This is a genomic window from Hymenobacter telluris, from assembly GCF_017313265.1.
Taxonomy (GTDB): Bacteria; Bacteroidota; Bacteroidia; order Cytophagales; family Hymenobacteraceae; genus Hymenobacter; species Hymenobacter telluris.
In genome coordinates, this window is sequence record NZ_JAFLQZ010000002.1 from 57,672 (window position 1) to 115,096 (window position 57,425).

Below are 57,425 nucleotides of genomic sequence, written 5' to 3' on the forward strand. Positions count from 1 at the left end.
CTGGTCGGAAAGAGGACGTACGGCACGGCTGATGTAGATGATGTGAATCATACCAAAGAAAATCAACGGTCGAGCTTACTGCTCAGTCACGTTGTATGGGCATGCGGAAGCAGGAGTGGAAACTCGATGGAAATTTATAGAAGTACCACTTTCCTTGCAAAGCTCAGCATTAAAATTGATTACTTGGTTTTGAACGTGCCTGTGGTGTGGTAAGCGCCTCCTACACTAAACCATGCGTCCGCTGTGCTGTCACGCTCCTGCTCTAAGGAATACGATAAGCTACCGGGTAGTGGATTTTTCAATCAACTTCTTGCACAATAGCTCAGGCACAACTACACTGGTGAGGCCTCCAGAAACTCCTTGGCCGCCCGAACGGTAGTTGCCGTCAGCGGCTCTAGCTGCGGGGTGGGGTGCGAGAGGTTCAGCAGATAACCGGTCAGGCCAGGCAGATTGTCGAGGTCGTGGGTGATGCACAGGACCGTTTTGCCTTGTTCCAGCACCCACGCCTGCATCAGGTCAAATACGCGGCGGCGGTAATACACGTCGAGCTGCTGAGTAGGCTCGTCGAGGAGGTACAGCGGGGCCTCCTGCAAGCTAAGCTGCGCCAGCCATACCAGCTGCTGCTCCCCTCCCGACAGCAGCGTAAAATCCTGCTCAACCAGGTGCGCTGCTCCTACTTTCTGTAGGGCAGCATCGGCCAACTGGTAATCCGTGGCGGAATACGCACTAAACAGCCCGTGCCTTCGGTAGCGCCCCATGACCACCAACTCCCGCACCCGGATGGGAAAGCCGATAACCGTGCGCTGGGGGAGGTAGGCTAGCAGTCCCTCCGCCGCTGGCCGGCGTACTTGCCGCAGCTCCCGCTCCCCCAGCATAATATTTCCCTGGTAGGGGAGGTGGCCCGTCAGAGCCCGGAAAAGAGTGGTTTTGCCGCAGCCGTTGTGCCCTACTATGGCTACAAAGGCCGGCGCTGGTACCGTTAAAAAAAGGTTGCGGAGCAAGACCCGTTGGCCATACCCCGCAACCAGATTTTCGGTGCGTAGTGCGTAATGCATAGTGCTTAGCTGTTCAAACAAAAAGGAGCGTGCTAGAATCGTTGTTCCAGGCACTACCAACTAAGCACAAAGCACTAATACTCGTCTTCGTTGAACATGAAGTCTTCTTTGGTCGGGTAGTCCGGCCATACTTCCTCAATGCTTTCGTAGGGCTGGCCGTCGTCCTCCAGGGCTTGCAGGTTTTCTACCACTTCCATTGGAGCACCCGAGCGGATAGAGTAGTCAATAAGTTCATCCTTGGTGGCGGGCCAGGGAGCATCTTCCAGGTACGAAGCAAGTTCCAGCGTCCAGTACATAAGCGTGTGTGGGTACGTAAAAGGGTGGTCAAAAGAAAGGAAATTCCAGCCATCAAAAATCTGGCCGGCGCAATATAGCTGACAACGTGACCGTGGAAAGCCTATTGTAGTTGGCAGCAACGTAAGATAGCCGCGAAGGTTGGGTTACGCAACCAAACGTTGGCGCAACATCTCAATCAGGTCGTTTTTCGTGCGAATTTTTCGCTCGAACGCCCGGATTTTTCCTTGCAGCATTTGCCGGAACGCGTCGTTGGCCGGCGCCGAGCTGAGCTTGCCCAGGTTTTCTTCCAAGGTTAGCTGCTCTTGCTGGTCGTATTTGATGAAGTCGCGCAGAGCCTGCACGCGCATCGTTACCTGCTCTTCGGGCTTGGCGGTGGCACTGTCAGGGCGCTTGCGGATGTAGTGCTCCAAGGCACTCAGCTCAAACACCCGGTCGCAGGCCAGAATGAACTGCTCCCACACCCGGTCTGATTCGGGGCCTCGGACGGGGCCCACCTTTTTCCAGGCAGCTTGCAGCTCCTTGGCCCGCGCCACGGCTTCCGACATGGGCCGGTTCAGCAGCTCTACGGCTTCGGCCACCAAGGCGCGCTTGCGGGTCAGGTTGTCGTCGGTGGTGCTGTCCTTGGACTCGTGGCGTTTGCTTTCAATGTGCACCTTCAGGCGCTCGAAAAAGTGGTTGTGCGCCGCCCGGAACTGGGTCCAGAGGTCGTTGGCCTGCTTGCGGGGCAAGGAGCCGCCCACTTCCTTCCAGTCCTGCTGGAGCTTCTTGAGCTTGGCGGTGGTTTCTTCGAACTCCGTGGAATCCTGCAACGCCTCCGACTGCCGAATCAGGGACTTGAACTGGTCGGCGGCCCGGTTGGTCATGGCCTTCTTCTCGTTCTGGAAGGCCTTGCGCCGCACAAAAAACTCGTCGGTAGCCACCCGAAACTGGTTTTCCAGCTCGTCGGTATGCTGCTTGTCTACGGGGCCCGTCTTGATCCAGGCTTGGCGCAGCTCCTGTAGCTCGTCGCCGGCGGTGGTCCAGTCCAGGGCATTGTGCAGGGCCTGCACCTGCTGAATGAGGCTGATTTTGGTGGCCAGGTTTTTCTCGCGGTTGCGGGCCACGGTCACCTTCACGGCATCCTCGGCTTCGGTGAGGCGGTGAAATAGGCTCTCGAAGTCGCCGAGGGCATCGTAAGACGCTACCTGTTCTTTCAAATGCAGGGCCTTCATCAGGAAAGAGCCCTTGTTTTCAGATTCTTCTATCTTCTGGAGTAAGCCCTCCACTTTGCTGCGGAAAAGCTCGAAGCGGTTGGCAAAATATACCAGCGAAGCATCGGCTGATTCTTTCACTTGCCCCACTTTGCGGGCCGGCAGATCCATAAAGGGTTTGAGCCACACCTCGTCGCCCTCAATGTAGCCGTAGCGGCGGGCTTCTGCCAGCAGGTGGTCTTGTTGTTCCATAAACTCAATAACGCGTAGGCGAATCGGGGGTGGTGGGATGAAGGGAGCGGTAGTAGTACCTAAATTGGAAAGACATGCAAGTTTACGGCTTGTTGCAATATATGCTGCATTCCGGGGAGGGTGGCAAACCACGTAAGGGCTGGTTACCTTTGGCGGTGCCCAACTCGCAGTAAATTGCTTTTAACCGAACGTAAGGCCGGTTTGGAAGGTTGGGTGCCCTTCCAAACCAAGGGCTCGGCTCCTAAAAATAGTGAATTCAAACGGCAGATACCTCTGTTAGTACCCTGCTTCCACTTACTTTTTCATTTTATGCGTGTGGAGAGGCCTGTTTTTAGCCCTCCTAACGCGCCAGTCACCATCTTACTCCTTTTCCTTTCCGCATGAGCGACCAGCCCACCATTATCTTTTCGATGGCGGGGGTAAGCAAGATTTACCCCCCACAAAAACAGGTTCTCAAAAACATTTACCTCTCGTTTTTTTACGGCGCTAAAATCGGTGTGCTCGGTCTCAACGGCTCGGGTAAGTCGTCGTTGCTGAAAATTATTGCCGGCCAAGACAAGCAGATTCAGGGCGACGTGGTATGGTCGCCGGGCTACTCGGTGGGCTACCTGGAGCAGGAGCCCCAGCTGGATGCCACCAAAACCGTGCGCCAGGTAATTGAAGAAGGCGTGGCCGAAACCGTTGCTTTGCTCAAGGAGTTCGACGAAATCAACGAAGCCTTCGGGGCCGAAGATGCCGACTTCGACAAGCTGCTGGAGCGCCAGGGCACCGTGCAGGAGCGCCTCGACCAGCTCGACGCCTGGAACCTCGACAACAAGCTGGAGCGCGCCATGGACGCCCTGCGCACGCCCCCCGAGGAAGCCATTATCGGCAACCTCTCCGGTGGCGAGAAGCGCCGCGTGGCGCTGTGCCGCCTACTGTTGCAAGAGCCCGACGTGCTGCTGCTCGACGAACCAACCAACCACCTGGACGCCGAAAGCGTGCTGTGGCTGGAGCAGCACTTGCAGCAGTACAAAGGCACCGTTATAGCCGTCACCCACGACCGGTACTTCCTCGACAACGTGGCCGGCTGGATTCTGGAGCTGGACCGCGGCGAGGGTATTCCGTGGAAAGGCAACTACAGCAGCTGGCTGGAGCAGAAGTCCAACCGCTTAGCTCAGGAAGAGAAAACCGAAAGCAAGCGCCAGAAAACCTTGCAGCGCGAGCTGGAATGGGTACGCATGGCCCCGAAAGCCCGCCAAGCCAAGAGCAAAGCCCGCCTGGCCGGCTACGACAAGATGGTGAACGAGGACTCCAAGGAGAAGGAGCAGAAACTGGAGCTGTTCATTCCTGATGGTCCGCGCCTGGGTGCCCAGGTAATTGAGGCCGAAGGATTGCGCAAAGCATTCGGCGACAAGCTGTTGTTCGAAAACCTGAGCTTTCAGCTGCCCCAGGGCGGTATTGTGGGCATCATCGGGCCGAACGGCGCCGGCAAAACCACGCTGTTCCGCCTGATAACCGACCAGCTCCAGCCCGATGCCGGCACGTTCGTGGTGGGCCCTACCGTGCAGACCGCCTACGTAGACCAGCAACACGACACGCTGGATGCCAGCAAGTCGGTATTCGAAACCATTTCGGGCGGCACCGAAACCATGCTGCTGGCCGGCCGGCAGGTGAACTCCCGCGCTTTCGTGAGCAACTTCAACTTCCGCGGCGGCGACCAGGAAAAGAAAGTGGGCAGCCTCTCGGGCGGCGAGCGGAACCGGGTGCACCTGGCCACTACGCTCAAGCAAGGCGCCAACCTGCTGCTGCTTGACGAGCCCACCAATGACCTGGACGTAAACGCCATCCGGGCCCTGGAAGACGCGCTTGAAAACTTCGCCGGGTGCGCCGTTATCATCAGCCACGACCGGTGGTTCCTGGACCGCCTCGCCACCCACATCCTGGCCTTCGAGGGCGACTCGCAGGTGGTGTGGTTCGAGGGCAACTTCTCCGACTACGAGGAAGCCAAGAAAAAGCGCCTCGGCGACGTAGAGCCCAAGCGGGTGCGGTACCGGAGCTTGGGGTAATCTTAGATTTTGAAGATTAACCGATAGCCGTTGGAGCGAACTTCCAACGGCTATCTGCATCTTAGCCAATCCATAGATGATTCGACGAGCAACAGATGAAATACTATCTAGGGGTTACAGATTGGCGGTGGTATAATTACTTAGGTCAGAATTCTCCTGAAGATGTAAACTTCTGGCAGCCGGGCGGCCGGACAGCGTTTCGAGCACTTGAACCGGGCGGACCTTTCTTGTTTAAGTTGAAAAGCCCCTATAATGCTATTGGCGGCATAGGTTTTTTCGCGGCTCAGAGCCAAGTGCCTCTATCGGTGGCTTGGGATACTTTTGGTCAGCGGAACGGCTTTGAAACGCTGGAACAGTTTCGGGCAGCCATCCAACAAATTCGTGGTGATAAGGACCGTAATCCGACTATTGGCTGCATCGCCCTAACGAACCCCATCTTCTTTCGCCGACAGGATTGGATACCCTTGCCGGTCAACTGGAGCAACAGTATTGTAGTAGGCAAAGGCTACGATACGAATAAAGACTCCGTTGATGCAGCGCTTTGGCAACAGGTACAGGCAGTGCTGGCGCGCTATCAAAGCAGCGACTATACCGGGCAAGATGGAGCATTGGTAGTAACCGAGCCTGCTCCGCTGTATGGCGCGCCGGTGTTGCGGAAGGTGCGTATCGGGCAGGGTGCTTTTCGCTTGTCGGTCACCGACGCATACGCCAAACGGTGCGCCATCACCGGCGAAAAAACGTTGCCCGTGCTGGAAGCAGCGCATATCCGGCCATACGCCGAAGCCGGACCGAATACCGTGACAAACGGACTGTTGCTTCGCTCAGATATGCACAAGCTCTTTGATGACGGCTATATCACGGTTGCCCCCAACTATAAAATCGAAGTCAGCCAACGTATTCGGGAAGAGTTCGAGAACGGGCGCGAGTATTACCAGTACCACGGAAAGGAACTGCTGATATTGCCTACGGCGGTTGATAACAGGCCAAATGTTAATTTCCTAGAGTATCACAATACGACTATTTTCCGGGCATGAGTACTGAGTTGTACTCAACTCACAAACTCAAAACTAGCCTTAACGGTCCACTCTGGTGAGTTCGGCAACCTATTCAACCCGGCGGAGTAGAATCTAAAGCTGCATACAACGGCCCGGCCGCTGGTTTGCTCCACTAGAGGAGAGCCAGCGGCCGGGCCGTATTTATAGTGAACCTATTTCTTGGTCAGGAAGCCGGGTAACGAAGCCGATACATTGAAGCCCAAACGCCATTTCTCATCATTATCCCATTTGCCCTGCAACATAAAGTTAATAGCTGACTCGCCGACTAAAGCCGGCACAAACAAGCCAAAGGTAGCCCGATGGTCGGTTCGAGCATCAAAACGCACATCCTGACGGATTCGGTAGGTAGCATCGAAGCCCAAGCGCCAGCGGTTCCAGAAAAAGCTGTATTGAGCATCGCCCACGGCGCGGTGTAGCTCGGCTGGTTCCGTCGGGTAAAACTTGGATTCCGCTACCGTATTTACAGGTGGCGTGCTAGGGTCCAATTGCTGCGGTAGCACGCGCTGGTACGTTACCTGCCGCTTCGGGTTGAATGTGCGCTGGTTGTTATAGCCGATGCCTACGGCCCCGAAGTACCGCGTCTTGCGTCGTATCCAGCCCTTGTTTAGGCCTAGTCGCATGTCCACGAAGGGAAAACGTTTCTCCTTCATCAAGGAAGTCTCGCTGGCTTGGTAAATGGGCTGCTTTTCATTGTTAAACAAAATTTTGCCCGAAGTCCATACCAAGGCCCGCTGCTTCCATTCTACATCTTTCAGCTGAATACTATCAAGCCGGTCAGCTGTGCGTTTGTCGTGCCAGTCGTAGGCGAGCTGTGTAAGGGTATCGGGTACACAGACGTGCGAGCGTATCCACGCAACTGCCTCCGACGACGACATACCAGCCCATTTTTTCGGTAAGAGTGGACGCAACGCATCAATGGCCTTCCAGTAGGTTTGGCGCAAAGCCATGCGCCGCAGGCCGGCAGGTGATAAAGGATCATCGGCAGGTTCAAGCAATGCATCGTAGTCACGGGTAATCACAATAGCACGTTCCAACACCCCTTGTTCATTGAGCCGGCAAAGCGTGTCGCCGGCTTGCAGCATAGTATTATGCGTGGCTGATTGGCCTCGTGCAGCATCGTATCGGGCTAGTTCCTGGCGCAGCTGCCGATGCAGCTTGGCCCGGTTGGTTGAATCGGGCCAATAATAGGTTGTGGTGGTATTGGGGCCGAAGCGAAACACGTTGAAGGCCAGCCCAGCTCCAACGGTACGTTGATACCTATCGTCGTCGAATATGTTGGTAAAGCCTTCTTCCGACTGGCCCGTTAGTACTGCCTGCACCGAGAAACGCCGCACGCTCCGTAGTCTAAACAGGTTGGTACCCATGTTCAGTGTGAAGCTCTTATCCGTTATAGCAGCGCTTACGCCAGGTAATTTGCTTTGCGCAACCAGCGTACCACTCATCAACTGTAAATCTTTGAGGCGAACACTGTCGCGGTATAAGTTCTCCGTCACAACCCGATAGAGAGCAGGGGTAGGGCCTGTCATAGCACGGACGGCATCGAGGCGTTGTTCGTTAGCGGTACGGACTTGACCAAAGGCTGGTGCTACTATCAGTAATACTGCTATGGATAAAAGATGCTTCATACTGTCAGTATTGAGAAGGTTGGCAACTACATTATACTCCGACGGGGCAAACCTATTCGCTTTGCGGAAGCCTTTACTACCGTGCCAGCACTGAATTTTTGGGGCATGACCTCCGTGTCAGGCGCTTGATTTCGTTGTAGCGAATCGATTATTTTTTCGTCGATTCGCTACAAACTCACCCGATGGCTCGCCCGCTCACCCATTCCAACCCCTCCGACACCCTCGAAGCCGCCGTGCGGGAGCATTTCGGGCTGAGCCAGGACGAGCTGGCCCGCTACCTCGGCGTCACGCGGGGGCTGGTGGCGCACCTGGAGGCCGGCCGTCGGTTGCCCACGGCAGCTGGTAGTCGGCGGCTGGGATATCTGGCGCTGCTGCCGCCGCCTACCGGGGCGGGGCCGGTTGCGCCCCGCTTTGTGGTGCCCGAGGTGCCGGCTCCGGTGGCGTTGCCCGAGCTGCCTGAGATGGACGGGAAGTTGGCGGTGGCGCCGCCGCGGCGGCGGCTGTTGCAGGTGCGGGCGCAGGCGGCGCGGCTGCGGCTGGAGCTGCATAAGGCCGGCAAGGGCGCGGTAGTGGGGCAACGGCGGGCGTGGGGGCTGGCTCAGCTGCAAGCGGCACTGTCGCCGCTCGGCGTTACAGATGCCACCGAGCAGGCTCGCTTTGGGTGCTGTTTGCCGAATTGAGGCCGCCGTGCCTACGCCGGCCTAACGCGCCGCCTAGCAACTAACTTATAGCACGAATTATGTAGTTCGCACCACAGAACGACTAGCTGGCGCGGGGGCGCGAACTGCAAAGTTCGCGCTACGGGGGACCTCCTTAGTGCGGCATATGGCTAATCTTCGCCTCATCCAAATCCAGCTGGGCTTCCTGGTGGCGGAGCATGTGGTCCTCGAATACGTCTTGGCGGCGCAGTACAGCCAACTCTTCGCGCTGTACTTGGAGCACGTCGAGCAACACGTGGTGGTAGCGTTGCAGGGCCTGGCGCTTGGATTCGTCGTAGTCGAGGGCTTCGAGCAGATTGCCGGTGCGCTGGGCTTCGGCCTGCATGCGTTGTTGTAAGGCCCGGATCAACTCGTTCTGTTCCAGGTCGGTGGAATACCGCTGGTCGAGGTGGGCCAGGGCGGCTTGGCGGAGCCGTAGCCGGATGCCCGCTTCCTGCTCTTCGGCAGGCATCTGTTCGTCGGTGTTGGAAATACCGGTGAGGCGGATAAGCAGCGGCAGCGTAAGGCCCTGAAAAACCAGCGTCACGAGGATAACCACGAAGGTGATAAACAAAATCAGGTTGCGCTGCGGAAACGCCTGCCCGTTGGCTAGCAGCAACGGCACCGACAGCGCCGACGCCAACGACACCACACCCCGCATACCCGCCCAGCCCATAACCAAAGGAGCCTGCCAGCCTGGGCTGGGCTCCGTGCTGCGGATATTGTAGCTCCACCAGCGCGGTACGAAAGCCGCCGGATACATCCACAGCAGCCGAATCACGATAATAATACCGCTGATGAGCAGGCCGTAGGTAATAGCTTGCTGGAGCGAGTAGCTGCCCAATCCTTCCATAGCCATGGGCAGCTGCAACCCAATCAGAATGAACACCAGCCCGTTCAGCACAAAGCCCACGCTGGCCCACACATTGCTGGTTTGAAGGCGGGTATTGGCATCAAACACGCGGTGCGAGTGAAACGACATCAGCAAACCACCGCTCACCACCGCCAATACCCCCGAAAAGTGGAATTCCTCGGCCAGCAGGTACATAGCATAGGGCGCCAGAAACGTAAGCACTGTGTTGATGCTGGGCGTGGTAGGTAGGTAGCGGTGAATTAGGTAGAAGCCGTGCGCCACCGCCAGCCCCACCACAATGCCCATACCGCTCACCAGCAGAAACGTGGTGGCCGCCTGCTGCCACGCAAACGTGCCCGATACCACCGCCGCCAGTGCAAACCGGAACACAATCAAGCTACTAGCGTCGTTGATGAGGCTCTCGCCTTCCAGAATAGCCGTGACGCGGCGCGGTACCTTAATACCCTTCAGCACCGACGTGGCGGCCACGGCATCGGGCGGCGAAATGATGCCCCCCAGCAGAAACCCCAGCGCCAGCGTAAACCCCGGAATAACTGCCCGTGATACGTAGGCCACGATGGTGGAAGTGAAAAACACCAGCCCGAACGCCAGGAGCCCAATGGGTCGTTTCCAGCGCCAGAATTCGCGCCACGAAGTGTACCAGGCGGCTTCGTAGAGCAGCGGCGGCAGGAATATCAGGAAAATCAGGTCGGGGTCGATAATGATATGGGGCAAGCCAGGAATGAAACTCAGTGCCAAGCCGCCCAGCACCAGGAAAATAGGATAGGAGATGCGCAGCTTTTGCCCTAGCATCACGAGCAGCAGCATAGCAAACAGCAACCCCAGAACCAGCAGTATTTTTTCGTGCATCGGTAGCAGCGTAAGGATGAAGCCCGGCAAACGGTCGGCGGAAGGTAGTGCTTCACCATGAAAGTTGGCATTACGGAGTGTGGTGCGTTGCAGCTTGCCTGCGTACTACAGCCCGCCAAGGAAGCAACCCAACTACCGCCTTTCTAGGGCTGCTTACCATCAAAAAAAGGCCGATGCTACAATCAGCATCGGCCTTTTCTAGAAGAAGAAGGAGGTACGGGTGGCTTGTGCTACTCTACCACTACTCGGCGCACGGCGGGAGCCTGGCCCGCCACTTGTACCGTAAGAATGTAAGTGCCTGCCGCCAGACCAGTAGTGGGCAGCTCAGTAGTGGTGCCGCTGAAGCTGCGGGTGGCTACGCGCTGGCCCAGCACATTGTGCAGGGTTACGGTAGCGGCAGGAGCCGCAGCGGACAAGGATACGTTGAAGGCAGCATTGGTGCCCGCCGGGTTCGGCCACACGCGGAAGGCGGCCTCATTGGCGCTCTTATTAGCCAGCGGGGCACAAGTAGCCAGCAGCGCAAAGTTGCCGGTTTCTCCTTCCCAACCCGACACAAATATCCGGTAGGTGGTGCCGGCCACCGAGTTGAAGGCCACGCTGGACGCCACACCGCAGCCCGCACCATCGTCGTTGCCGGCTATGCACACGTAAGCGCCGCAGGTACCGCTGTACACAAATAGCTTCGAGTCGTAATCGGTGAAAGCGTCGCAGGTGCTCACCGTGATACGGCCACCGGTGCCCACCAAGGTGTAAAACGAACCGCCGCCATCTACGCTGGTAGTGCAGTTGCCGGTTGGGTCGCCGGTGGTGGTAACGCCTTCGGTGGTACCCGTCACGCGTACGCCGCAAGTCAGGGGCAGGGCCGCCGAGCACAGGTCATTAACCGGCGGTGGCGAGAGGGTGCGGAACGGTAGCGCGGCCGGGTCGGCGGTGGCACCATTTGCGCAGTTGCCCACCACGCGCACCACATAGTTGGTAGCGGGCTGCAAGCCAGTGAGCGTAGCCGTAGAGGCGGTTACGGTTTGCGTAGTCGTGGCTGGCAGCGTTGTGATGGTGTAGCTGAGGTTGGAAGGAGCCCCTACAAAGCTGATAGTAGCCGAAGTCAGCGTGCGGTTGGTTACCACCAACTCGGAAGGCGCGCTGCACAGCGGCGGAGCCGTAGTCGTGAAGCTGGCCGTAGCGGCTACCGAGGTGCCGAAGGTGCTGCACGCCGTAACAATATGCACGGTGTACGCGGTGCCAGGCGTCAGGCCGGTCAGCGTTACCGGCGAGGTCGTGACGGTTTGGGTGGTGGTAGCAGGCGTGGTTGTTACCACATATTGTACGGCGCCCGCGCTGGCCGTGAAGGCTACACTGGCGCTGGTATTGGTGATGCCATTTACGGCCACTGCCGTAGGCGGCGCGCACACCGTGGGGCTGCTGATGGTGAAGTTGCGGTTGGAGATGTCGAAGAAGTAGTTGCCCACCGCTTCCACCATCACCCGCGCCGTGGTAGTGGCCACGTTCGGCACCCGCACGGTGGCCGTACCGTTGTTGGCTACGTTCAGGGCCAGGGCCGTTGGGTAGGTGTAGCCGCCATCGGTGCTGAGGCGGATGTTCACGGTGGCACAGTTCACGCCATTGGCAGTGGTGCCGGCCACGTTCCAGGTTACGGTTTGGGTGGTACCGCCCACCCAGGCCACCGCCGCCGTATCGGGGCTGGTAACCAGGAAGGGCCCGGCAGCGCTGGTTACGCGCAGCTTCAGCGAGTCGCTACTCGTGACGCCGCCAATAACGCCCACAGTGCTACGGTGCTGGTCGCGCACGGTGCACTTAAAGGTCATCCGCCGCGTAACGGTGGGCAGCCGCTCCCCAATAACCACCGAGTCGCGCACGATGCTGCGCAGCTGTGGGAAGTAGCGCGTAGGCGAGGCCGTAGGTACAAACGAGCGGAACAGCGGCACGTTGTTGTTGGCTACTTGTGTGGCAGTAGGAGCGCCGGCTGAGCCCAAATCTATTTCCTCCCAATTGTAGGTGAGGGTGTCGGAATCCGCATCCACCCCGAAGGCCGTCAGCTTGAAGGGCGTGCCGATGGGCAGCGTTAGGTTGTTGGCCGGAATCCGCACGATAGGCAGCGTATTGCCGGTAGGCGTGGTAACGGGGCAGGTAGTGGTGGTGATGAAGCCGCGCATCTCCTCGAAGTTGCCCACGTGGAAAAAAGCATCGGAGTTGCGCTGAATGTTTTGCGCGCCGCAAATACCGGCGTAGGCCATAATCGTGCTGCCCGAACCTGGTTCCCAGGCCGTATCGGCGCTGCGGTTGCCGCCCGCACAACTGCCGGTGCTGCCGTTGAAAGGGTGGCTACCGCTGAACTGGTGGCCCATTTCGTGGGCCACATAATCAATGTCAAACGCATCGGCCACTGGCGAGCTGCTGCCCGTTACGCCCCGCGCCTTGTTGCCCGTTGCGCATACTACCGCATAGCCGGCCACGCCCCCGCCGCCTGTGCTAAACACGTGCCCGATGTCGTAGTTGGCGTTGCCAATGCGGGTGTCAATGGTGGTTTGGTTTTGGCCCAGCATTGTGCTACCGTTGGTGTTGGTGTAGGGGTCGGTGGTAGCGTTGAGGTAAATCAGGGAATCGTTGTTGGGCACCAGAATCAGGCGCACGGCTAGTTCCTTTTCGTACACGCCCACCACGCGGTTCACGCTCGTTACAATGGCTGCCTGCACCAGAGGCCGGGTACCGCCGTGGAAGGTGGAATACTCGCCGGTAGTAGCTACGGCCACGCGGTAGGTGCGCAGCAAGCTGCCGCTGCCAATAGCGGCGGCGCTGCTGGTGCCCGGCGTGGTTTGGGGCCGGGCCGCACTGGTGCGCTCCGGCTTAGCTGGCCGGAAGTCGCAAGCCATAGTTTCGGTGGCCGTTGGGCGAATGTCGCGCCGGAAAAAGCTTAGGTAGTGCCGCACGTCGCCGCGCCGGCTAGGCTCAATGTACACCGTGCCCGTCGTGGCCGACAGAATCTGGGCGTGGAAGCCGGCGGGCGTCAGGTCGAGGCGCACAGTAGCCGTGGCATCATCGAGGCCGCGGCCGGTGTAGGTTTTTATATTGGGGTACCGAGCAGCCAGTGCCGGTGCCATTACGCTGGTTTGCCACACGGCAAAGCGGCTCGTACGGCCATCGGGTAGGGGCAATGCCAGCACCAAGGGGGAGGCACCGGGCTGGTTTTCAACAGGAGCAAGCGCCAGTACCGTCCGGGCCGTGGCCACATCGAGGGTCAGGGCGCGGCTCCGGTCCAGAGCCGCGGCTAGCGGTGTGGCTTCACCCGCTTCATCCCGCAGTAAAGTAGCGCCGGGTTGCTGCGCCGAGGCAGTGGACAGCGAAAACAACAGCGCCAGACTGCCTAGCAGGCGTCGGGTCCTGGTATAGTAGTTTTGTTTCAAGTGGAAAGGGTTGAATGTGGAAGTCGCTCTAAATGTACGCCTTCAAGCCCCACCAGCCTAGAATATGCCACAGTACATATGCGTGATGGAGCGCAGCTAATCATAAAACTGCCCACTTCTACCAGATAGAAGCGGGCAGTTTATGGGCGCGAATAGAACCAATAGGAGGCGGAAGAATAGTGGTGACTTGAGCGTAGTGGAAGCCTACCGAAGCAGGTGCTCAACCTTGCCCTACTGCGTCGGCCCCGTATCTACCCGGGCTTCCAAGGTGGCCTGCACGGCAGGCGCCACCGCCGACAGCAAATCCAGGCCGGTGGCGGCTTCCAGGGCATCAACGGTGGTGCGGTAGTTGCCCCAGGCGGCCCCTACCGAATTCTGATTGGGGGCGTTGACGGCAATAACGCGGGTGCCAGCGTCTACGTCGTCGGGGCTGTGCTGGCCGGCGGGTAGCACCACTACTACTTTCCAGCAGCGGGCTGGTACCGTCACGCGGCCTTGGTCGATGGTGTTGTCGGGGCCCTGGGAGCCGGTGCCGCCGGTGCCGTAGCTGCCCATGATGATGTATAGTTCGTTGCCACCGCGCACCAGGGTGCGGCAGCCGACTCACCGCTAGGGCGTAGAAATACGCCCCGGCCTTTAGCATTACGGACCGGGCGAAGGAAGCTATAGCTTGGTTTTGTAATGCTGTTGATCAGGTTAATAGATCCACCATCACGGCTGTAGCGCAACACGCTACTTGAATAGAGCTGCCGTATCCTCACCCACCCGAGTCCCTATCTCGTAGCCGCCATTCGCGTCGAACTGGTAGTGAACCCCCAGATACACGCGGCTGCGGCCGTTTTCGAGGGCCGCCTGCGTGAAAGAAGTGAAGTGCCGGGTGCGACGGATGCCGTTAGCGTCGCGCAGGGCATGCGGGTCTTCGGTAGTGGCGGTGAAGGCAATATTGTCGGTGCCGTAGAAGGTGCGCATGGCGGCGGCGTGGGCCGCCCCGAACGTAGAATGCCCCGATACGTAGGCTGGGAAGTTGGGCGAGAAGCGCGTGCCAGAGGTCATGGCCGAAAGTGGCTGCCAGTCCGGGTCGGGGGTGGTGCCGTCGTTGCCATCCGTAGCGGCCCGTTGTATGGCCGTTTCGGGCCGCCACAGGCGCATGGGCTTGTTGCCGTTCGGCAGGAAATATTTAGCGTGCCAGGCCACCACCGAGGCATTCACCATAGCCGTGCCTACCATGGCAAATAAGCGTGCCGTTTCAAGCAGGCCCTTTTTGGCCGGCGTGCCACCATTAGCCAAGTGGTCTTTCAGGGTGCCCTGCTGCTTGGCTATGGTTTGGGTGATGGTGTACAGCTGACCGGGCGGCTTGGAGGTGCCGTTGAGGTCGTTGGCCCAGAAGATGGCAATTTCGGTTTGCTCCGGGGTGCGGTCCGTAGAGTGCATCCCGCCCAGCCGCTTCACTTCCCGCACCTGCGCCGCATACAGTTCCGACTTCAGAAGTTTGCTGTAGTCGAACAGGGCGAATGGAATATCCTTGGGCTCGTAGTGGCTCGTAGGCAGCGTGGCGGGGTCGAGCAGGAACAGTGGTACCTTGCCCCAATGCGGGGTGAGGGCGGGGCCGGAGCCGGTATCGCGCCATTCGCCCGCCAGGCCGTTGGGGTTAAGTGGCGGCTTTTCATTCATGTCCAGCCCGTCGTAGGCGGGAGAGGCAGCTTTTTTGATGGGGAATTTGTCGATGACAGCCTTTGCTATAGCCTTGCCAAACGTATCGGAATCCTGGTCGATAGGGGTGGGGCCAGAGTTGATAAGCTCCTTGGCGTGCAACTCCGCGCCCGCTTTAATTTGGTATGGGTCAAACGGATTGATGGTGCCGCCCTGCATGCCCTTCGACAGCCGGATATAGAAATCCAGCGCATCGGTGAGGGCGTAGCAAGCCGCGTAAGCCGCGCTGATGGCCGGGTCGGGAGTGCCCGATTTCGCTACCGGGGCCACTACGTTGGGGTAGGTGTTACCGGTGAGTTGGTTCACGGCCTCGTACATAGCCAGGTGCATGACGGCTCCCATGTGCGAAAGGGGGCCTGGAGCACCTCCGATGCGGCGTACCACATCCAGATAAATGTTGTTCCAGGCAATTACGATGTTTCCGGGAGGAGTCATAGTGCAAAGTGATATGGAGGAAGAAGAAAAAAAGTACGCAAGCCCGACCTAGCCTATTCCGCCGACTATATCTGCGCAGGGTGCTCGAAAATCACCAGCCAAGTTGGCGGCTGCTGTGGTAAGCTGCATCCGTATCAGCACTGAACTTCGCGCCGTCGTGTTCCGCTTATGGGTAAGAACTGGAGCTAAACTGCCGGCTATTTCTCGTCGGCCTTGGCTGGCTTAATGCCCACGTTGCGCACGTTGATGAACTTAATCAGCGTCTCGAACCAGAACGGGGCGCCCAGCATCATGGCAAACGCCGTGAGCAGCCAGCCTCCAATCGGTAGCAGCCACGACCAGTTGACGGGGTGCCCGACTTTGCCGGTTATCGGGTCGAGGGTCCACCGCTGGGCATACTTGGGCATGCCATAATCATCGGCGCTGGCAGCCCATTGGTAAGTAGCCACCGAATCCTGCGCTGGAGCCCGGGCCGCGACCCTGCGGTAAGTGGGCTGGCCATTTACGGTTACGGCGGTTTTCATCGTAGTGGTATCTCTGGCTGCCGCTTTGTACACGGTATCAATAGTGTGGTCGGTCCAGCGAAGCAAGCCCAGCGGCAAGCCTACTTTAGGTACTGCGGCCAGCGTGTTGCGGAGTTCCGTATTGGCGGCCAGTAGCAGCGTATCCCACGTTTTCTGCCGTTGCTGTTGATATTGTTGTGCCTTTATTGAGTCGGTGGGATTGTAGATTATGTCGGGCGGCGCCGTACCGTGGGTGGCGGCTACTCCGGCCGTCACTAGCTCGGCCCGCGCTTCGGCGTGGTTGGAGTCGGCAAGGAAGCGGCTCAACCGGACTGTATCCACGTCGGCCAGCAGGGCCACCACTAGGCCGGCCATGAACAGGTATTTGCGGTTGTCGCGCTTGTACCAGCCCGTCATTCGCTCACCAAAGTCATGAAACCAGCCCTCTAAGTTGGTTTGCAGGGCTTTGCTCTGTTCTTCGGGCGTGAGCGAACCAGTGGGAGAAATGGCCGCCGACGTGGCCGTGGCATTCAGGTACAGCATTTCCAGCAGCCCCTTGAAGGTAGAAGGAGCCATAAGGGCTAGTCCCGCTTCAAACTGCTTGATGCTCGGTAGGGGGGGCGTAGCAGCAGGTGCCAGGCCACTTACCCACCCAATAATGGTTTGGGCAAATAAGGTTTCACTGATGTAGGCCGGCCAGCCATGCACAAACGAGCGAACCACTAGGCTTTTCTGACTCTGGGGAAGCATCAGGGCCTGAATAGCAGGGGCGGCATAAAATGCCTGGTGTGCCACCGGGCCCAGCGCCAGTGCCAGGTGGTTGTATAGGTAGTTGCCGCGCGTATTCAGAAACCCAGCCGGCAGCTCCACCAATGAAAGCGTCAGCTGGCTGAACAGCAAATACAAGGTAATCAAAGCAATGGCCGTGTCAAGGAGCGGGCTGTCGAACATGGCAGTAGAGCATCTTATTGCTCGTTAAAAGTGCGCTAGTCTGCCCCGCTTTTCTTCCGTGCTACTACTGAACTTTGCACCTGCATCTACCCATTTCACTGCTCAACCTTGCGCTATTGCGTCGGCCCCGTATCTACGCGTGCCTCCAAGGTGGCCTGCACGGCAGGCGCCACCGCCGACAGCAAATCCAGGCCGGTGGCGGCTTCCAGGGCATCAACGGTGGTGCGGTAATTGCCCCAGGCGGCCCCTACCGAATTCTGATTGGGGGCGTTGACGGCAATGACGCGGGTGCCAGCGTCTACGTCGTCGGGGCTGTGCTGACCGGCGGGTAGCACCACTACTACTTTCCAGCAGCGGGCCGGTACCGTCACGCGGCCTTGGTCAATGGTGTTGTCGGGGCCCTGGGAGCCGGTGCCGCCGGTGCCGTAGCTGCCCATGATGATGTATAGTTCGTTGCCACCGCGCACCAGGGTGCGGCAGTACTCCTCCAGGTCGGCCCAGGTGCGCTGGTTGAGGTTGGGCGCCTGAGGTAGCATGTTGGTCATCAGAAACGTAGCCGAGTTGCTGGCGGTGCTGGCCGTGCGGTCGGCGGAGGGGCAGTGGTGGCCCCTGTCGAAGCCCGAGCCGGTGTAGCTACTGGCCGTTACCTGGTACCAGCCGGCTGGCAGGGCATTGTCGGCGCGGAAGTTGTCTTGCCGGGGAGCAGTGCCCAAATCCTTGGCCGCCAGGTGCCAGCTCACCCAGTTCGGAATGCCCCGGCTGCGGTGGTAACTCAGGGCGTATTCAGGCCGCGTAAGCAGGTAGTTGTTGGGCTGATTAGGGTCGGAAGTGGCGCCGCTGGGGTTGCCCAGCGCCAGGTTCAGGTCCTCGGGCGTAGGGTCGGAATCGTCGCAACCGGCAACAAAGGCCAGCAGAACTACGGGCAACAGGAAACGCCAGCGGGCAGAGAAGATACGCATCATGCCCAAAGATACCGCCCCTGCCGCAACGCCCGTAGTTGCCCGCCGCTTACTGCACGCCCTTCACTTGCATCGGTAGCACGAATAATGCCGCCGAAGCCGTGATAAACAGCGTCTTCCGGTCTTTGCCGCCAAAGCACACGTTACCCGTCCATTCTTCCGGCACGGCTATGTGCTGGATTTTTTGGCCCGCGGCACTGTACACTGTTACGCCTTTGCCGGTGAGGTACACATTGCCCTGGTTGTCGAGGGTCATGCCATCCGAGCCCTGCTCCACAAACAGCTGCCGGTTGGTGAGCTGGCCGTTGGGCGCAATTTGGTAGCGGTAGGTTTTGTTGGCTTCAATGTCGGCCACGTACAACTGCCGGCCATCGGGGGTGCCAATGATGCCGTTGGGCTTTTGCAGCTTGCCATCAACAATTACGGGTTGCTTCTGGCCCTTGGGCAGGTAATAGAGCTTCTGGCCACCCAGGTTGGGGTCGGGGGCGGTGCGGGCCCAGTAGTCGCGCTGGTAGTACGGGTCGGTGAAGTAGATGCCGCCGCTGGCGGGATGCACCCACAGGTCGTTGGGGCCGTTGAGGCGGTGGCCCTGCACCTCTTCCAGCAGCACGGTCACCTGGCCAGTAGGTGCTATCGACCACAGCTGGTTTTGCTCGTCGGCGCAGGCCAGCAGGTTGCCTTGCTTGTCGAAATACAGGCCGTTGGCCCGGCCGGCGTTATCCAGAAACACACTGAGCTTGCCGCTGGTATCGTACTTCCAGATTTTGTTGTTGGGCTGGTCGGTGAAGAACACGTTGCCCGCTTTATCCACTGCCGGGCCTTCCGTGAACTTGAACTGCCGCGCCACCAGCCGCGGCGTAGCCGACCCCGCCAAGATGTTGCTGGTTGGTTGGGTTTGGGCATACGCCGCTACAATTCCGGCTCCAACAGCTACCATACCGCCGGCCAGTACTACCTTAAGAAGAGAACGATTCATAGGCAAGCAAAACAGGTTCCAACGTGGCGCGGGCTGGTTGCCAGCACCGATACGCTCGGAGTGAAACACCGGCTAAACGAAATTCCGAGTGGAAAGGCTGACACTACTTGCCCGATAGGTGCCCTGGCTGCCGGGGGCTGCGCCCATAAGCAGTGGTAGTGCCTAGCGCAATGAGCTTGTGTATAATAGGAAAGGAAGTTCTGCGGGTTATCGGCAATGCACAACCCCTGTCCGGCGAGAAAGATGAAAAGAGTGATTATGGGAATAATTTTATTTGATGTTGATCTAAAAGATGTTTTTTCAAGTTTTTTGCCGTAGTCAATACAATTATATTTAATTTCAAACCAAGAAGATACGCGTAATGGGGCGTGTCGGTCTTCAAGAAATGCTTACTGTATTCTACCCGCTTATGTACCGTTTTCTGACTTTGATTATCGGCTTCACCCTGGCAGCATTGCCTGGTAAATTACTGGCCCAGCAAACCACTACGCCCGATTCCGTTGAGCAGCCCAGCCAACCCAGCAGCTGCGAGTCGCTGACGGGCCTCATAACCGATGAAAACTATAAGCCTTTGACTGGCGCAACGTTACAGCTGCAAGGCATTAATGATGCCTTCAGCACCAATTCCGAAGGGCGTTATATCATTGTGCTCAACAAGCGCACGATACCTTTCCCAACCCGCATGAAGGTCAGCGCGGCTGGCTACGAAACCCAGGAGTTTGCTCTCAACAGCTGCAAGCCTACCGATGTGTCGCTCCGGCTGGTGCCAGGCACCATCTTCAAGCGCGACGGCCGCATCAAAAAAACCACCTCAACCGGTAAGATTAAGTACTAAGCCCCGGCTTAGCCTACACGTACCAGAAACGGCCCCGTTTGGCAATTGCCAAAACGGGGCCGTTGGTTTTATGGGCAGTACGATAAGACTACAGGCAAGCCTTTGCCGAACTTCTCAAGCCACTCCTACCCAGCCTTCGCGCACGGCTTGCACTACCAGTCCCACCAAGGTTTTGGCACCCGCTTTCTGCAACAGAGCCCGCCGGTGGCTTTCCACAGTGCGCACGCTCAAGCATAAATGGTCGGCTATTTCCTGGTTGCAGAGGTCGGACACTATCAGGCGTAGCACTTCCACCTCGCGTTGGCTGAAGGGGGTGGGAGGAGAAAAGCTTCGGCGAGCAGCCGGATGGGTGAGAGTACCACCAGCTGCGCCGCTGAGCAGCGCCATAACCGTAGTAACCACCGTAGTCGGAGTGGCGTTGTACGGCAGCAGGGCGTTGGTGTCAGGCTGGAGTAGGTACTGCTTTAGGGCTGGTGAGAGGCGCTGGCTGGCAATAACCAAAATGGGCTGACAACTCCGGACGCTCCGCAGGCGCTGAAACAAGGCAACCAACGACGGCCCAGCCAAGGTACTATCCAGCACCAGCAGGGCGTAAGGCTGTTGCCGAAGCAGCGGCTCTAGCATGCTAGCGTCGGCGGTAACACTAAAGGTAAGGCTGGGCCATTGGTCGTGCAGGGTGGCCAACAACCCCTGACGATGCAAAGAAGGCGGTGCCGCCACCAGCACCGACGCGTTACCAAAACAGCTGGCAGAGTTCATAATTAAGTGGGGTATAAGGATGCTGGATGCACTAAAGAAGAAGCATCAACGGACAACAAGGGTAGCAATAGGTGTGTAAGAAAAGGAGCTGATGCACGCCTAATTCCTTGAATGATAAGGCATGGCGTACAACCGAAAGTAATATATAGGTAAGGCTATGTCAATACCTATTTGTAGGTATATTGTAACTGAAACTTGTTTAAGTATAATAACATCGGTAAAACAGCAACCGGACAACCGCTGGGGCTAACGAAATAGTAGCCTCGTGCAACTTGTTGCGTGGTGGCTGGTTGCTTGGTAGCTATCCGTGTTGAGTTTGCAGAATGCTTACCTGTTTAGTGACCATCAGATTTAATACTATACTATAGTAACTTCACTGCTGCCGGTGCCGTTCTTGCCACACTCGCAAGCTCTACTTTAGTGGCACATACTGTTTCTACTTTCTTCTCCTTCTTTCATTGGCGATGCCTGCTCCCGTTGTTGATTTTCAGCATCTGATTGAAGAAATACCTTCTGTTTTCTTCGTTTACAACGTAGCCCTCCGCTCCGTTACGTATGTGAATGCCGCTTACGAGAAAGTATTTGGGGGCAACTCCGGCCAGGTAAACGACGAGCTGCCGGGCCTGCTGGCACGCCTGCACCCCGATGACCAAGACTACGCCGCCGACTGCCTTGAGCGGCTGGAAGCAGGGCTATTGCGCGAAGACATTCAAGTGCGGCTGGTTTCCGATGCTGGGTTGGTGCAGTGGCTGTGCGTGCGCGCGGTACGGTACCAGGCCCCCGATGGCACCCGCACCATCACCGGCTTCATCGACGACATTACCGCCGAAAAGGCTACCCACCAGAACGCTGCCAAATTCAATACCAAGAAGAATTCCATCCTCGAAATCCTCTCGCACGACCTGGCCGGGCCGCTGCGCCTAATGCAAACCCTAACCGAGCAGCTACGAGAACAGCTCCAAACCTACCCCGACCCACGGCTGCACGAACTGATTCGGATTATCACCACCACGTGCCGCGAAAGCACCGATTTGATTCATGATTTCGTGGACAACGAGTTTCTCGAATCGTCGAATGTGGAGCTGAAGCGCGAGCGGGTGAACATGGTGGAGCGCGTGGGTATTATGGTAGATAACTACCGGCGGACGCAAACACGCCTAGAGCAGGTGTTCACCCTCGAAACCTCGGCGCCGGCCATCTACGCCAGCATCGACGAAAACAAGTTCATGCAGGTGCTCAACAACTTGGTGGGCAATGCTATAAAATTTACGCCGGCCGGCGGGCACATCCGGGTAGGGCTAAGCGAGCAGCCGGGCCACATTCTGGTGACGGTAGCCGACGACGGCATAGGCATTCCGGAAGAATTGCAGGAAGGCCTGTTCGACAAATTCACGAAGGCCCGCCGCCCCGGCCTACGCGGCGAAAAAAGCACCGGCCTGGGCATGTCCATCATCCATACCATCGTGGAATTGCACGGCGGGCGCATCCGATGTAAAAGCGCCGAAAAACAAGGCACCACTTTCTTTATTGAGCTGCCACTGCTGGAGGCCCAGGCGTAACAAGCAGCCACGCAGACACTTGGTGTGCCCACCTCAATGGTAAGAAATGCGCTTAACCGCGGGGTTCTGTAGGCGAGCTGAACTGTTCATTCAGGCAGGATACGTACTTTTGGCACTGGCAAGGTGAGACACGCCACGTGCAGTAGTGCCTTCATCACATCATCAACCAGCGTATGAGTAGCGAAGATCAAAAGCAAAAGCTGTTTAAAGACATGGAGCAGCGCCTAACCCAACTGGGGTTCTCTATTGATAAGCAGGACCAAACCCGGCCGTGGGGTGGGTTTTTCGTGATTGACGAAACGCAGGCACCCGCTTTTGCCGACACGTATTTCGAAGGCCTGGCCGTAGACGACCTGCGGCTGGCCGGCAAGCTGAGCCCCAAAATCCTGATTGTAGCACCTCAAAAGCGGCTGTCGTGGCAGTACCACCACCGCCGGGCCGAGGTCTGGAAAGTGCTGCAAGGGCCGGTAGGCGTGGTAACCAGCACCACCGACGACGAAGGCGAAGTGCGGGTGTATGAGCCCGGCGAGTTGGTAACCCTCAAGCAGGGGGAGCGGCACCGCCTGGTGGGCTTGGCTACCTGGGGCGTGCTGGCCGAAATCTGGCAGCACACCGACGCCACCAACCCATCGGACGAAGACGATATTGTGCGCGTGCAGGACGACTTCGGGCGCTAGTCGGGCCGCCCGCCGTGCGGGGCAGCTATTAGCCCGTGCCGTGTAGGGCAGGCCCGGTGTGGGAGCAGCAAGCAGCGCCTTAGCAGCCTTCTGCCGAGGAAAGCCGTACTAGCCGGAAGCGGGTCAACCGTTTCCGGCTTTTCGTTTTCTGTATTTTCTCTGTTCTGTGTCCAACGCTCCTGTTCCTGCCGCCGAGCCACCGGCTTCCAAAGTTGCCATTATAGCGGCGCTGGCAGCCAATCTGGCCATTGCCGTTATCAAGTTTGTGGCGGCGGGTTTCACGGGCAGCTCGGCCATGCTGGCCGAGGGTATTCACTCGGTGGTGGATACAGCCAACGAGTTTCTGTTGCTGCTGGGCTTGCGCAAAAGCCAGCAGCCGGCCCACGCCGGGCGGCCGTTCGGGTACGGTAAAGAGCTGTATTTCTGGTCGTTTATTGTGGCCGTTTGCATCTTTGCCATTGGCGGCGGCATTTCCATCTACGAAGGCATTGAACACCTGCGGCACCCCACGCCGCTGGAAAACCCCACTTGGAATTACGTGGTGCTGGGGCTGGCTTTCCTCTTCGACGGGGCTTCGTTTCTGGTGGCGCGCCGCACGTTTAATGCCCAGCGCAACGGACGCAGCTTTTGGGCCGCTTTCCGAGGCAGCAAAGACCCTTCTATTTTCGTGGTGCTCTTCGAAGATGCCGCCGATTTGATGGGGCTGATTGTGGCATTCTTGGGGGTGTTTCTGAGCCATCAATTGCAGAACCCGGCCCTCGATGGCGTGGCGTCACTGGCTATTGGCCTTATTCTGCTGGTAGTGGCGGGCTTGCTGCTACGCGAAAACAAAAGCCTGCTGCTTGGGGAGCCCGCCGAAGCCGGCCTCTTGCAGGAAGTGGAAGCCTTGGTAACCGCCGATGCCGCCGTAGTAGCCGTGGCCGCGCCTCTATCATCGTACCTGAGCCCGCACGAAATTCTGCTGGTGCTGCGCGTGGAGTTTCAGCCGAAATTATCAGCCACCGAACTCACCGAAGCCATCAGCCAACTCGATGCTACCATCCGGGAACGGTACCCGGATATCCGGCACCTGTTTGTGCAGCCCTCTTTTGTGCAGCAGAAGCAACCCCACGATCAGCCACTGAGCTAGTTACATGGCTGCTTGCGCCCTGAGGCCTGGGGCTCAACTGGCCGGTTCACTTGCCTTGGGTGTGGGTATTGGCTCGCGCCGGCCGCCCATGATGTAGCGCAGGCCCGTATTCTGGCTGAAGTAGTTCCACATCCAGTTGGCAAAGACGGTGAGGCGGTTACGGAATTCCACCAAGGCAATTACGTGCACGAGGGCCCACATCACCCAGGCAAAAAAGCCCTGTGTTTTCCACTCCTTGCCCAGTAGTTTCACGTCGGCTACGGCGTGGTTGCGGCCGATGGTGGCCATAGCGCCTTTGTCGTCGTAGTGGAATGGCTGGAGGGGCTGTTTCCGGATGAGGCGCTCCAGGTTACTGGCCAGTAGCCGGCCTTGCTGAATGGCAGGTTGCGCTACCATGGGGTGCCCCTCGGGGTACTCAGGACTGAGCATGGCGGCAATGTCGCCAACAGCGAAGATGTTGGAGTAGCCGGCCACTTGGTTGTGGGCATTCACTTCGTAGCGGCCGCCCTTGCGCAAACTCTCCGGCCGGATGCCATCAATAGGAGCACCCGCCACCCCGGCCGCCCAAATGAGCGTGCGGGTAATTAGCTTCTCGCCGGTGTTCAGCGTCACGGTGTAGCCGTCGTACGACTTCACCCGGCGTTCCAGCATCACGTTCACCCCAAACTTCTGCAAGTATTCCAGGGCCTTCTGCGACGCTTCCGCCGACATGCCCTTCAGTAGCACGTCGCCGCTCTGAATCAGGTGAATGTCCATCTGGCGGAAGTCGATTTCGCGGTAGTCTTTCGGGAAAACGTGCTTGCGCAACTCGCTCAGCGCGCCGGCCACTTCTACGCCGGTGGGTCCGCCGCCCACAATCACAAAGTCGAGCAGGCTGTTGAGCTGTTCGTCGTCGCCGATTTGCAGGGCCTTCTCGAAGTTCGACAGCACCGTATTGCGCAGTGCCACGGCGTCTTCCACGCTCTTGATGGCAATGGCGTGGCGGGCCATCTGCTCGTCGCCGAAGTAGTTGGTGGTGGCGCCGGTGGCAACAACCAGAAAATCGTAGGGAATCAGGCCGATGGAAGTTTCCACTACCTGCGTTTCGGTGTTTACGCACACCACCTCGGCCATGCGGAAGCTCAAGTTGTCTTGCCCTTCCAGAATCTTCCGAAACGGCGACACAATGTCGGCGGCCTCCAGGCCTGCCGTGGCAACCTGGTACATCAGCGGCTGAAAGGTGTGGTAGTTCTGCTTGTCTACCAGCACCACTTGCACGTCAACGTTACGCAGGGATTTGGCCAGTTCCAGCCCCCCGAAACCACCGCCCACAATCACGACCCGCTGCTTACCAGTGTGTTCTATCTTGGCTAGTTCTTGTTCTTCCATCGAAGCTGCGCTTTGAAATACAGTACCTGCTTACTTAAAGCACGGCATAATAGTTATTGAGTTGGTGGAATGGCAGCACAAGAAAAACTACAGTTCAGCTTAAGCCAAAGCAGCCAATGAAGAAGCATTATACTGTTTATGGTATATTTACAACAGCTCTGGCAGATCAACAGCGAAGAAACATGATGCCTAATCGTGTATATACATCAACTAGCGCTTTATCTTTACCGCAGTTCAATTGCCGCCCCGTTGGGTGGTAGCTAGTACCGTGTTTTATGCAGTTACGCTATCTTATTGTTAATGAAAACGTTTCTATCTCTTACGATGATACCAATGATTGGCTGTATGTTGATTGGCAGGGCGAGCACACTCCCGAAACGTCGTACGCCACTTGCTTGCTGATGGTGGAAGCACTGCGGATGCAGCCGTGCAGCAAGATTCTCAACGATAATTCCAACATCACCTATACTACGGCCGAGCTTCCGGAGTGGGGCAAGCTGTGGCTGCGCGATATGGAAGGCGCCGGGCTCCAGTACATGGCCTGGGTGCTGCCGCGCAACGCGCCCAAGCTACAAACCACCGACCTGAGCGCCCGGCCTTTTCGGAAGCCGTTGGTAGTTACCTTTTCAGACGTGGCTACTGCTTTTGAATGGCTGCACAAGCAGCAGCGGGAACTGTAGCGTCAGGCTGGTTTGCAGTTACTAGTCGGGGGTAAGCGGAACGGGGCGGTGGCGGAATTGGCCACAGCAGGGCCGGGTTTCGTACGCATGGGTACACCACCTATTCTTTTGCGCCGTGCGAAACGTATTCCTGCTTTTTCTGTGTTGCTGCTGCCTGCCAGTAGCTGCCCAACTGCCACCTACGCCCCGGCAACTATACCCAGGCTTGTTTGAAGCCGTGCAAACGGGCCAGGTTTTTCCGGATAACAAGACGTTTGTGGACATGGTGCCGCGCAACCCGCGCGAGTCGCCGGCCCAGATTGTGGCCGACTACCAGCAACAGCGCGCTCAGCCTGGTTTCAACCTCACGCAGTTCGTGCAAACCCGGTTTCGGCTACCTACCACCGACACGGCCACGTACCGCAGCAACGTGCGCGCCGGCCTGCGCGCCCACCTCGATACGCTCTGGACGGTGTTGCGGCGCCAGCCCCAGGATTCGGTGAGCCGGTATTCGTCGTTGCTGCCGCTGCCTCGGCCGTATCTGGTGCCGGGTGGGCGGTTTCGGGAGGTGTACTACTGGGATTCGTACTTCACGATGCTCGGCCTGCGCGAAGCTAAACGTCTCGACTTAGTGCGCAGCATGACCGACAACTTTGCTTACCTCATTGGCCGCTACGGCTTTATCCCGAACGGCAACCGGACCTACTACCTCACCCGCTCGCAGCCGCCGTTCTTTGCCTTGATGGTGCAGTTGCTGGCCGAAGAACAGGGCGACACGGTGTTGCAGCGCTACCAGCCGTACTTGCTACGCGAGTACGCCTACTGGATGGCCGGCGCCGACTCATTGAAGCCCGGTACTGCCACGCGCCGGGTGGCGCGCCTGGCCGGGGGCGAACTGCTCAACCGCTACTGGGACGACAGCACGCTGCCCCGCGAAGAGTCGTACATCAAGGATGTGGAGGCAGCGCGCGGCAGCAAACGTGCCGCCCAACTCTACCGCGACATTCGGGCCGCCGCCGCGTCCGGCTGGGACTTCAGCACTCGTTGGTTTGGGCCGGCCGGTACGCTGGCCTCCATCCGTACCACCGAGCTGGCCCCCGTCGATTTGAATTGCCTGCTTCTGACCTTGGAACAAACCATTGCCCGCTCGTACAGCACCCAGGGCCAACGTGCCGAAGCGGCTGCCTGGCAGCAAAAGGTGGAAAAACGCAGCAAAGCCATTCAGCGCTATTGCTGGAACGAAGCGGCCAGCTGGTACACCGACTACGACCTCACCCAGCGCCGGCCCGCCGCCATCCGGACGCTGGCCGGCGTGTTTCCGCTGGCTTTCGGCGTAGCTACTCCCACCCAAGCCAGCCGGGTAGCCAAAGGCCTCAAAGCTGATTTTCTGAAAGACGGCGGTCTGCTGACCACGCTCAAAAACAGCGGCCAGCAATGGGACGCACCCAATGCCTGGGCGCCTTTGCAGTACCTGGCTGTGCAAGGCCTGAACCGTTACCGCCAGCAGCCCCTCGCCGATACCATTGCGGCGCGGTGGGTACGGCTCAATTCCCGCGTGTTTCAGCAAACCGGCAAGCTGCTGGAGAAATACAACGTCATGGATACGCACCTGCCGGCCGGGGGCGGCGAGTATCCGCTGCAAGACGGCTTCGGGTGGACCAATGGTGTGTTACTGAACTTGTTGAATAAACGGCCACAAGAAAGTAACTAGCAGCCCTACTGCCATTCACTACCGGATAAGCCTCAGTCATGGCCGACTTACCTTCCTCAACCCCACCTGAGCGCCCCGCCCCCGACCCGTGGGCAACACTGAAGGCGCACACCGCTGCCCGTATTGCCCTGGGCCGCACCGGTACTAGTGTGCCGCTACGAGAAGCACTGGCATTCCGGTTGGCCCATGCCCACGCCCGCGACGCCGTGTATTCGGTGCTAGAAACGGAAAAGCTGCTGCCAGAAGTAGCGCGCCTAAACGTGCCCGTGTGTGAGGTGAAAAGCCAGGCCCACGACCGGCAGGAGTATTTGCAGCGCCCTGATTTGGGCCGGCTCCTGCACGAGGAAAGTAGTGCGCTGCTGAAAAATCAGTTGCTTCGAGAGGTTGACTTGGCTGTTATTCTGGCAGATGGATTGTCGGCGGCGGCGGTAAACGAGCACGCGGTGCCGCTGTTGCAGCGGCTGCTGCCTAAGCTGCACGAGGCAGGGCTGCAACTTGCGCCCTTGGTGGTAGCCACCCAAGCCCGCGTAGCCATCGGCGACGAAGTAGGAGAGGCGCTGGGAGCCCAACTGAGTCTGGTTTTGATTGGGGAGCGGCCCGGCCTTAGCTCGCCGCGCAGCCTGGGGGCCTATTTCACCTACGGCCCCCGGCCCGGCCTCACCGACGAAGCTCGCAACTGCGTGTCCAACATCCGCCCTGAGGGCCTGAACTACGACTTAGCCGCCGAGCGCCTATTTTTTCTGCTCCATGAGAGCCTGCGCCGCAAGCTCTCGGGTGTGCAACTCAAAGACGGCAGCCAGTTACTAGAGCGGTTTTGAAGGTAGGGGCTGGCCCCCGCCCGTCGTCGAACGGACTCGGTGAAAAAGCGCCGGCATAGGGGCGGGAGCAACCTGTGCACCGACCCTGAAACCGCCCTAAGCTACTAACTGTTAGCTTTTTTCGAGGAACCCAGGGAAAACCATCAGCCAATAGCTATCAGCTACTAGCTAAAGATTGCCACGGGTGGTTTTGTATAGATACCAGCCTTTGGTAATGGGCCGCACTACTATCAGCCGGTCGGGGTCCATGGCGGGTACTTCTGCCGGTTTGGGCTGATACAACAACCCCACGGTGTTGTCAACCCGCCCCCCGATAATGAATTCAATGCAGGAGTCGCAGTTGGTTTCGTGCTGGGTGATGCGGCCGATGTAAAGCTTACGCAGTAAATTCTTTACCTCTGGGTCGGTGTTGGCGGCTTGCTCGCCGGCAATGCTGTCGGTGGCCGTGAAATACTGCCGGGTCTGCACAAGCCGTACCACCTTTTGGAAACCGGCCTGATGGCTGGTGAAGTGGTTGATTACGTCGGCGTCGGAACCAATCCAGAGGCGGAGGTTGCCCACGGTGAAGGCGTGGTCGGCGTCGGGATGCTTCTGGTTGTACTGGGCTATTTCGGTTTCGGGCATGGCCGTCAGCAACTTCAGCATGGGCGGGCCGAGTTGGGTCATGGCCAGGCTCCGGATGGCTTGTAGCTTCCACGCGTCGGCTTCCTTAGCGAAATGCAGATAAAAGTCGTTGCGGCTCACGGAGTCGCGCAGCTCTACGGCTACTACGGCCGTGCTGTCGCCTTGCTGAAGCAGCTCGCAGCTACGTTGCAGGTTGTGTGGTATCTGTTGGCCGAGGGTCTGGTTTTTGGCTTGCTGCTGCGCCTCGCAGCACAGATATTCCTTCATTTGGGGCCAGCCGTCGGTATCCACAAATTGCCGGGCAATTTGCAGTGGTTCCATCGGCACGCGGGCCATTGCCAGGTGAGATACAATCAATAAGCAGGAAAAAAGAAAATACTTCATCGAATAAGCTAAAATATCTGGCTTTCAGCCCCTAGGCTTCCGCTATAATCCTGAAAGGTAAGTGAAATACTGGCACACATAAGTGGCCGAATACGAGTAGCCGGAGCATTGCTAAAGGTGCCAGCCGTGGTTGCTTGCTAGCTCCACCGTTGGGAGGACCAGTTAACAGCGAATAAGGTTGCTGGCGCAACTAAAATTCGGCGGTGGCGGCTGGCTGGCAACGTTACCGGCAACGATTGCACAAAGAAATATAGGTGGGGGTGCATCCTGGCTCGGGCGTTTCGGTAATATCGGTCTGTTGTGGTCGGGTTGGGCAGTGCCTTGGCCTTGGCTTCTCTTGTTCAGCTCGTTTCGCTTTTCGTCTTATGCGCTTACTATTTCCGCCTAGTGGTCTGGGCCGCGCCACTTACGCCACCGTGCTGTTCGCCTGTGTGGGCGCCTTAGCTGTAATGGGGGCCAGACCAGCAGCCGTGCCGCCACTGGCGTTTCCGGGGGCCGAAGGGGCGGGGCGCTTCACGAGCGGCGGGCGTGGTACTGCCGCGGTGCCCACTACGGTGTTCGAAGTCACCAACCTCACCGACGACAACCAGCCCGGCAGTTTGCGCTACGCCCTCACCAAAACCGCCCCGGCGCGAACGGTGGTGTTTCGGGTGTCGGGTACTATTCACCTGTCTTCGCCGCTGACCATCAGCAAAAGCAACACCACCATTGCCGGGCAAACCGCCCCTGGTGATGGTATTTGCCTGGCTGATTACCCGGTGAGCGTGAAGGCCTCCAATGTCATCATCCGGTTTGTACGCTTCCGGATGGGCGACAAAAACCAGAACAAAGGCCAGGTGGATGGCGGCGGGGGCGACGATGCCTTTGGTGGCACGCGCAACAATAGCCTCATTATCGACCATTGCACCATGAGTTGGTCGACGGACGAGTGCTTTTCGGTGTATGAGGGCGACAGTACCACTTTGCAGTGGAACATGATGAGTGAGCCGCTCAACTATTCCTACCACTTCGAAACCGGCGACAAAGACTTCGAGCGGCACGGCTACGGTGGTATTTGGGGCGGGCAGCGCGCTACTATGCACCACAATTTGTTTGCCCACTGCAACAGCCGCACGCCCCGCTTCAACGGCAGCCGCTACACGCACCCGGCCGGGTTTGAGAACGTGGATTTCCGCAACAACGTCATCTACAACTGGGGCGAAAACAACGTGTATGCCGGGGAAGGCGGCAACTACAACATCGTGGGCAACTACTACAAGCACGGCCCGAACACCAAGGAAAGCGTGAAGACGCGGGTGCTGAACCCCTATAAGCTGGAAAAAGGCTCCAACCCGCTGCCCTACGGCAAGTTCTACCTGAGCGGTAACTACGTGGATGCCAGCGCCGACGTGACCCGCCACAACTGGCGCGGCGTAACCATGCAGGGCGGCACCGCCGCCGATACCGTGCAAGCCCAAGCCAACAGTGCATTCAACATAGCGCCCGTAGCTACCCAAACCGCCGCCGAGGCGTACAAGGCGGTGCTCCAGCACGTAGGCGCCAGCCTGCCCAAGCGCGACACCCTCGACCAGCGCATCATCCGCAACGTGGTCAACCGTACCGGAGGCTTTATTGATGTGCAAGGCGGCTACCCGCACGGCACGCCCTATGAGGTGTCGCGGAAGGCGTGGCCGGTGCTGAAGTCAACCGCAGCGCCTGCTGATACCGACCACGACGGTATGCCCGACGCCTGGGAGACCCGGCAGCGCCTCAACCCCAAAGACCCCGCCGACCGCGCCAAAACCAACGCCAGCGGCTACACTATGCTGGAAGTATACCTGAATAGCTTGGTTGGTTTTTAGTGCCTAGTTGGTTTTTAGTGTTTGGTTGTTGGTGCTTGGTGCTTAGGTTGTTGGTGCTTAGGTTGTTCTGCTGTACTCCAAACGAAACCTTATCAGGCGCGACTCTCTATGCACGAAGCACTAAAAACCAACAACCAAGCACTAAAAACCAACTAGGCACTAAAACCGTCTACTTCCCGCACCTCGCCGGATTCTAAGTCGTGGAGGTGAAGGCTGCCGATACGCACGCGCACCAGCCGTAAGGTGGGGAAGCCCACGGCGGCCGTCATCTTGCGCACCTGCCGGAATTTGCCTTCCGTAACGGTAATGCTCACCCAACTGGTGGGGCCATGCCTATCGGAGCGGATGCGGCGGGCGCGGGGCGGCAGGGTAGGAGCGGTGGGCAGGCGGTAGGCGGTACAGGGTAGCGTCTGGTACTTGCCCTCGGGCAACCCGATTTCCACGCCTTGCTGCAACTGCGCCACGGCTTCGTCGGTGATGAGGCCGTCTACCTGCGCGTAATATTCCTTCTCCACGTCTTTGCGGCGGATTAACTCGCTCACGCGGCCATCGGTGGTGAGCAGCAGTAGGCCTTCACTTTCCTCGTCGAGCCGCCCCACCGACATCGTGCCTTCCGGAAAGTCGTGCAACTCGCCCAGAAAACGCTTTTTGCGGGCTTCGCTGGGGTTATTACTCATAAACTGGCTGAGGTAGCCGTAGGGTTTATGCACGAGAAAGTGACGATGGAGCATGCGCGAAGCCAACCGGCCAAGTAAACAACAGCGGCCCGCCGCCGGGCTGCAACAAAGAGTGCAAAGGTACGAAGGCTTGTTCGGGTACGGCCTTTTGGCAAGCCAGTCCGTACTCAGCTAAACGCACTTGCTTACTTTCGCCATGGACCAGAAAACCCGCGCCGCACTAGTCAAGGAACTCGTCAGCCTGCTGACCGAAGCCAATGCCCACGTCACGTTCAAGCAGGCCTGCGCCGACGTGCCCGTTGCCTTGCTGAATGAAAAGGCCCCCGGCTTGCCCTACACCATCTGGCAGCTAGCCGAGCACCTGCGCATTGCCCAGCTCGATATTCTGGAGTTCAGTTGCAACCCCGCGCACGAGTCGCCGGAGTGGCCCGCGGGATACTGGCCCGCCCCGGATGCTACCGTGGACGAAGCCGGCTGGCAGGCCACGCTAGCCGCCATCCGCCACGACCAAGCAAAGTTTGTGGCGCTATTGCACGACGAATCCAAGGAGTTGCTGGTGCCGTTTGCGCACGGCACCGGCCAAACCCTGCTGCGCGAAGCCCTGCTCATTGCCGACCACAACGCTTACCACACCGGTCAGATCATTTTGCTGCGCCGCCTGCTTGGTGATTGGGAGTAGCTACCGGTGTGCACAACGCCCGTAACGGGCGCTGTAACAAACTGCCTAGTGGCTGATGGGGTGCATTTTTTCGTCTACCTCTGTGCCCTGGCCTGCCACCCGGCACCACCCCGTGTCCTTCTTGATGAACACCTCTAGCCGGCGCACTTTCAGGGCCACGTCGCGCCCGTTTACGTTCAGCTGCACATCGGCCAGCCAGTTCACTACGGCCGAGGTGCCGCCGTATATCCGAATGATTTCGGTGCCGGGCACGGGCTTCACGCTTTTAAAAACCAGCTTTTCCTTGGTCTGCACCCCTTTCCATTGCTGCACCGAATAGGAAATGTCGCCTTTCGCGCCCACGGCTACTATATCATTGGGGCATGACACTCTTTCGGGGCCGCCGGGGCCGTGCAGCATAGCCCGGATTGCCTGCCGCTCCTGGGGGTAGCTCACGGTATCTAGCTGGGCCGAAGCCGCAGTGGCGGCTAACAAAAGCAAGCTGGTTGCCAGTAGGGTTTTCATCGTCGGGAGTGGTGTTGGTACCCGGCGAAGGTAAAAGCTGCCGCCACCCAATAATAGTACGAACCCGACATCCTACATGCGCAAATCGTCCTGCACCTTGAGGGGCGAATGCCGCATTTCCTGCGCTACTATTGTGGGAGTGGTAGCGGTGAATTCCTTGAAGTCCCGAATCAGATGCATCTGGTCGTAGTAGCCGCACTGGTAGCTAATGGCAGTCCAGGTGGTGTCCGGCTGGTTTAGCTTTAAGCGGTACGCCTTCGAGAACCGGATAATTCTGGCAAAAAGCCGGGGCGAATAGCCCAGCACTTCTTTGGCTTTGCGTTCGAACTGCCTGGTGCTCAGGCAGGCAAAGGCCGCCGCCTGGTCTATGGTGGAGAGCGTGCTGCCACTCATCATCAGGCGGGCCGCTTGCACAAACGGGCTGCTGGCCGCGGGCTTCATTTTGCGCAGTAAGTAGGCTTCCACAATGCCCTTCATTTCCAGCGAATGGCTGGCCGCTTTCAGTTGCTCACTCACCTCGCTGATGTCCCGGCCCAGGATGTCGGCTGCATTCAGGGGCACATCGAGCAGCTCGTGCATAGGCACCCGCAGCAGCTGAAACAGCCCGCCCGGATGAAACGCCACCGTCACAAACCGGTGCTGCGGGCCCATAGCCAGCTCCACCTTGGTGGTTTGCGGCCCCACGATAGTGCAGGCGGGCAGCTCAGCAAACGGCTGCTTGCCCTGGCGGCTTTTGGTGGCGTCGGCGGGGTAGAAGTTGAGGCTGTGCTGCGGTGTGGGCGGAAATGGCGCCACCCGGCTGTAAGCCGGGCCAGCCAGCTGCACTTGCACCACCATTATGTGGCTCACAAAGGGCCGTAAGGCCGGGTGCACGGCGTAGAAATCTGGCTTCATACACTTGCGGCGGTGGATGGGCTAACCGGAGGGTTCTTTTGTGTAGATATAGGTTAAGATGCTATAATACAATTAATTGTGTTTGTTTTGGCTCTCCTCACGCATAATTTCCATGGCATCTAGGATGCTGAAGCTATTGGCGTTATACGTCAGGAACTTACCGTTGCCAATGCCTCGAATCGGGCCAATTTGTATGTAATGCCCGAAGCGTTGCACCTTGTCTTTTCTGTTCCACCAAAAGAAGCTCGTTTTATCCTCGTAGGAAGAGTAGAAAACGACGTTGCCCCGGTCAGAAGTTAAAGCGTGTGCTCCCTTAAAGTCAGTAGGAGTGGATTGTTGCTTTAGCTGGTAATCGGTAAGGCGAAGCTCGCGAAGGGGGAAGTCAGTGTAGGTGTACGCTAAAATAGAATCGTTACCCAGTTTGCACATGCAATAGCAGTCCAAGATAAAGCCATTTACATCAGAGTTATGGCCGAAAACTTGCCGCCCGCCGAAATCGAATACAGTAAGCCCGTAATTACTAGGTGGTAGTTGACCTGCCGCTTGATCGAAGTAGGAAACCACAATCCGGTTGGCTTGCACCAATACGTCAGCAATGTATCTACCGGCATCAAAGGATAGAAGCTGGCGGCCGGTATAGTCGAAAATATGGCCGGTGTCTGATGTGCTGCCTACTTGTTCTCCGATTAGCAGGAACCGCTTATTATCTAACTTTCGGATAAAACCATAGCGAAACTGGTGCGGTAACGCCAGTTGGAGTCTGTTCGTCCAGACTTCCATATTGCTCATCAGCGCAATGAAGCTGCCATATTCATTGGCATCCAAATCCAATATCTGAAGTTTGCCGCAGTCGAGGGAATAAGTAGTAGAGGACATAAGGCTACAAAACGAAAAAGCAGAAAGGCCGCCATCAAGCTAGCACTTTCTGCATTCGATTTGAGGAGTGCCGGAGCCTAACGGCTGACGCGGGCGCGGCCTTTGTTGTGCACGTCGCTGGCGCCGGAGCTGCGGGCTTGTAGCTCGTCGTCTACGTACACGTAGGCATCGGAGGCGCCGGAAGCTTGCACGCTGGCTTTGCGGCTGCGCAGGTCGGAGGCGCGGTAGTCGCTGCTGCCGCTGATGTCTACCTGCTGGCGCTCCACGCGGCCATCGAGGCGGATGTCGGAGGCACCGCTGGCGTTGGTAGTCAACGATTTGGCGTTGAGCGTGAGCGTTACGTCGGAAGCGCCGCTGGCCTGAATGCGGAAATCATCGGCGGAAATAGGGGTTTCGCCTTTCACGTCGGAAGCGCCGCTCACCTCAATGCCGGCCAGCTGCGGCGTGGTGATGTACACTTTCACGGTTTTGCTGCGCAGCATTCCAGTGAGCGAGAAGTTCTTGTCGCGGTAGATGGTGAGCGTGTTGCCGCGTACCTCGGTTTTCACCGACTCCAGCACGTCTTCGTCGGCATCAACTTCCACTTTGGTGGTGGGGCCCTGGCGCACGTACAGGTTGATGGCGCCGCTGGCTTTCACCATCTGAAAAGAACCAACCGACCGCTGCTGCTGGGCTACGGAAGAACAGGCAGATAAGCCAACCAGCGCGGTAGTGGCCAGAACCGAAAGAAGAGCGAAGGATTTCATAAGGCTGCGTTTGGAAAGTGAAAGGCTACAACTTCCTCAGATGCCGCACAAGATAAAACCGTTGCCTCGGGAGTGGGGGATTGGGGGATTGGGTGAGAGGGTGATTGGATGAAGGGATGATTGGGTGAGTGAATTGGCCACTATACGCTGGGCCGTTTGCCATCCAATCATCCCTTCACCCTCTCATCCAATCACTCACTCACCCATTCACCCGCCGTACCAGCACTACCACTACGGCTCCTAGCAGTGCTACCAGCCCAAACGACCAGCGCAAACTGGCCGCTTCGGCTACGAAGCCCACCAGCGGCGGTACCAGCAGAAACCCGAAATAGCCCACCGTGGAAACCGAGGCAATGGCAGTGCCGGAGCTAAGCGCCGAGGTGCGGCCCGCCATGGCAAATACCATCGGCACCACGCACGACACACCCAGGCCCACCAGCACAAACCCCAGGCCCGCTACCAGCGGCACCGGAAACAGCGCCGCCAAACCCAGCCCCACCGTCATGAGCAGGCCGCTGTAGTGCAGAATGGGTTTCACGCCGAAGCGGTTGGCCAGCGAGTCGCCGGTGAAGCGGGCAACAGTCATGGCCACCATGTACACGGCATAGCCGATGGTGGCCGTTTCCTTGGGCACGTGCACGGCCTTCTGAAAATAGATGCCGCTCCAGTCGTACATGGTGCCTTCGCAGGCCATGCAGGCAAACGCAATAACCCCGAATTTCAGCAACGCTTTATCGGGCAGGGCGAAACCGGCGCGCCGCTCGGTGGCAACGGGTGCCACGTCCAGCGTGGTGGGGAAGAAGTACATGGCTACGCCGGTCAGCACCACCGCTACGGCCAGAAAGTGATAGGTGGGCATGACACCGGCTGGCACCAGGGCGGCGCTTACAGCCGCTGCCGCAAAGCCCGCCACGCTCCACACCCCATGAAAGCTGGCAATAATGGAGCGCGAATACAGCTTCTGCACGCTCACCGACTGCGCATTAACGGAGATGTTGAGCAGGTTCCGGGACGAGCCAAAGCAAAACAGCAGCGCCACCAATTGCCAGGTTTGCTGCGCGAAGCCCAGCAGTGCCAGCGCCACATTGTACAGCACCGCGCCCGCCATCATCACCTGCCGGCTGCTGAAGCGCTGATGCAGCCAGCCCGTAACGGGGAGCGTGAGCATGAGGCCAGTCGGCAGGGCCAGCAACACCCCGCCCAGCTCGGCCTCATCGAGCCCCAACTGGTGTTGGATGGTGGGAATCCGGGAGGCCCAGGTGGAAAACCCGAAGCCTGATACAAAGAAAAACAAGGCAATAGCCACCCGCGCCCGCCGGGCGGTGGCGTCTTCGAGAACTTCCGTCGTTACCATACAAACGCTGCTACCTGAGTGGCAAAGGTACGCCGGGCGTGTAGGCCACCGCCGCCGCGCGCCGGAATTAGTTGGGTGTATGGCGCCGTAGCTAAACAGTACGCTTGGCCTTGGCCGCTGCCGCCACTCACGACAACCCCACCGTAGGTCGCCTCGTATCAGCCCTCATTATAGCCAGCCGGCTATATGCTGTTCTCCCTGACGTTTCCTTTTATGAACAAGAACCTGCTCTTTCTGTCGGTAGCCGCGGCCGCACTCGCCGCTACCTCCTGCACCCAGGACAAGTCCGCCGCCGTGGACGCCGCCACTACGCCCGCCGCCGATACGGCTGTGGTAGTAAACGAAGCGCCTGCCGACACCGCCGCCTACCGCACCGACGCCGATGCCCTGGCCGCCCGCGTGGCCGAAGACCTCAAACTGACGGATACCGTAGTCGTAACGCGCATCTCGAAAACCTACTACACCCGGGGCCGCCGCCTCAACGAAGCCAACGCCCGCTACACCGCCGACACCACCGGCCGCTACGCCGCCCTGCGCACCATCAACGACGAAACCGACCAGCAGGTGAAGGCCATCGTGCCCGACCAGTACGACACCTACGCCGCCAACCGCGGTACGTATTATGATGGCACGCCCTACACGGCCATTGTGGTAGCCCCGGCGGCTTCGGCATCGGCTGCTGCACCGGCCCGCCGCCGCGGCCCGGCCATTGAGAAGTACGAAAAGAAAGCCAACGGCGAAACCAAAATCAAATACGCCAACGGCAAAACCGTGAAAATTGATAAGGATGGCGACACCAAGGTGGAGTACCCCAACGGTACCAAAGTGAAGCGCGACGCCGATGACGGACAAGTAAAAGTGAAAAACTAGTTCCGGCGTTTTATTGCCTTTCTAAAGCCTCCGCATCTGCTTGATGTGGAGGCTTTTGTATGGTAGCCGTGTGCTGCCAGCTACTGCGTGAGAAACCCAAACGACAAGTTGAAATAGCAAGGGAAGGGTGTTGGCAACGTTGCCGGCAACGATTGCATAAATAAATCAATCGTTTGCGCCTACGCTTGGCAGCGGAATGGAGTAGTATAGTTCGCAGATGCAATTGTCTGTTTGGCAGCAGGGGCCGCATCCCGCACCCGAACTCCACTAGTTAATTCCTATCCATGCGTTCAACCTCTACTTCTTCTGTTCTTGAAAATGTATTAGTTAAGCGCGGCCGGTGGCTGGCGCTGGCCGCCGCGCTAACCGGCTTGGTACCCACGGCGCAGGCGCAATTGCCGTCGTTTCCGGGGGCCGAGGGGGCCGGCAAGTTCACTTCCGGCGGGCGGGGTACCGTAGCGGTGCCCACTACGGTGTTTGAAGTCACCAACCTCAACGACGATAACCTGCCCGGTAGTTTGCGCTACGCCGTAACGGCCGCGGCCACGCACCGCACGGTAGTTTTCCGGGTGTCGGGCACTATTCACCTGCTCTCCGACCTGCGGATTTCGCGGGCCAACACCACCATTGCCGGCCAAACCGCCCCCGGCGACGGTATCTGCATTGCCGATTATCCGGTGAGCGTCAGCAACGACAACGTCATTATCCGGTTCATCCGCTTCCGCCTCGGCGACAAAAACCAGAACCAGGGCATGGTGAACGGCAGCGGCGACGACGACGCTTTCGGGGCCTTGAGCCGCAAAAACCTGATGATTGACCACTGCACCATGAGCTGGTCGGCGGATGAGGCCTGCACCGTGTACCGTGGCGACAGCACCACCATGCAGTGGAACATCATGAGTGAGCCGCTGGATTATTCCTACCACTTTGAAACCGGGGATACTGATTTCGAGCGGCACGGCTACGGCGGCATCTGGGGCGGGCGCAATGCCTCGTTCCATCATAACCTGCTGGCGCACATGCGGGGCCGCATGCCCCGCTTTGATGGCAGCCGCAACCTGCCGCCCAACACCGCCGGCCAGGAAAACGTGGATTTCCGCAACAACGTCATCTACAACTGGGCCAGCTACAACGTGAACGGCGGGGAAGGCGGCAACTACAACATCGTAAATAACTACTACAAGTACGGGCCGAATACGCCGGCCAGCTCGTCGGGCGGGGTGCCCATCCGGAGTGAGGTGCTGAACCCGTACAAGCAAACCTCGTTGCCCTACGGCCGCTACTACATGAGCGGCAACTACGTGGACAGCTACCCCAACGTAACGGCCAACAACTGGCTGGGCGCCGTAATGAACGGCGGCACCCGCGCCGATACCACGCTTTCCAAGGTGCTGACGCCTTTTACCACCGTGCCCGCCATTGCCCCGCAGAGCGCCCTGGCAGCCTACGCGGCCGTGCTGCAAAAAGCCGGCTGCGTGCTCCCCACCCGCGACACGCTGGATCAGCGCATCGTCAACAACGTAATCAACCGCACGGGCCGCCTGATTGATGTGCAGGGTGGCTACGCGCACGGCACGCCGTACAGTGTTTCGCAGTCGGCGTGGCCGGTGCTCAATTCCCTGCCCGCCCCCCTCGATACCGACCAGGACGGCATGCCCGACGCCTGGGAAATCAGCATGGGTTTGAACCCCACCAACGCCGCCGACCGCAACACCCGCGGCACCAGCGGCTACACCATGCTGGAAAACTACCTCAACGGCCTGACCGCCACCGTGCTGGCCAGGTCTGCTGCTGTGGATGCCCCGGTGGCCGCCATTCAGGCCTATCCTAATCCCACCCAAAGCCAGCTTACGGTAGCGCACCCGGTAGCCGGCCGCGGCGCCAAAGTACAGCTCTATAGCCTGCTGGGCCAATTGCTGACCACGGTAGCCGTAACGCCCGGCTCGCTGGAAACCCGCCTGCCCGTAACCCGCCTCGCGCCCGGCACCTACCTGGTGCGCTACTCCGACGCCGCCACGCAGCTGACCACCCGCTTCGCGCGGGAGTAGTCAGTTGCCAGTTGTCGGTTGCCAGTTGCCGGTTATTCGAGTCTTGCGCAAAGCATGACTGATGGCCGGCAACCGGCAACTGACAACTCGCAACTGACAACCGGCAACTGACAACTCGCAACTGACAACCCTTCAAAATTCCTTCTATGTCCCACTTCTTCTCAGTTAGGAGCTGGCTGGCAACGTGTTGCGTTGTGCTGCTCAGCGTATTTGGTAGCCGGGCTTTGGCCTACGATGTGGTAGTTGCCAAAGATGGTACCGGCAACTACACCACTGTGCAGGCCGCCATCAATGCCGCGCCTACGGGCCGCACGGCGCTCTACACCATCTTCATCAAGAATGGCAAGTACCGCGAGAAAATAACGGTGCCCAGCAACAAGCCTTTTTTGCAGCTTGTAGGGGAGAGTGTAGCCAATACCATTCTCACCTACGGCGACGGCGCCAGTGACCCGCTGCCCGGCGGCGGTACCGTGGGCACCCAGAACTCGGCCAGCTTCACGGTGAATGCGCCCGACTTTTCGGCCCTCAACATCACCTTCGTCAACTCGTACGGCGACGGTACGCAGGCGGTAGCCGTGCTGCTGAACGCCGACCGGGCCGCTTTCAAGAACTGCCGCTTCCTTGGCAACCAGGATACGCTCTACACCAAGGGCAGCGGCACTCCCCGCCACTACTTCCGCGACTGTTACATTGATGGTAACGTGGACTTTATCTTCGGTAGCTCGGTGGCGTTGTTTGAAAACTGCGTGGTGTACGCCAAGGCCCGCACCACCGCTGGTAGCTCGTTTATTACGGCCGCCAATACGCCGCCCGGCCAAGCCTACGGCTACGTGTTCAAGAAAACCAAGCTGCCCGCCAACACTGGCGGTACGCTGTATTTCCTGGGCCGGCCGTGGCAGAACTCCACCGGCAGCTCACCGCTGGCCAACAACAAAACCGTGTTTATCAACAGCACGATGGGCGCGGGCCTGATTCAGCCGGCCGGCTGGACCACCTGGGACGCGGGCACCAATACCAGCCTGATTACCTACGCCGAATTCCGGAGCCGTTTCTACGCCAGCAACCTGCTGCCCACCACCCAGCGCGCCGCCTGGTCGCAGCAGCTTGCCCCCGCCGATACGGCCGCCTACAACCGCAGCGCCATGTTCGGTACCTGGGACCCGTGCACCGTGGCTACCGGCCTGTGCACCAGCACCACCCCCGCCGATATTGCCATTTCCAACTTCCGGGCCGCGAAAGGCACTACCCAAACCACGCTGAACTGGAACATCAGCTGGGCCATGAGCCAAATCAAGTACGAGCTGTTTCGCTCCGCCGATAACACCACGTTCAGCAAGATTTACGAGGTAACGGCCGCCACCGATTCGCTGATCAACTTCCAGGCCACCGACCCACTGCCCGCGGCCGGCACGGCGTACTCCTATTATGTGCGGGCTTCCAAAACCGGCTCGGCCACGCACATCACCGACACCATACGCGTATCGAGTGTGGCTACGCTTACGGCCCCAGCCAGCCTGGGCACGTTTGTGCAGTTCCAAAGCGGCACCTCGGCAGTCCAGACGTATTCCGTTTCGGGCGTGAACCTGACGGCTACCGTTACCGTGACGCCACCGGCCGGCTACGAGGTATCGGCTAATGGCGGCACCAACTGGTACACGGCCACCACGCCGCTAGTCCTCACGCCCACCAACAATGCCCTGGCGGCCACCATCAGTGTGCGGCTGAATGCCACAACTGCGGGAGCCTACGCCGGCAACATCACGCACGCCAGCGCTGGAGCCACGCCGGTAACGGTAGCCGTAACGGGCATCAAAACCAACAACGCCCAAACCATTTCCACGCCGCTACAATGGTGGTCGATGCGGGTGTCGGCGCAGGACAGCGCGGCGGTGCGCTCCAGTAGCGTAACGGCCAGCACGGCCACACTCCGGCGCATGGCCGTGTCGGATGCTTCCACGGTAACGTTTATCCGCGGCTACTCCACGCAGTTTGGGCAGGCACTGGCTCCTATAGCGGCAGGTTCTTGGTCGACGTCGGCCACGCCGCCCGCCCCGGTGGCGGTGGGTTCCAGCCTCAACCGCCGCTACTACGAGCAGTTCACCATTACGGCGGCGCCCGGCCGCATTGTGCGCGTTGATTCGCTGTTGATGAATACGGCCTTCTATAATACGGCCAATGGCCGCTTGGCCATCGTGTATTCGCTGTCGGGCTTCACCACTGCCGATTCCACCAACATACCGGCGGGTGGCACCATAGGCGGCACCACGTTGCCCACCACCGGCAACGGCGCCTTCAACGCCCCCGTGGTACTCAACAACCAAACGGCCGGGCCCGCCAGCGTGTACCGTTTTGCGCTGTCGGGAACGGCCGGCGGCATCACGCTGGCCGCCGGCCAAACCCTAACGGTCCGGTTGTACTTTGGAGCTGGCTCCAACAATTCGGGGCGCTATGCCTTCCTGAAAGACGTGCTGTTCAAGGGCGAAAACCTGACGGTGGCATCGGCAAACCAGCCGCTGGCCGGTACTTCCCTGAACGTGTTTCCTAACCCCACCCTGGACGGCCAGCTGACCGTGGAGCTAACCGGCTACCGGCACACCACCGAGCTGACCGTGCTTAACGCGCTGGGTGCAGTAGTGCAGCGCCAGCCAGTGGCAGCCGGCCAGCGCCAGCAACCCCTCGATCTAAGAGCCTTACCATCTGGTATATATGTGTTGCGCGCCACCACTGAAGGCGGCACCGACACGCGCCGCATCGTACGGCCGTAGCCAGAGCCCTACGCATACAAGCAAAAGGCCCCGCCAGTATCTTCCGGCGGGGCCTTTTGCTTGTATGCGTAGGGCTTTTTGGTGCGGTATAACCAGTGTTGTAGCCAATAGCTAGGCTAGGGCTGCCCGTTCAAGGCAGTTTGGGGCTTGCGGCCGGGCACTTGCAGCAAGTTTAGGGTATGCTCCAGTAACTCGGTGCCACCCCATGTTCCGTGGCCGGGCACTACCACCGCGGCTTTGGGGTAGCGGGCCGCCACGGTGCGTACTGCTACCGGCCACTGCTTCAGGTCGGCGTCGTCGATGTTGCCAAGGGTAGTGGCATCAGCCCCTTTCACCAGGCAGCCGCCAAATAGCACCCGTTGCTGCGGCAGCCAGGCCACCAGGTTGTCGGGGGCGTGGCCGGGGCCGGGGTAAAACAGCTCCAGCCGCGTACGGCCCGCCCGAATAACGGTGAAAGGCTTGATGGCCGGCGTGGGCACACCAAACGGCAGCCGCGCCGCGCGCTTGGCCGTGAGGGGCGTGCTGTAGACCTTGATGTGGTTGGCCTGCACAACGGCCAGCCCGCCCAGCCGGTCTTCGTGGGCATGCGTCACGATTACCAGCCGGACGTGCTGGTGCAGGCTGTCGGCCACCCAGTGGAGCAGTTCCATGGTTTGGTCGGGGTCCCAGGCGGTATCAACTACCAAGGCCCCGGTTTTGGTGCTGATGATGAGGCCGTTAGACGGAATCGGGGTAGGATTGCCAGGGTAGCGGTGGTAGGACGTATGCACAAACACCCCCGGTGCTACGGGCCGTACCCGCAGGTGCAAGGCGGTAGGCTTGGTGCCAGCTACTGGGTTGGCAAGCAGCCAGGTAGGTAAGAAAAACAGCAGAGCCACCAAACGTAGCCGGGGCCGCACGGGCAAGCGAAAAAAGAAAGCGGGCATTCGAAAATTGAAAGACAAGCTGCCCTAACGTCTCGGCCGGTGGAATAGTGCCTTCCGTGCTTATAGCGGTTTCACGAACGGTGTAGCGGCGGGCTTCTGCCGGTCCGGCACGTATCCCGTTTGTTGAACGGCTATACCTGCCCCGATACCCCGTCCGGCCTACTCGTTCGTAACCAGCCTGGTGCTGCCCACAGGCGCGGGCAGACAGTGTTGAAAGCCAGCGAAAAGCTGCCGACCTTACGTATCAGGCCTATCCTGGTACGTTCCGTTTATCGTCTTCGTCTTTTCAACTGCTTATGGCTTCCGTTCCCGCTTCTGCTTTGCTCGAAACCACCGACCTAACGGCACTTTTCCAGCGGCAAAAGGCCCGCTCGGAGGCACTGCGCCGCGAAGAGGCCGCGCCCCGTGCGGCGCGCCTGCGCAAGCTGGGCCAATGGATAGCCACCAACCGCACCGCCATTCAGCAGGCCCTTCACGCCGATTTTCGCAAGCCCGCGCTTGAAACCGACGTAACCGAAATCTGGCCCTCCCAAACCGAGCTCAAGCACACGCTGCGGCACCTCAAGCGCTGGACCGCGCCGCAGCCCGTTGACACGCCGCTGGCCCTGATGGGTGCGCGCGGCTGGATGCAGGCCGAGCCCAAAGGTGTCTGCCTGGTTATTGCCCCCTGGAACTATCCGTTTTACCTGGCTATCGACCCCTTGATTTCGGCGCTGGCGGCTGGCAACTGCGTCATTATCAAGCCCTCGGAAATGACGCCCGCCGTGGCCGCCCTGCTAAGCCGCCTGGCCCAGGAGGTGTTCGACCCGGCAGAAGTAGTGGTGGTAGAAGGCGACAAAGATGTAGCCACCGAGCTGCTCAAGCTGCCCTTCGACCATATCTTTTTCACGGGCAGTCCGCAGGTGGGCAAGGTGGTGATGCGCGCCGCCGCCGAGCACCTTACCAGCGTGACGCTGGAGCTGGGCGGCAAGAGCCCGGCCATTGTAGACGACACCGCCAACCTGCGCGACGCGGCCGAGAAAATCGTGTGGGGCAAGGGCATCAATGCCGGCCAAACCTGCGTGGCCCCCGATTACGTGCTGGTGCACGAAGCTGTGCAGGAGCCGCTGCTAGCGGAAATGCGGGCCGTAATGCAACGCTTCTACAACCCCGGCGGGCAAGGCGTGGTAGCTTCCGAATCGTTTGCGCGCATCGTCAATCAGCACCATTTCGAGCGGGTGGCGGGTTTGCTGGAAGATGCCCAGCAGCGCGGGGCTACCGTAGCCGCCGGCGGCCACGTAGACGGCCGCCAACGCTTCATCGAGCCGACTATCCTGCTGAACGCGCCCCCCGACAGCCGCGTGATGCAGGAAGAAATATTCGGGCCGCTGCTGCCGGTGCGCACCTTCCGCACCCTCATGGAAGCCACCGACGAGGTAAATGCCCGGCCCCGGCCGCTGGCGCTCTACGTTTTCACCCAAAGCAAGGAAAACCAGCGTTACCTGCTGCGCAACATCCCGGCCGGCGGGGCCGCCGTCAACGAAACCATCCTGCAACTGGCCCACCCCGATTTGCCGTTTGGTGGGGCCGGCAACAGCGGCATCGGGCGGGCCCACGGCTACGCGGGTTTCCTGGCTTTCAGCAACGAAAAAGCTGTGCTCAAGCAGCGCACCGGCCGCACCGGTATCAAGAGCTTCTACCCGCCTTACACGCCCAAAGTGCAGCGCATGGTGAACTGGCTGCTGAAGTATCTGTAGCGCATACTTATACGTTGGGCCAACCGCATACTGGTTGCGTTAAGTTAATTGCCGGCCAATGCCTTGGCTACCAGGGCTTGGGTGGCGGGCGGCAGGTCGAGTTGCAAGGCCAGCTCGTGGCCATGCGGGGTCATTTTGCGCCAGGTTTTCTGTATGATGTCGACAACCTTTTCCTCGGGGTGTTGGGCCGCGAAGTTGGGGAAGTAGTAGCGCAGAAACACCAGGCAGATGACGTCTTCCAGTAGCTGCACCTCGGGGTCGTGCTGGAGCTGCTGTTTCTGCACCAAGGCTTGCACTCGGGCAATTAGCGCGGGCTCGTAGCCCACTTCCTGCAACAGCTGGCCGGCCAGCTCGGCGTGGTAGTGCTTGAGGCGGTTGCGCCATTTGTGGTAGCCCGGCCGGTCCATAGCAAAATCGTGGCGCGGAATAGCCCAGCGCCAGATGTGCTGGCACCGCACGGCCAGTTGCAGCGCCTCACTGGCCTGCGGAGCCACTTCCTGCAAGCAGGCGCTCATCCGTTGAGCATACAGCACTTCTTTGGGGTAAGCAATACCGTCGGCCACCTCCACGTTCGGGTCGGTGCTGTTGGCTTCGTCGAACTTGCGGATAGCGGCTTCAAAGCGTTGCAGGTCGGTTGGCATCGGTGACATGGTGAAGTGGTGAGGTGGTGAGTTTGATGTTCGACTTGTGCAAGTAGCGCGCTTTGCCTTGTAAGAACGAGAAACTCACCATTTCACCACTTCACAATCTCACCATTTCGTATGCAAGCCGAGTAAATTCGGGGAATAATTCCGATATTTTCCAGGTGAAGCGGCCTAAGTAAGCCGCCCTGTTCCCACCCGCATCTTTCAAGTAGTCATGACGTTTACCGAAGCCCAGCGCGAAACGCTCCGTGCGCTTGCCGATACCTTCATCCCCAGCTTGGACAGTCCCGCCGAACACGCTGCGTACTGGCAGCGCCGGGGCTCCGAAGGTGTGAACCTCGACCAAATAGGAGAGGTGCTAAACGAGCAGCCAGCCGCCGCGCGGGCGGAGTTCATGAAGCTGCTGGGCTTGCTGGATACGCCCACGCTGGGCCTCACCTGGTTCGGGCCGTTGCGGCCGTTTGACCGGTTGCAGCCCACCCAGCGCGAGAAACTGCTGCAAAGCTGGGCGCAAAGCAACGTACCGCAACTGCGCAAAGGCTTCCAGGCGCTGCGTAAGCTGTTCACGTTTCTGTATTACGGCGGCTCCACGGCTGAGGCTGGCAACCCGGTGTGGGAAAGCATCGGCTACGCTGGCCCGCTGCCTGCCGATGCGGTAGTGGACGTCCCCAAACCCATCCGGACCCTGCGCCCCACCCAGGATGTCACCTACCACTGCGACGTGCTGGTGATTGGCAGCGGCGCGGGTGGCGGTGTAGTAGCTGGCGAGCTAGCCGCCGCTGGCCACGACGTACTGGTGCTGGAAAAGGGCCCCTACTGCCACGGCTGCGACTTCACCCAGCGCGAAGTAGACATGCTCGGCAAACTCTATGACGGCAAAGGCACCCTCAGCACCCAAGATGGCAGCATCGGAATTTTGGCGGGCTCCTGCTTGGGCGGCGGCACTACCGTCAACTGGGCCGGCGCCTTCCGCACCCCCGATTACGTATTGGAAGAATGGGCACGAGAGCACCAAGTGCCGCATTTCACGTCGGCGGCTTTTCAGCAGAGCCTTGATGCCGTGAGCCGTGCGCTGAGCGTAAACACCGATTATCCGCGCCACAACGGCCAAAATCAGGCGCTTTGGGATGGGTCGCGCAAGCTGGGGCAGGAGGTGAAGCTGATTCCGCGCAATGAAAAAGGCCTTACCGACTCAGAAAACCATTTCCAAGCCCTCGGCTACAGCAGCCTCGGCGATGCGTACGGCATCAAGCAAGGCACCCTGAACACGTATTTGCTGCAAGCCTTCGAGCACGGTGCCCGCCTGCTAGCCGATACTCGGGTAGAGCGCGTAACCGTAGCCACTGGCCAGGCCACTGGGGCCGAAGCCGTGCACACCACCGCCGCTGGCCAGTTGATACGCGTGACGGTGCGGGCGCAGCGTGTAGTAGTAGCGGGCGGGGCCATTCAGACTCCGGCTTTGCTGCTGCGCAGTGGCCTGAAACATCCGCACTTGGGCCGTCATCTCAACCTGCACCCTACAGTAGTGGTATCGGCGCTGTACGAGCAGGCCATGCGGCCGTGGTTCGGGCCGAGCATGTCGGTGGTCAACGATAGTTTCACCCGCCTTAATGGCACCAACTACGGCGTGAAGCTGGAAACCCCTCCCGCCCACACTGGTCTGATGGGCATGGTGCTGCCGTGGCTGTCGGGGGTGCAACACAAGCAGCTGATGCAACAGGCGGCGCACTTGGGCTCATTCATCGTCCTGACCCGGGACCGGGACGGGGGCCGCGTCAGCATCGACCGGCACGGGCAGGCTTTGATTGATTACGCGTTGAGCGAGCATGACCGCGCCAGTATGCTGACGGGCGTACGGGCCGCTGCCGAAATCCATGCGGCGGCTGGGGCCCATACCATCTTCCTGCCCCACGGCACGCTGCCCACTCTCCATGCCCAACACGGCCAGATTCAGAACCCTACCGTGCTCGACCAATTGCCGCACCTGAGCTGGAAGCCCAACCAGTACGGCCTCTACAGCGCCCACCAAATGAGTTCCTGCCGCATGGGCGGCAACGCTGGCACGCACCCCACCAGCCCCACCGGCGAAACCTACGAGGTGCGCAACTTATTCGTGGCCGATGCTTCAGCGTTTCCGGCTTGCAGCGGCGCCAACCCCATGCTCACTATCATGGCCCTGGCTCACCATACGGCGCAGCACCTGAAAACAAGCGGTGTGGCTGGGCCGGCAAGTTCGGTTGGGGGCACTACAACGCAGGTGGTAGCTTACTAAGGGTGCTGCGGCGTACTTAAACTCAAGGCAAAAAGCTCTGCCATAAGGTAGTAGATATGTTACTTCTACAGCTTGTCAGCCTACTGCACGATGGTGCTACGCACAAGCGTCCACGTTTGAACGACGTTATTACGCCGAATCCGTTGTCGGACAATCCCTTTGCCGGAAACCCAATAGTAGTGGACCGGCCAGCCGTTTTCTGACGCGTCGGCCGTTAGCTTGACCTGCAGAAGTTCGTCATATGGTACTCCCCCGATACGTTGCACTTGGGAGTTCCAGTAATAATATAGCACGGCATTGTAAATATTAAGAAAGGAGGCTTTGTCCCGGTCAATCAAATAGGGAAACACATCCGTGCCTTCTTCATCAGCTGTACTATTGGGTAAATCCTGACTTCGTCTAACGGACCAGCAGGGTAGCTGACTGGCCTGATCTTCCCGATTGGGTAAGGTGCAGGTCCTATCTATGCTATAAAGCCGATCCGGGCCACCCCGACCCGAACGGGTGCGCAGGCGAAAGTCTTCGTATTTCAGGGTAGGGTAGGTTTTATTCTTGGAGCCGTTACCCAGCCGGTGAACCGTTTGCTCCGCGGACACGACCCACACGCTGTCAAGCTGCCGAGTAGCTGAATCCTGGTATATCCAGTGAGTGCCGGGCTGGAATAGCGTGTACGACTTTAGCTCGGCCGGCAGGGGTACGGCCTCCGGCTCGGGCCGTTCTTTGTGGCAGGCTGTGCTCGAAAGCAATAGAACAAGGCTTACTAAAAACCGCAGCTTAGTGAGGGTAGTTTGCACGATAGTCACGTTGCTTCAATAATGGGTGTAATGACGAGCTAATATGATCTTTTTCTGTTTGTTATAGTGGCAACTTTGGCTGATTTCATGAATTGCCTAGAGCAGTTTTGGCGGTGGGGGCGGGGCTAGCCCCCGCCCGTCGTCGAACGGAATCGGTGAAGAGGCGTTGGCGCAGGGGCCAGCCCTATCCCTACCTCGTTCAATCTGTACCCCGACCCTGAAACCGTTCTAATCAGATAGTTGCTTCCGTGTCCACTTTGGCATCGATAGCGGCAGTCTTTATAGAGGCAAAAACGACGGATATAGACGAGCGGCGCGGTTTTCGCGTATGGGGGTGCACGTTCCTCTTACTTTTGCCTTATGCGCCTCTCACACTCTTTGCTCGCCCTGTCCCTGCTGACGGCCACTACGTTCAGCTGCGCCCGCCGCAACAAAAACATTCCCGAAGCTAAATCAGTAACGGTTGCGCCGGCGCCGGCCCCCACGGTAGCCCCCACCGCCGCCCGCGACCTGGCCGACGTAATGACCGACGAACTGAAGCTGCGCCCCGATCAGCAGCAGAAAGTACGGGCCATCCTAAGTAGTACTGCCGAGCAAGCCAATGCGGCCCAGAAGCAGTACGCCGGCAACCGCCCCGCTCTCCTGACCGAGCTGAAGCGCATTAACGCCTCATCCGACAAACAAATGCAGCAAGTGCTGACGCCCACGCAGTATCAGCAGCTCAAAACCAAGCAGCGCCAGATGCAGGCCCAGATGCAAAGCCGCAAAGGCAGCTGATTCATAGAAACCTCCGGACGCAGGCAACTCTTTGGGCGGCAACTACATCTGCCGCATCAAACAGAGTTTAGTTGGTATTCGCCTTATTCCCCTGCGTCATGAAAAGAAGCTTCTTCTTGCTGAGTGCTGCCCTGCTGCTAGGCTACACGGCCCCGGCCCAAACCAAGTCCGCCGCTTCCAGCCAAGCGGCGCTAGCCCGGCAGCTCAACCAATTGATGCGCGACCCGGCCAAGCCCAAGCAGGACGTGCTGATTGTTCTTGATGGCTGCCACGTTCAGCAAATCATCCGCGACCGGGACGCGGACGTGAACCTGGATAATCCGTTGGCCGTGAGCTTTGCCAGCGGCAAGTCGGGGTGGGCGGTGAGCACCAGCAACGGGTTTTTCGAGTTGAAAATGGATTTCGAGTGGGCGGATGTAACGGCCGTGAGCTATGCCCGCTCCGATGACAAAAACCCGAAAGCATTGTATGAGATTCAAATCAAGCGGCAGAAGAAAAACAGCACCAATAGTTCTGAACTTCAGTTATATACCACTGATGAGGCCGTGGTGAAGAATCTGGTAGGGCGCCTGAACAAGCTGCGGCAAAGCTGTAGCCAGTAGGCAGCACCCATAACATTTCGAGGGGCATGGCCGTTGGCGTACCCGAGCCAACCCTATTCCTCTCCCGCATGCGCCACCAGTCCTATCTGCTGCACTTCAACCCCAAGCTGAGTTTGAACTCGGCCGGCAAGCACGTCCGCGACGGGCTTTCTACGGTATTGCGTACCGGCAACAACGTGTGGATGAGCTGTGATGAGCGCACCAGCATCGAGCGGCTGCGCCTGACGGGTACGCACGAGCTAGGTGCCCATTGCCGCTACGAGTTGGCGGAGCTGCTCGACCTGGGCGACGACGCGGAAGTGGAAATCGACATCGAAGGCATGGCCGAGGCCGAGCACTACCTGTGGGTGATTGGCTCGCATAGCCGCAAGCGCAAACAGCCCAAGCCCGACGAGGATGATGTGGCCCACCAGATTGCCCGGCTGGCTGAGGTGAAAGAAGAGCCCAGCCGCTACCTGCTGGCCCGGATTCCGCTGCAACTCAACCCCACCACCGGCGACTATGAGCTGCACCGCGAGGCACCCCACCCCACCGACCCCACCAAAACCCTGTGCGCCGCCCAGCTCCGCGGCACCGACACCACCAACGACCTGCTGGACCTGCTGGCCGAAGACCCGCACCTAAAGCCCTTCATGCAGATTCCGGGCAAAGACAACGGGTTCGATATTGAAGGGCTGGCTATTGCTCCCGATGGGCGGTTGTTTGTGGGTTTGCGCGGGCCAGTGCTGCGCGGTTGGGCCATCGTGCTGGAGCTGTTGCCTTGCGAAGACAAGCACGGCCGCCTCCGCCTCGATAAGCTGCCGGGTGCCACGCAGAAGTTTTACAAAAAACACTTCCTCGACTTGGGCGGCATGGGCGTGCGGGAACTGCGCCAGCGCGGCTCCGACCTGCTGCTGCTCGCCGGCCCCACCATGGACCTCGATGGTACCATTGCCGTGTATTGCTGGCCCGATGCCCTGCGTTGCGAACAAGACAGCCTGATTGGCCCCGATAAGCTACAGCGCCTTTTCGATGTGCCGCACGGGTTTGGGGCCACTGCCGGCCAGGACAAAGCCGAAGGCATGGCCCTGCTCGACGACCAGCACGTGCTTATCGTGTTCGACAGCCCGACAAACGCCCGCAAACCCGCCCCCCACCAAGTAACCGCCGACGTGTACAAAATCTGACGTCCGAACGAACCCTGGCGGCGAGCGTACCAAAACAAACAGCTAGGGTTTGGGGTATGGAAGTGCCTACCTATTGCCCCTTTTATGGCGTTACTGCGCACTCCCGAAACCACTCACCGCGTCCATTTCCAGGATTGCGACATGCTGGGCCACCTCAACAATGCCCGCTACCTCGACTACTTCCTCAACGCCCGCGAAGAGCACACCACCCGGCACTACGCCCTCAACCTCGGCGAATTGTCGCGCGAGCAGGGCGCGGCCTGGGTGATTACCAAGCACCATATCAGCTACTTGCGCCCCGCCGTGCACGCCGAAGTGGTGCTGATTCGGACTCAGCTCATTCATTTCGACAACTCCAACCTGGTGGTGGAAATGCAGATGCTCAGCGAAGACGGCCAGCGCCTCAAAGCGTTGCTGTGGTCGGAAATGGCATTTGTAAGCGTGAAATCTGCCACCCGCTCCGAGCATTCCGATGCCCTGATGGACATGCTGGAGGAACTGGACGTAGAAGAAGTGCAATACGACGCCGACGGGTTTGACGAGCGGGTAAAGCACCTGCGCAAACAACTCAAGCAGCTGCGAAAGGAGTAGCGCCGCTGGCGTGTGCATAACTTGGGCCGAAAGCCGGAAAACCAGAACCCGCTGCCGAGGCTGGGCGTACTGAGAAAGAGGCCGGGACACACCCGCCGCCCTCTTTCTTTTTACCATCAGATTATCATGAGCATCTTCAGCAGCGACAAACTCAAAGGAAAAAAAATAGCCATTGTTGCCACCGACGGTTTCGAACAAGTGGAACTCACCGAGCCCAAGAAATACCTGGAAAATGAAGGCGCCGAAGTGCATGTCATTTCCCTGAAAAGCGGCTCCATCAAAGGCTGGGACGAAACCGACTGGGGCGACAAAGTGGACGTGGACAAAGTAATAACCGACGCCCGCGTAGCCGATTACGATGCCCTGGTGCTGCCCGGCGGCCAAATCAACCCCGACAAGCTGCGCGTCGAGCAGGACGTGGTAAACTTCGTGGGTGAGTTTATGCGCTCCGGCAAAGTGGTAGCTGCCATTTGCCACGGCCCCTGGACGCTCATCGAAACCGGCCTCGTGCACGGCAAGAAAATGACCAGCTACCCCAGCATCAAAACCGACCTCAAAAACGCCGGTGCCCACTGGGAAGACTCGGAAGTGGTAGTGGATAAAGGCCTCATCACCAGCCGCAACCCCAACGACATTCCGGCCTTCAACAAGAAGATTGTAGAAGAAATTCTGGAAGGCGCCCACGCTCCGCGTAGCTAAGCTGTTAGGCTTTATAGCAAAGGCCCCGCCGGTTCTCCGGTGGGGCCTTTGCGTTTCGTGCCTTGGCACAGGTGCTCCGGCCCGGCGGCTTTTCGGCTGTCGGGCCGGATATGCCGGTTCTAAAGCCGCTCTAGTAAAGCAAATTCAGCAACCGGCTAGCCTGCTGGTGATACACCAGGTAAAAGCTCACGTCAAACACGAACAGGAAACCACCTTGCAGCCACAACGAGCGGCCGAAGCCTAGCAGACGCTCTGGTAGCCTGTCGGCCGAGGCCGCCCGTGCCCGTAGCCAGCTCCCGATGCACACATACGCCACATCGAGGCCTGCATTGAACAGCAGAATCTTCTCGAAAGTGAATTGCGCCGTGAGGCTGTCGGGCAGCGTGAGGCCGCCTACGTGGTTGGGTTGGGCCCGGAGCATGCCCCACACCGCCAGCGCCACGTTCACGAAGTTCCAGCCCAGGTTCATCTGGTGGAAATACACGGCCTCGGTGCGTACGCCGGAGCGGTTCACTTGGTAGCCGCTTATCAGCAGGTTCAGCAGCGCCCACGCCCCCAGCACCGCCATGCCCCGTTCGGCCAGCAGCTCCCGGGTTTGGTTGATAACGGGCAGAGAATCGAGTAGGAGGTAAGCCATGAAGTAGAAGCTAACTGAACAACTATAACACCAGAAAGGGAAGCCGCTAGGCCTCCCTTTCTGGTGTTATAAACTCGCAATGAAGAATTTAGTTGGTGAAGCCCACCCCAACGTACACCTGAAAAACACCGTTTTTCACGTCTTTATACACTCGGGTGGCAGTAGCAGAATCTTTGTAGATGTCAGCCAAACCCAAGTCGTATCGGGCACCCACGCGGGCCGGCCCTATGCGCGCTTCTAAACCACCAACCACGCCGTAGTCGAGGCTGTGCAGGCCAGCGCTGGATATGCTTTTCTCGTCTCCGGCATCTTTCACCCGCACCAGCAACGATGCCTGCGGCCCGACATGTACACTCACGTTGTCGAGGAAGTTGTACACGAAAAGCACGGGCACCTGAATGTAGTCCAGCCGGGTTTCGCGCGTGGTGGCCGTGCCGCCGGGAGGTGCCATTTTATCATCGTAGCCTTTGCGGCTGAACAGGATTTCCGGCTGAATAGACACCTTGTCGTTCAAACCGAATTGGGCATATACGCCAGCGTGGTAGGTTTTCAGGTTCAACAGCACATCTTCGTACGTGTCGCGGTTGCCACCCCGGATATCGGCCAGGTTGAAGCCGCCTTTGATGCCGAAGCCGTTGTTGCGCGAGTCGCTGGTGGAAGGCGCGTAATCGGTGGAAGAGCGCACCCCGTCAACGCTTTGCTGGGCCGACGCTGCAAAGCCAACGCCGCAAGCTGCAAGTAAGAGAAGTAGTTTTTTCATGGGAATAGGGGAGGAGAGGTGGGGCGAAACCCAGGAAGCCACATAAGGGCTGGCTAGTGGGTTCTAAGCCCCTATACTTTGCTTGGGCCGGAAAGTTGCACTGCACGAATATTCGTTGCGCAAATAATCTCGGCCAGAAGCTAGTATCTCTGCCAACAGTTACTATCTTTGGCTCTTTACGGCCGCCGCCAGACGATTTGCGGGGCGTTAGCTCAGTTGGTTCAGAGCATTACCTCGACAAGGTAGGGGTCACTGGTTCGAGCCCAGTACGCCCCACGCAAATCACCCGAATCCGAAATAACCGTCTGCAAAGGCGGTTATTATCGTTTCTAATGGAAGTAGAGCAGAGAGTTTAGACTTGATGAGTAGCTCTTTGCCACCAAGTAAAGGCCGCCGTCTAGCTGATGCAAGTTGCGGAGCAGTTGCCAGTTGAACGGCCGTTGTCAGCACCGTGTGGCGAACTGGCAGCGGACACCAACGGCAGCATCCGGCTCATCCGTCAGCCCGCTGAAAAGGGAGTTGATAAACGAGGCTCGCTAAGCATTTCGCAACTTGGGGTAGCTAAGCTCTTTTATCTCAGTTCTAAGCTCCACCTAAAATGCTCTCCATTGCCTGGGCACCCCTCTACGCGCACCCGTTGCCCGACAATCACCGCTTTCCGATGCTGAAGTACGAGTTGCTACCCGAGCAGCTGCTCCGCGAAGGAACGGTGCCGGAAAGTGCCTTTTTCGCGCCCGTTGCGCCACCCGCCCCCGATATTTTGCGCACCCACGACGCCGACTACTACCAGCGGCTCTGCACCGGCGGCCTCACCCGCCAGGAGGAGCGCGCCACCGGCTTCCCGTGGAGTGTGCAGCTCATCGAGCGTGAAGTAACCATACTGGGTGGTACGCTGGAATGTGTCCGCCGCGCCCTGCAAAGCGGTATTGCGCTCAATATTGCAGGCGGCACGCATCACGCCTTCCGCGACCGGGGCGAGGGGTTCTGCCTGCTCAACGACCAAGCCGCCGCCGCCGATTACCTGCTCGCGCACCCGGAACTAGGGGTACGTAAGGTGCTGATTGTGGACTTAGATGTGCACCAGGGCAACGGCACAGCCCGCATTTTTCAGGATGAGCCGCGCGTGTTTACCTTCTCCATGCACGGCGCCCGTAACTACCCGCACCGCAAAGAGCACTCCGACCTCGATTTGCCCCTGCCCGACAACACCGACGACGCCAGCTACCTCGCGCTGCTCCGCAGCACCCTCCCGCGCCTGCTCGACGAGGTACAGCCCGATTTCGTGTTCTACCTCAGCGGTGTTGATGTGCTGGCCACCGACAAGCTCGGTCACCTCGCCCTCAGCCGGGAAGGTTGCCGCCAGCGCGACGAATTTGTGCTGGGCCTCTGCCACCGCCACCACCTGCCCGTCGTCGTGTGCATGGGCGGCGGCTACTCCCCCCGCATTGCCGACATCATTGAGGCCCACGCCAACACCTTCCGCGCCGCGGCCGCTCTGTGGTGAGATAGTGAAATGGTGAGGTGGTGAGTTTGACGTTTCGGCTGCGCAAGTAGCGCCAAACTCACCACTTCACTATCTCACCACTTCACCATTTCACCACCTCACCTGTCACTATTTGCCAGCGGAAAGCCCAGCGCCACCGCAGAGTATAGTGTTTGATGCCCGCCTGCCGCAACAAGCGCTGCCAGTCCTGGCGGCTGAAAGAGCGGGCTACCGACAGTGGAGCGTCGTTCTGCACTAGGTATGAGCCGCGGAACAGGCGGGTCAGCCACTTGATGCTGTAGTACGCCAGTGGGTGGCGGTGCAAGTCGTTGATGATGACGGCCGTACTGACTTGGGCTTGGCACTGCGCTAGCAGTGGCGCCAGAACGTCGTCGGGGAAGTGGTGGCAGAACAGGCTGCACGTGATGATGTCGAACGACTGTTGCTGAAATTCCGGCGAAAAGATGTCGTGCTGTTGGAAGCTGATTTCCGGGAAGCTCTGAGCTTTGGCGGCTGCGTATTCCAGCATAAACGGGCTGGCATCAATGCCAATCAGCTCCACCGGAATCTGGCGCTGCCGGGCCCAGCGGGCCACCTGCCGTAACGTGTCGCCGCCGCCGCTGCCCAGGTCGGCGAGGCGCAGCGGGCGGCCCACCGGGAACTGTGGCCGCAGCCGTTCCAGCGCATCAAGCACCGGTGCGTAGCCACCCAGCCACGTGTTGATGGTTTCCAACTCGTCCAGGTTCTGGCGTAACGCGTCGTTGGCCAGCGAGTGGTTGTCCATCAACTCTTCTTCCGTCGCACGGCGCGTAAAGTCAGGCATTACGTTACTTGCTGAGTTGTTGCGTGCTAAAGCAGTTTCCGGGCCGGAGTATAGGCTGCACGCGGTAGGGGCGGGGCTGGCCCCCGCCCTTGTGCCGGCGCCGTTTCACCGATTCCGTTCGACGACGGGCGGGGGCCGCCCCTACCGCCAAAACCGCTCTAAATGGTTGGTTGGTATTCGATGATTGTTGGTGTGCTGAGATGCAGAGCAGTATTTTTCAACAATTCAACTATTTAACAATTTAGCAAATCCATCAACTCACCACCCGCAGCAGCATAGCCTCCAGCGTAAGGCCGGGGCCGAAAGCAAAACTGAGCACGGGCGCGCCGGCATCGGCGGCGGTGAAGCCACTGAGCAATTCGCGCAGCACGTACAGCACCGTCGCCGACGACATGTTGCCGTACTCGCGCAACACTTTGTAGGCCGGCGCGTTGTCGGCACGGGTTAGGTTTAGCTCTTGCTCAATGGTTTCGAGGATGCGCCGCCCGCCGGGGTGAATGGCGAAATGCTTGATGTTGGGGAGCTTAACGGGTAGGCGGCGCAGCAGGTCGTCGGTGAGCTGCCGGATGCCCCTCTGAATCAGCTTCGGTACGTACGACGACAAGGTCATTTCAAACCCGAAGTCGTTGACGTGCCAGGCCATATCGGCGTGGCCGTCGGGCTCTAGACCGCAGTGAAATGCCTCCAAAGCCAAATGAGGCCGCGTGCCCGAGGGGCGGCCCAGCACCAGTGCCGCCGCCGCCCCATCCCCGAATAGCGCATTAGAAACCAGATGGTCTTCTTCGTGGTGCTTCTGAAAGTGCAGCGTACACAGCTCGGTGCACACCACCAGTACCCGCGCA

General features: G+C 59.0%; 51 protein-coding genes and 1 tRNA gene (2 of these 52 cut by a window edge). 24 read left to right on the forward strand and 28 right to left on the reverse strand.

The features are described 5' to 3' along the window. From J0X19_RS02615 to J0X19_RS02630, 4 genes are all read right to left on the reverse strand, one after another. Positions 1-51 carry the 5' end (the start) of a BLUF domain-containing protein gene (locus tag J0X19_RS02615; protein ID WP_206980672.1) on the reverse strand. The gene continues 396 nt to the left of window position 1, outside the view, so only the first 51 of its 447 coding nucleotides appear in the window; it begins with the start codon at positions 49-51; the stop codon falls past the left edge of the window. Positions 52-332: 281 nt separating this feature from the next. Next, positions 333-1,055 (reverse strand): ABC transporter ATP-binding protein, encoded by a 723-nt coding sequence (locus J0X19_RS02620; RefSeq protein ID WP_206980673.1) that lies wholly within the window; start codon positions 1,053-1,055, stop codon positions 333-335. 74 nt (positions 1,056-1,129) lie between these two features. Then, positions 1,130-1,351, reverse strand: a complete 222-nt coding sequence (locus J0X19_RS02625; RefSeq protein ID WP_022821757.1) for a DUF2795 domain-containing protein — start codon at positions 1,349-1,351, stop codon at positions 1,130-1,132. A gap of 144 nt (positions 1,352-1,495) precedes the next feature. Next, a complete protein-coding gene (locus J0X19_RS02630; RefSeq protein WP_206980674.1) occupies positions 1,496-2,794 on the reverse strand; it encodes a DUF349 domain-containing protein in 1,299 nt (432 codons plus the stop codon). Between the two features lie 380 nt (positions 2,795-3,174). Between J0X19_RS02630 and ettA the strand changes: the two genes are divergently transcribed. Beyond that, positions 3,175-4,842 carry an energy-dependent translational throttle protein EttA gene (gene ettA / locus J0X19_RS02635; RefSeq protein WP_206980680.1) on the forward strand — a complete coding sequence of 556 codons (1,668 nt, stop codon included), beginning with the start codon at positions 3,175-3,177 and terminating at the stop codon, positions 4,840-4,842. A gap of 95 nt (positions 4,843-4,937) precedes the next feature. Then, positions 4,938-5,876, forward strand: coding sequence for an HNH endonuclease (locus J0X19_RS02640; RefSeq protein ID WP_206980682.1), 939 nt, complete (start codon positions 4,938-4,940; stop codon positions 5,874-5,876). 173 nt (positions 5,877-6,049) lie between these two features. Here J0X19_RS02640 and J0X19_RS02645 read toward each other — a convergent pair whose 3' ends face one another. Beyond that, entirely contained in the window at positions 6,050-7,390 is a 1,341-nt protein-coding gene (locus tag J0X19_RS02645) for a hypothetical protein (RefSeq protein ID WP_206980684.1), read from the reverse strand. A gap of 314 nt (positions 7,391-7,704) precedes the next feature. Here J0X19_RS02645 and J0X19_RS02650 point away from each other — a divergent pair, with 314 nt between their 5' ends. After that, positions 7,705-8,202, forward strand: a complete 498-nt coding sequence (locus J0X19_RS02650) for a helix-turn-helix domain-containing protein (protein ID WP_206980686.1) — start codon at positions 7,705-7,707, stop codon at positions 8,200-8,202. Positions 8,203-8,335: 133 nt separating this feature from the next. Here J0X19_RS02650 and J0X19_RS02655 read toward each other — a convergent pair whose 3' ends face one another. The 7 genes from J0X19_RS02655 to J0X19_RS02685 form a co-directional block, all read right to left on the reverse strand. Next, on the reverse strand, positions 8,336-9,943 hold the full coding sequence (locus J0X19_RS02655; protein WP_206980688.1) for a Na+/H+ antiporter: 1,608 nt from the start codon (positions 9,941-9,943) through the stop codon (positions 8,336-8,338). Between the two features lie 230 nt (positions 9,944-10,173). Then, a complete protein-coding gene (locus J0X19_RS02660; protein WP_206980697.1) occupies positions 10,174-13,362 on the reverse strand; it encodes a reprolysin-like metallopeptidase in 3,189 nt (1,062 codons plus the stop codon). 231 nt (positions 13,363-13,593) lie between these two features. Continuing rightward, positions 13,594-13,947 carry a DNA/RNA non-specific endonuclease gene (locus J0X19_RS02665; RefSeq protein WP_317194737.1) on the reverse strand — a complete coding sequence of 118 codons (354 nt, stop codon included), beginning with the start codon at positions 13,945-13,947 and terminating at the stop codon, positions 13,594-13,596. A gap of 147 nt (positions 13,948-14,094) precedes the next feature. Next, a complete protein-coding gene (locus tag J0X19_RS02670; protein ID WP_206980699.1) occupies positions 14,095-15,507 on the reverse strand; it encodes a vanadium-dependent haloperoxidase in 1,413 nt (470 codons plus the stop codon). 197 nt (positions 15,508-15,704) lie between these two features. Beyond that, positions 15,705-16,961: a hypothetical protein gene (locus J0X19_RS02675; protein WP_206980701.1), complete on the reverse strand. Its 1,257-nt coding sequence runs from the start codon at positions 16,959-16,961 to the stop codon at positions 15,705-15,707. Between the two features lie 113 nt (positions 16,962-17,074). Further along, positions 17,075-17,923, reverse strand: coding sequence for a DNA/RNA non-specific endonuclease (locus J0X19_RS02680; protein WP_242581910.1), 849 nt, complete (start codon positions 17,921-17,923; stop codon positions 17,075-17,077). Positions 17,924-17,969: 46 nt separating this feature from the next. Then, positions 17,970-18,896: an SMP-30/gluconolactonase/LRE family protein gene (locus J0X19_RS02685; protein ID WP_206980703.1), complete on the reverse strand. Its 927-nt coding sequence runs from the start codon at positions 18,894-18,896 to the stop codon at positions 17,970-17,972. A gap of 409 nt (positions 18,897-19,305) precedes the next feature. Between J0X19_RS02685 and J0X19_RS02690 the strand changes: the two genes are divergently transcribed. Continuing rightward, positions 19,306-19,731 carry a carboxypeptidase-like regulatory domain-containing protein gene (locus J0X19_RS02690; protein ID WP_206980713.1) on the forward strand — a complete coding sequence of 142 codons (426 nt, stop codon included), beginning with the start codon at positions 19,306-19,308 and terminating at the stop codon, positions 19,729-19,731. A gap of 114 nt (positions 19,732-19,845) precedes the next feature. Here J0X19_RS02690 and J0X19_RS02695 read toward each other — a convergent pair whose 3' ends face one another. Further along, complete coding sequence (locus J0X19_RS02695) at positions 19,846-20,490, reverse strand: LuxR C-terminal-related transcriptional regulator (RefSeq protein WP_206980715.1); 645 nt, start codon at positions 20,488-20,490, stop codon at positions 19,846-19,848. 464 nt (positions 20,491-20,954) lie between these two features. Here J0X19_RS02695 and J0X19_RS02700 point away from each other — a divergent pair, with 464 nt between their 5' ends. The 3 genes from J0X19_RS02700 to J0X19_RS02710 all read left to right on the forward strand — a co-directional run bounded on the left by J0X19_RS02700 (position 20,955) and on the right by J0X19_RS02710 (position 23,855). Then, positions 20,955-22,049 (forward strand): sensor histidine kinase, encoded by a 1,095-nt coding sequence (locus J0X19_RS02700; RefSeq protein ID WP_206980718.1) that lies wholly within the window; start codon positions 20,955-20,957, stop codon positions 22,047-22,049. A gap of 173 nt (positions 22,050-22,222) precedes the next feature. Beyond that, the gene (locus J0X19_RS02705) at positions 22,223-22,726 is read left to right on the forward strand and encodes a cupin domain-containing protein (protein ID WP_206980719.1); all 504 of its coding nucleotides are present in this window, start codon (positions 22,223-22,225) and stop codon (positions 22,724-22,726) included. 166 nt (positions 22,727-22,892) lie between these two features. Continuing rightward, positions 22,893-23,855, forward strand: coding sequence for a cation diffusion facilitator family transporter (locus J0X19_RS02710; RefSeq protein WP_206980720.1), 963 nt, complete (start codon positions 22,893-22,895; stop codon positions 23,853-23,855). A 33-nt stretch (positions 23,856-23,888) separates the two neighbouring features. On the opposite strand, the gene J0X19_RS02715 is transcribed toward J0X19_RS02710, so the two are convergent. Then, positions 23,889-25,223 (reverse strand): NAD(P)/FAD-dependent oxidoreductase, encoded by a 1,335-nt coding sequence (locus tag J0X19_RS02715; RefSeq protein WP_206980721.1) that lies wholly within the window; start codon positions 25,221-25,223, stop codon positions 23,889-23,891. Positions 25,224-25,498: 275 nt separating this feature from the next. Between J0X19_RS02715 and J0X19_RS02720 the strand changes: the two genes are divergently transcribed. The 3 genes from J0X19_RS02720 (at position 25,499) to eutC (ending at position 28,411) form a co-directional block, all read left to right on the forward strand. Beyond that, positions 25,499-25,903, forward strand: coding sequence for a hypothetical protein (locus tag J0X19_RS02720; protein WP_206980723.1), 405 nt, complete (start codon positions 25,499-25,501; stop codon positions 25,901-25,903). A 115-nt stretch (positions 25,904-26,018) separates the two neighbouring features. Beyond that, positions 26,019-27,593, forward strand: coding sequence for an alpha,alpha-trehalase TreF (gene treF / locus J0X19_RS02725; protein ID WP_317194738.1), 1,575 nt, complete (start codon positions 26,019-26,021; stop codon positions 27,591-27,593). A 38-nt stretch (positions 27,594-27,631) separates the two neighbouring features. Then, positions 27,632-28,411, forward strand: a complete 780-nt coding sequence (gene eutC / locus J0X19_RS02730; RefSeq protein WP_206980732.1) for an ethanolamine ammonia-lyase subunit EutC — start codon at positions 27,632-27,634, stop codon at positions 28,409-28,411. Between the two features lie 168 nt (positions 28,412-28,579). Here eutC and J0X19_RS02735 read toward each other — a convergent pair whose 3' ends face one another. Next, a complete protein-coding gene (locus tag J0X19_RS02735) occupies positions 28,580-29,356 on the reverse strand; it encodes a hypothetical protein (protein ID WP_206980734.1) in 777 nt (258 codons plus the stop codon). Positions 29,357-29,784: 428 nt separating this feature from the next. Between J0X19_RS02735 and J0X19_RS02740 the strand changes: the two genes are divergently transcribed. After that, positions 29,785-31,260, forward strand: a complete 1,476-nt coding sequence (locus tag J0X19_RS02740; RefSeq protein ID WP_242581912.1) for a pectate lyase family protein — start codon at positions 29,785-29,787, stop codon at positions 31,258-31,260. A 152-nt stretch (positions 31,261-31,412) separates the two neighbouring features. Here the strand turns inward: J0X19_RS02740 and J0X19_RS02745 are convergent, their stop codons facing one another. Then, complete coding sequence (locus tag J0X19_RS02745) at positions 31,413-31,970, reverse strand: pseudouridine synthase (protein ID WP_317194739.1); 558 nt, start codon at positions 31,968-31,970, stop codon at positions 31,413-31,415. 148 nt (positions 31,971-32,118) lie between these two features. Between J0X19_RS02745 and J0X19_RS02750 the strand changes: the two genes are divergently transcribed. Further along, the gene (locus J0X19_RS02750; protein WP_242581914.1) at positions 32,119-32,616 is read left to right on the forward strand and encodes a DinB family protein; all 498 of its coding nucleotides are present in this window, start codon (positions 32,119-32,121) and stop codon (positions 32,614-32,616) included. 45 nt (positions 32,617-32,661) lie between these two features. Here J0X19_RS02750 and J0X19_RS02755 read toward each other — a convergent pair whose 3' ends face one another. From J0X19_RS02755 to J0X19_RS02775, 5 genes are all read right to left on the reverse strand, one after another. Continuing rightward, positions 32,662-33,120: a hypothetical protein gene (locus tag J0X19_RS02755; protein WP_206980746.1), complete on the reverse strand. Its 459-nt coding sequence runs from the start codon at positions 33,118-33,120 to the stop codon at positions 32,662-32,664. A gap of 72 nt (positions 33,121-33,192) precedes the next feature. Further along, the gene (locus J0X19_RS02760) at positions 33,193-34,014 is read right to left on the reverse strand and encodes a helix-turn-helix domain-containing protein (protein WP_206980749.1); all 822 of its coding nucleotides are present in this window, start codon (positions 34,012-34,014) and stop codon (positions 33,193-33,195) included. 72 nt (positions 34,015-34,086) lie between these two features. Continuing rightward, complete coding sequence (locus tag J0X19_RS02765) at positions 34,087-34,890, reverse strand: hypothetical protein (RefSeq protein WP_206980751.1); 804 nt, start codon at positions 34,888-34,890, stop codon at positions 34,087-34,089. Positions 34,891-34,967: 77 nt separating this feature from the next. Continuing rightward, positions 34,968-35,636 (reverse strand): head GIN domain-containing protein, encoded by a 669-nt coding sequence (locus J0X19_RS02770; protein WP_206980753.1) that lies wholly within the window; start codon positions 35,634-35,636, stop codon positions 34,968-34,970. A gap of 199 nt (positions 35,637-35,835) precedes the next feature. Then, a complete protein-coding gene (locus J0X19_RS02775; protein WP_206980756.1) occupies positions 35,836-36,990 on the reverse strand; it encodes an MFS transporter in 1,155 nt (384 codons plus the stop codon). A gap of 186 nt (positions 36,991-37,176) precedes the next feature. On the opposite strand from J0X19_RS02775, the gene J0X19_RS02780 reads away from it, so the two are divergent. The 3 genes from J0X19_RS02780 to J0X19_RS02790 all read left to right on the forward strand — a co-directional run bounded on the left by J0X19_RS02780 (position 37,177) and on the right by J0X19_RS02790 (position 42,673). After that, complete coding sequence (locus J0X19_RS02780; protein WP_206980757.1) at positions 37,177-37,860, forward strand: T-complex 10 C-terminal domain-containing protein; 684 nt, start codon at positions 37,177-37,179, stop codon at positions 37,858-37,860. Between the two features lie 284 nt (positions 37,861-38,144). Then, the gene (locus J0X19_RS02785; RefSeq protein ID WP_206980767.1) at positions 38,145-39,908 is read left to right on the forward strand and encodes a T9SS type A sorting domain-containing protein; all 1,764 of its coding nucleotides are present in this window, start codon (positions 38,145-38,147) and stop codon (positions 39,906-39,908) included. A 146-nt stretch (positions 39,909-40,054) separates the two neighbouring features. Next, complete coding sequence (locus J0X19_RS02790; protein WP_206980774.1) at positions 40,055-42,673, forward strand: pectinesterase family protein; 2,619 nt, start codon at positions 40,055-40,057, stop codon at positions 42,671-42,673. 116 nt (positions 42,674-42,789) lie between these two features. Here J0X19_RS02790 and bla read toward each other — a convergent pair whose 3' ends face one another. Further along, positions 42,790-43,599: a subclass B1 metallo-beta-lactamase gene (gene bla, locus J0X19_RS02795; protein WP_206980776.1), complete on the reverse strand. Its 810-nt coding sequence runs from the start codon at positions 43,597-43,599 to the stop codon at positions 42,790-42,792. Between the two features lie 296 nt (positions 43,600-43,895). On the opposite strand from bla, the gene J0X19_RS02800 reads away from it, so the two are divergent. Beyond that, entirely contained in the window at positions 43,896-45,335 is a 1,440-nt protein-coding gene (locus J0X19_RS02800) for an aldehyde dehydrogenase family protein (protein ID WP_206980778.1), read from the forward strand. 44 nt (positions 45,336-45,379) lie between these two features. Here J0X19_RS02800 and J0X19_RS02805 read toward each other — a convergent pair whose 3' ends face one another. Next, positions 45,380-45,985, reverse strand: coding sequence for a DUF4202 domain-containing protein (locus J0X19_RS02805; protein WP_242581916.1), 606 nt, complete (start codon positions 45,983-45,985; stop codon positions 45,380-45,382). A 208-nt stretch (positions 45,986-46,193) separates the two neighbouring features. Here J0X19_RS02805 and J0X19_RS02810 point away from each other — a divergent pair, with 208 nt between their 5' ends. Then, complete coding sequence (locus tag J0X19_RS02810) at positions 46,194-48,251, forward strand: GMC family oxidoreductase N-terminal domain-containing protein (protein WP_206980780.1); 2,058 nt, start codon at positions 46,194-46,196, stop codon at positions 48,249-48,251. A gap of 80 nt (positions 48,252-48,331) precedes the next feature. On the opposite strand, the gene J0X19_RS02815 is transcribed toward J0X19_RS02810, so the two are convergent. Next, the gene (locus J0X19_RS02815) at positions 48,332-49,045 is read right to left on the reverse strand and encodes a hypothetical protein (protein ID WP_206980781.1); all 714 of its coding nucleotides are present in this window, start codon (positions 49,043-49,045) and stop codon (positions 48,332-48,334) included. Between the two features lie 360 nt (positions 49,046-49,405). Here J0X19_RS02815 and J0X19_RS02820 point away from each other — a divergent pair, with 360 nt between their 5' ends. The 5 genes from J0X19_RS02820 (at position 49,406) to J0X19_RS02840 (ending at position 52,880) form a co-directional block, all read left to right on the forward strand. Next, positions 49,406-49,822: a hypothetical protein gene (locus J0X19_RS02820; protein WP_206980783.1), complete on the forward strand. Its 417-nt coding sequence runs from the start codon at positions 49,406-49,408 to the stop codon at positions 49,820-49,822. Between the two features lie 98 nt (positions 49,823-49,920). Continuing rightward, complete coding sequence (locus J0X19_RS02825) at positions 49,921-50,424, forward strand: hypothetical protein (RefSeq protein WP_206980785.1); 504 nt, start codon at positions 49,921-49,923, stop codon at positions 50,422-50,424. Positions 50,425-50,450: 26 nt separating this feature from the next. Continuing rightward, entirely contained in the window at positions 50,451-51,590 is a 1,140-nt protein-coding gene (locus tag J0X19_RS02830; RefSeq protein ID WP_242581917.1) for a DUF3616 domain-containing protein, read from the forward strand. 84 nt (positions 51,591-51,674) lie between these two features. Further along, positions 51,675-52,181 carry an acyl-CoA thioesterase gene (locus tag J0X19_RS02835; RefSeq protein WP_206980787.1) on the forward strand — a complete coding sequence of 169 codons (507 nt, stop codon included), beginning with the start codon at positions 51,675-51,677 and terminating at the stop codon, positions 52,179-52,181. A 126-nt stretch (positions 52,182-52,307) separates the two neighbouring features. After that, positions 52,308-52,880, forward strand: a complete 573-nt coding sequence (locus J0X19_RS02840) for a type 1 glutamine amidotransferase domain-containing protein (protein WP_206980789.1) — start codon at positions 52,308-52,310, stop codon at positions 52,878-52,880. Between the two features lie 130 nt (positions 52,881-53,010). Here J0X19_RS02840 and J0X19_RS02845 read toward each other — a convergent pair whose 3' ends face one another. Together J0X19_RS02845 and J0X19_RS02850 are read right to left on the reverse strand one after the other, a co-directional pair. After that, positions 53,011-53,517 carry a DUF6992 family protein gene (locus J0X19_RS02845; protein ID WP_206980791.1) on the reverse strand — a complete coding sequence of 169 codons (507 nt, stop codon included), beginning with the start codon at positions 53,515-53,517 and terminating at the stop codon, positions 53,011-53,013. A gap of 88 nt (positions 53,518-53,605) precedes the next feature. Beyond that, on the reverse strand, positions 53,606-54,277 hold the full coding sequence (locus tag J0X19_RS02850; protein WP_206980792.1) for a porin family protein: 672 nt from the start codon (positions 54,275-54,277) through the stop codon (positions 53,606-53,608). Between the two features lie 201 nt (positions 54,278-54,478). On the opposite strand from J0X19_RS02850, the gene J0X19_RS02855 reads away from it, so the two are divergent. Beyond that, a tRNA-Val gene (locus J0X19_RS02855) sits at positions 54,479-54,553 on the forward strand. A gap of 322 nt (positions 54,554-54,875) precedes the next feature. Then, positions 54,876-55,781, forward strand: coding sequence for a histone deacetylase family protein (locus tag J0X19_RS02860; RefSeq protein WP_206980794.1), 906 nt, complete (start codon positions 54,876-54,878; stop codon positions 55,779-55,781). An 82-nt stretch (positions 55,782-55,863) separates the two neighbouring features. Here the strand turns inward: J0X19_RS02860 and J0X19_RS02865 are convergent, their stop codons facing one another. Both J0X19_RS02865 and J0X19_RS02870 read right to left on the reverse strand, forming a co-directional pair. After that, positions 55,864-56,583 carry a methyltransferase domain-containing protein gene (locus J0X19_RS02865; protein ID WP_242581919.1) on the reverse strand — a complete coding sequence of 240 codons (720 nt, stop codon included), beginning with the start codon at positions 56,581-56,583 and terminating at the stop codon, positions 55,864-55,866. 253 nt (positions 56,584-56,836) lie between these two features. Further along, positions 56,837-57,425 carry the 3' portion of a type III polyketide synthase gene (locus J0X19_RS02870; RefSeq protein ID WP_206980796.1) on the reverse strand. 521 nt of this gene lie beyond the right edge of the window, so 589 of the gene's 1,110 nt are visible here — the last part of the coding sequence; its start codon lies beyond the right edge, outside the window — the gene reads right to left on this strand; the stop codon is at positions 56,837-56,839.

Coding starts and splice junctions, on each gene's coding strand:
- J0X19_RS02620 (WP_206980673.1), bottom strand. CDS start 1,055: ATGCATTACGCACTACGCACCGAAAATCTGGTTGCGGGGTATGGCCAA.
- J0X19_RS02625 (WP_022821757.1), bottom strand. CDS start 1,351: ATGTACTGGACGCTGGAACTTGCTTCGTACCTGGAAGATGCTCCCTGG.
- J0X19_RS02630 (WP_206980674.1), bottom strand. CDS start 2,794: ATGGAACAACAAGACCACCTGCTGGCAGAAGCCCGCCGCTACGGCTAC.
- ettA (WP_206980680.1), top strand. CDS start 3,175: ATGAGCGACCAGCCCACCATTATCTTTTCGATGGCGGGGGTAAGCAAG.
- J0X19_RS02640 (WP_206980682.1), top strand. CDS start 4,938: ATGAAATACTATCTAGGGGTTACAGATTGGCGGTGGTATAATTACTTA.
- J0X19_RS02650 (WP_206980686.1), top strand. CDS start 7,705: ATGGCTCGCCCGCTCACCCATTCCAACCCCTCCGACACCCTCGAAGCC.
- J0X19_RS02655 (WP_206980688.1), bottom strand. CDS start 9,943: ATGCACGAAAAAATACTGCTGGTTCTGGGGTTGCTGTTTGCTATGCTG.
- J0X19_RS02670 (WP_206980699.1), bottom strand. CDS start 15,507: ATGACTCCTCCCGGAAACATCGTAATTGCCTGGAACAACATTTATCTG.
- J0X19_RS02675 (WP_206980701.1), bottom strand. CDS start 16,961: ATGTTCGACAGCCCGCTCCTTGACACGGCCATTGCTTTGATTACCTTG.
- J0X19_RS02680 (WP_242581910.1), bottom strand. CDS start 17,923: ATGATGCGTATCTTCTCTGCCCGCTGGCGTTTCCTGTTGCCCGTAGTT.
- J0X19_RS02685 (WP_206980703.1), bottom strand. CDS start 18,896: ATGAATCGTTCTCTTCTTAAGGTAGTACTGGCCGGCGGTATGGTAGCT.
- J0X19_RS02690 (WP_206980713.1), top strand. CDS start 19,306: ATGTACCGTTTTCTGACTTTGATTATCGGCTTCACCCTGGCAGCATTG.
- J0X19_RS02695 (WP_206980715.1), bottom strand. CDS start 20,490: ATGAACTCTGCCAGCTGTTTTGGTAACGCGTCGGTGCTGGTGGCGGCA.
- J0X19_RS02700 (WP_206980718.1), top strand. CDS start 20,955: ATGCCTGCTCCCGTTGTTGATTTTCAGCATCTGATTGAAGAAATACCT.
- J0X19_RS02705 (WP_206980719.1), top strand. CDS start 22,223: ATGAGTAGCGAAGATCAAAAGCAAAAGCTGTTTAAAGACATGGAGCAG.
- J0X19_RS02715 (WP_206980721.1), bottom strand. CDS start 25,223: ATGGAAGAACAAGAACTAGCCAAGATAGAACACACTGGTAAGCAGCGG.
- J0X19_RS02720 (WP_206980723.1), top strand. CDS start 25,499: ATGCAGTTACGCTATCTTATTGTTAATGAAAACGTTTCTATCTCTTAC.
- eutC (WP_206980732.1), top strand. CDS start 27,632: ATGGCCGACTTACCTTCCTCAACCCCACCTGAGCGCCCCGCCCCCGAC.
- J0X19_RS02735 (WP_206980734.1), bottom strand. CDS start 29,356: ATGGAACCACTGCAAATTGCCCGGCAATTTGTGGATACCGACGGCTGG.
- J0X19_RS02740 (WP_242581912.1), top strand. CDS start 29,785: ATGCGCTTACTATTTCCGCCTAGTGGTCTGGGCCGCGCCACTTACGCC.
- J0X19_RS02755 (WP_206980746.1), bottom strand. CDS start 33,120: ATGAAAACCCTACTGGCAACCAGCTTGCTTTTGTTAGCCGCCACTGCG.
- J0X19_RS02760 (WP_206980749.1), bottom strand. CDS start 34,014: ATGAAGCCAGATTTCTACGCCGTGCACCCGGCCTTACGGCCCTTTGTG.
- J0X19_RS02765 (WP_206980751.1), bottom strand. CDS start 34,890: ATGTCCTCTACTACTTATTCCCTCGACTGCGGCAAACTTCAGATATTG.
- J0X19_RS02770 (WP_206980753.1), bottom strand. CDS start 35,636: ATGAAATCCTTCGCTCTTCTTTCGGTTCTGGCCACTACCGCGCTGGTT.
- J0X19_RS02775 (WP_206980756.1), bottom strand. CDS start 36,990: ATGGTAACGACGGAAGTTCTCGAAGACGCCACCGCCCGGCGGGCGCGG.
- J0X19_RS02780 (WP_206980757.1), top strand. CDS start 37,177: ATGCTGTTCTCCCTGACGTTTCCTTTTATGAACAAGAACCTGCTCTTT.
- J0X19_RS02785 (WP_206980767.1), top strand. CDS start 38,145: ATGCGTTCAACCTCTACTTCTTCTGTTCTTGAAAATGTATTAGTTAAG.
- J0X19_RS02790 (WP_206980774.1), top strand. CDS start 40,055: ATGTCCCACTTCTTCTCAGTTAGGAGCTGGCTGGCAACGTGTTGCGTT.
- bla (WP_206980776.1), bottom strand. CDS start 43,599: ATGCCCGCTTTCTTTTTTCGCTTGCCCGTGCGGCCCCGGCTACGTTTG.
- J0X19_RS02800 (WP_206980778.1), top strand. CDS start 43,896: ATGGCTTCCGTTCCCGCTTCTGCTTTGCTCGAAACCACCGACCTAACG.
- J0X19_RS02805 (WP_242581916.1), bottom strand. CDS start 45,985: ATGTCACCGATGCCAACCGACCTGCAACGCTTTGAAGCCGCTATCCGC.
- J0X19_RS02810 (WP_206980780.1), top strand. CDS start 46,194: ATGACGTTTACCGAAGCCCAGCGCGAAACGCTCCGTGCGCTTGCCGAT.
- J0X19_RS02820 (WP_206980783.1), top strand. CDS start 49,406: ATGCGCCTCTCACACTCTTTGCTCGCCCTGTCCCTGCTGACGGCCACT.
- J0X19_RS02825 (WP_206980785.1), top strand. CDS start 49,921: ATGAAAAGAAGCTTCTTCTTGCTGAGTGCTGCCCTGCTGCTAGGCTAC.
- J0X19_RS02830 (WP_242581917.1), top strand. CDS start 50,451: ATGGCCGTTGGCGTACCCGAGCCAACCCTATTCCTCTCCCGCATGCGC.
- J0X19_RS02835 (WP_206980787.1), top strand. CDS start 51,675: ATGGCGTTACTGCGCACTCCCGAAACCACTCACCGCGTCCATTTCCAG.
- J0X19_RS02840 (WP_206980789.1), top strand. CDS start 52,308: ATGAGCATCTTCAGCAGCGACAAACTCAAAGGAAAAAAAATAGCCATT.
- J0X19_RS02845 (WP_206980791.1), bottom strand. CDS start 53,517: ATGGCTTACCTCCTACTCGATTCTCTGCCCGTTATCAACCAAACCCGG.
- J0X19_RS02850 (WP_206980792.1), bottom strand. CDS start 54,277: ATGAAAAAACTACTTCTCTTACTTGCAGCTTGCGGCGTTGGCTTTGCA.
- J0X19_RS02860 (WP_206980794.1), top strand. CDS start 54,876: ATGCTCTCCATTGCCTGGGCACCCCTCTACGCGCACCCGTTGCCCGAC.
- J0X19_RS02865 (WP_242581919.1), bottom strand. CDS start 56,583: ATGCCTGACTTTACGCGCCGTGCGACGGAAGAAGAGTTGATGGACAAC.